This window comes from Adlercreutzia shanghongiae (assembly GCF_035830635.1).
Lineage (GTDB): Bacteria > Actinomycetota > Coriobacteriia > Coriobacteriales > Eggerthellaceae > Adlercreutzia > Adlercreutzia shanghongiae.
This window is the reverse complement of sequence record NZ_JAYMFI010000032.1, coordinates 1-57,671: the sequence shown is the minus strand read 5'-3', so window position 1 is coordinate 57,671 and position 57,671 is coordinate 1. Positions and strand designations below refer to the sequence as shown.

Below are 57,671 nucleotides of genomic sequence, written 5' to 3'. Positions count from 1 at the left end.
GTGCGCCCGCTGCGTTGTGCGGGCGCACCACCGATGTATAAGAGAGAAAATAGGAAGATCCATGGCTAACGAAAACTATGTTCTGACCGAAGAGGGAAAGAAGAAGCTCGAAGAAGAGCTGCACTACCTGGAGAACGAGAAGCGCGCCGAGATTGGCGAGCGCATCAAGGTTGCCCGCGAGTTCGGCGACATCTCCGAGAACTCCGAGTACGACGACGCCAAAAACGAGCAGGGCATGATGGAGGCGCGCATTGCCGAGATCAGCCGCATCCTGTCCGAGGCCACCGTCGTGAACACCCCGAAGCGCTCCAGCAAGGTGAACATCGGCTCCATCGTCACCGTGGACATGAACGGCCGCGAGCGCGTGTTCACCATTGTGGGCGGCGCCGAGAGCGATGCCCACGAGGGCAAGATCTCCAACGAGTCGCCGGTGGGCCAGGCGCTTTTGGGTTGCAAGAAGGGCGACGAGGTGACCACGACCGGCCCCACCGGCCGCGACATCAAGCTGACCGTTCTGAAGATTGAGCACTAATCATGGCTGAGGAAACCATCGAAATCATCGAAGACGACCCCGTTGAGGTGCGCAAGGCCAAGCGTGAGGCGCTGATCGCTGCGGGCGTCGATCCTTACGGCCACTCGGTCAAGCGCAGCCACACCGTGGGCGAGCTGAACGAGAAGTACTCCCATTTGGAAGACGGCGAGTCCACTGAGGACGAGGTGCTCATTGCCGGCCGCATCATGGCCAAGCGCGTGCAGGGCAAGATCGCCTTTCTGGAGCTGCGCGAGTCTGGCTGTGACATCCAGCTGTTCTGCCGTATCAACGCGCTCGGCGAGGAGGCTTTTGCGGCCCTGTGCGATTTAGACGTGGGCGACTGGATCGCCGTTTCCGGCACCATGATGCGCACGAAGCGCGGCCAGCTGTCCGTGGCCGTGGATTCCTTCGAGCTCATGAGCAAGTCGCTGCGCCCTCTGCCCGAGAAGTTCCACGGGCTCACGGACAAGGAGACCCGCTACCGCCAGCGCTATGTGGACCTGGTCATGAACCCCGAGGTGCGCACCACCTTCGAGCGCCGCTTCAAGATCGTGTCGGCCATCCGCCGCTACATGGAGGACACCGGCTTCTACGAGGTGGAGACGCCGTTTCTGCACGCCATCATCGGCGGTGCGAACGCCAAGCCTTTCATCACGCACTTCAATGCGCTCGATCGCGACTACTACCTGCGCATTGCCACGGAGCTGCCGCTGAAGCGTCTGCTCGTGGGCGGTTTCGAGAAGGTGTTCGAAATCGGTCGCCAGTTCCGCAACGAGGGCATGGATCCGTACCACAACCCCGAGTTCACCACTATGGAGGCCTATGAGGCCTTCGGCGACCTCGATTCCATGATGGACCTCACTGAGGGCTGCATCAAGGCCGCGGCCCAGGCAGCTTGCGGCACGCTTGAAATCGAGTACCAGGGCGTGCCGGTGAACCTGTCCGGCGACTGGCGTCGCGCTTCCATGATCGAGCTTGCCAGCGAGCACGCCGGCGAAGAGGTTTCCTTCGAGCGCACCCGCGAAGAGCTCGTGGCCATTCTGGAGAAGAACGGCGGCCACGCGGAGGCGGCCTGGGGCAAGGGCAAGCTCATCTCCGAGATTTTCGAGGCCGTGGCGGAAGAGAAGCTCATCCAGCCCACCTTCGTCATCGATCATCCGCTGGAAATCTCGCCGCTGGCGAAGAAGCACCCCGATAACCCTGAGCTTACTCAGCGCTTCGAGCTGTTCATCCTGGGTCACGAGTACGCCAACGCCTTCACCGAGCTGAACGACCCGGTGGATCAGGCCGAGCGCTTCCGCGCCCAGGTGGCCGCCAAGGACATGGGCGACGACGAGGCCATGGGCTACGATGCCGACTACATCCGCGCGCTGGAATACGGCATGCCGCCGGCGGGTGGCGTGGGCATCGGCATCGACCGCTTGGTCATGCTGCTGGCCGATGCGCCCTCCATTCGCGATGTGCTGCTGTTCCCCCACATGAAGGACGAGGCCCCCGTGGTCGGGAAGGGCGCCGGGGCGGCTGCCCCCGCTGCTGCGCCGACTGCTACCGCGTCTGAGACCGAGCCCCCCGCGGCTCCCATCGACTTCTCCAACGTCGTTATCGAGCCGCTGTTCGAGGACGAGGTGGACTTCGACACCTTCAGCAAATCGGACTTCCGTGCCGTGAAGGTGAAGGAGTGCATCGCGGTGCCGAAGTCGAAGAAGCTGCTGCAGTTCACGCTGGATGACGGCACCGACGAGGACCGCACCATCCTTTCTGGCATTCACGCCTACTACGAGCCCGAGGAGCTGGTGGGCAAGACGCTCATCGCCATCACCAACCTGCCCCCGCGCAAGATGATGGGCGTCGCCTCCGAGGGCATGCTCATGTCGGCCATCCACGAGGTGCCCGGCGACGACGGCGAACCCGAGGAGCGTCTGAACCTTCTCATGGTAGACGACCGTATCCCTGCCGGCGCCAAGCTGTACTAGGCCGCGCTGCTATTGCAGGGGCCGCAGCCGATGCATTGCACATTGGCTGCGGCCCCTTTTTATTGAAGTGTTTCCTGTCGCTTTTCGGGAGAGTTGATTCGCTCGATTAGCTCTTGCTTTGAACGAACTCCCATTTTCCTATAGATGCACTTTGTGTGATTCTGGACTGTGTAAGGCGAAATGAACAGCTTCTCGCCGATCCTCTTTGCGCTATAGCCCTGCGCTAGGTATTCCAAAATGTCTTGCTCGCGAGCTGTGAGTGCAAATTGCACTGCTGCCGCCTTTAGGGCCTCGTTGAATCGTGTGTCGCTGGATTCGGATATTGCCGAGGAGTTTTCCGTATCAAAAAGCGTGCGGAATGAATTGCTGTGGATAAAAGAGCTGGCAAGCATTGTCGAAGCGGCTATAAAACAAAACGCGATAATCCCCGTAAGCCCTTCTTGCAGCAGAGCCAACATGTTCGGATCTGCAATTGGAATGCTGGGTACGTTGAGAAACGCGAGGCGACTAAGGCAGACTGGGGCAACCAAGAATAGTCCGAAAACGGTCACAACGGACAGAGATGATTCGTAGGCCAGGAGAAACAGCGCAATGAAAAAAGCGGCGCGCAGCAATGCTCTTGTCGTTTCGATAAAGTCAATAAATACAACGGTAACGGAGGAGCCAGTGAATATGCCCAAAAGCTCCCCAACGGCGAGCCCGAATGCGACGCCCAGGAGCAAGCAAAAACACTCTTTCTTGCCGATTGATGAGGGGTGCTTAAAATGAATGATTGTTGCTATGGCTGCCGAGGCAAGCACCGACAAGACAACGATCTCACGTAAATTCGAGACCCCAAGCATTTGATCTATCGACCCAGACGAAAACAGCATCTGAAAAACTCGACCGAGGGTTTCAAGCAGGAAATAAATAAGAATAGCAGGCGCGTATTTGCGAAGCGTCGCGGATGCGGTTAGATTCGAATCTCTCACAAAGCTATCTTCCGGTGTCCAGCATATCAATAAGAGAACTGCGGAAGCTGGAAGGCAGAACATGCGCAGGCCCTCAACGAATTGGGAGGGCGCAAACAAGGGAGAAGCTACTGCGCGTGCAATAAGAAGAGCGAACAATATTACCGTCGCGGCGGTAGGGAGGCCCCTCTCGAATGCAAGGAGCAGAGTCCGGCGAGTCCAATCGAATAAAACGGTGGGAAGCAAAGTGGCTTGCATTGCAATCGCGAAGATTGCGCAAAGGGCTTTGACGGTGTTGTCGGATGAGACGATTTGGGCAACTAACGCAATTGCGCCCGCAAGTGATAGGACGACGCAAGCGATAATCGCTCTACGTTGATAGATTCGTGCCTCGAGCGTATTTCTCAAAAGAATGAGTGCTGCGTCTTCTTGGGACGAAGAATATGACGTTATTGTCGTGGGTGGTGGCTTGGCCGGCACAACAGCGGCGGTGACCGTGGCGGCAGAGGGCAATGGCGCGACCTGTCTCCTTCTTGAGAAGGGCGACAATGAATACGGTGGAGGCAACAGCCAGTATTCGGCGGGAATGATATCCGCTACGAACGACTACGAAAATGCGCTGACCTACTTCAAGGCATTACGAGGTGAAAACGACACGGTTTCTGATGAAATCTGTGAAGCTCACATTACGGCGCTTACCGAACACGCCGATTGGCTAAGGTCTTTGGGAGCCGGAGACGATCTTGTGGTGTCGTGGGAAACAGAAGACAACGACGGCTATGTGCCGGAGTATCCCGAACTCTGTCCGACCCAGTATTTTGGAAGAATTAGGTTTAACGGCGAGGAGACGGGCGGATTTACGCATGTTCAGCAATTCATGGTCAGTAAGGTGAAGGAAAACTCGGACACTGTCACGCATTTGCTTGGCGCTCGTGCATTGCATTTGTTCCAGGACTCCGACACAAACGAGATTCTCGGATTGACCTATGAAGTTGACGGGAAGACGGTGAATGCAAAGGCCAATCACGGCGTCATTATGTGCTGCGGCGGTTTCGAGAACAACAGCGAGATGCTTCAAAATTATCACAAGTCTTACGGAGCCCACCCTCTTGCAGGCCTCTGCAATGAAGGTGACGGCATCACGATGTGCGCAGAAGTGAAGGCGCATATGTGGCATATGAACGGTATTGCCGGCTTCAACAACAACTTCTCCACGCTTGACGGCAGCGGTTTCGCATCAAATGATGGTGGAGCGGCAATTGTGCATGATCTGGGCATCATTGTGGGAACTCACGGTCGACGCTACTATATGGAAGTGGGCGGCTACAACAACAAGAAGCTTACAGACGATGATCTTCGAGTGCATGTTGGCCATCGTCACGGTGATCAGAACCTGGGCGGCATGTGGATGCACCAGCAGCTTCCCCCGCTATCGTGGTACGTGTTCGACCAAGCTGCCATGGACCAAGGGGCTACCAAAAAGCTTGGCGACATTGATCCTGTAGCGGAAGCCTGGGGATACAAAGACGAGACAATTGAGGGTCTCGCAAGCCAGATGGACGTACCGGCAGAGGAGCTCTCCAAGACCATCGCACACTGGAATTCACTTTGCGAAGCCGGAGAGGATCTGGCCTTTTATCGCCCCAGCGATACGCTGTTCCCCATTTTGCAGCCTCCGTTCTACGCTATGAAGATGATTCCTAACTTCTTGAACACGAACGGCGGACCAGAGCGTTCTGCTAAGGGCGAGATTTTGGACTTGGACCGCAATCCTATCCCTCACCTCTACGGCGCCGGTGAGTTTGGCTCAATCTGGTCCGATATGTACAACGGCGGCGGCAACCTGACGGAGTGCCTCGCCTGGGGCCGTATTTCGGTTCGCAATTGCCTCGGCATTGCTTAGCGCTCTTGTTTAAAACGCCCTCCCTATTTGCGGCTCTCGGTCTTATTGAGATCGAGAGCCGTGCTTTTGCCGGGGTATTGGCGATGAGAGAAGACGATGTACGTTACGACGGCAAGCGTCGGCTGCGTGATAGAATGAGGGCTAGCTTGCGCTCAAACAGACAAGCGGGGGCTTCGCGCAGATAGGGGAACCAATGAAAGACACTCCCTCCGATATCCGAAAGGCAGTCGAGCAGAGCTTTAAACAGCTGATTGCGCAGAAAGGGTACCGCTCGATTTCCGTGACCGATATTGCGGAGCTTGCGCGCATATCCCGCCATACCTTTTACGAGTACTTCGCCAACAAAGAAGCGGTGGTGGCGTCTTTGTTCTATCAGGACGCCATAAAGCCGCTCGAAGACGCCCATGCCCTCTTCTCGCTTAAAGAGCGCATGGATATTCCCCAGATAACCGAGCGTCTCTTAGGGAAAATGTATCAAGGCGTCTACGACAATCGTGAGTTTTATGCGCGCCTCGTCACGTCGCTCACGGGTAGTAACGATGTGTTTGTGCAGGTAGTGACAAATGCTATTTGTATTTTCAACGTCGATCTGATGGGGAGCCTCGGTTATGCTGGCACGGCCAAAGAGATTGACTATGCTGCCTTTATTTTCGGCTCGTCTCAGGCCATGCTTATGCAGCGGTGGATATCATCGGGATTCGATATGAGTGTAGAGGAGATAACGGCGCTCTATAGTCAGGTCATGACGCCGTTTTGGCTTAATCGCATGCCCTAATTCGCATTCCGACAAAAGACAAATCTGTAAGACGCATACTTACAGATGCGTTATATGTTTGACGGTTTTGAACAACGTTGCCTCCTGTGATGAAAATGATGACTGAGCAGAAATACTGCCAGTTGAATGCTGCCTTCGCGACCCCGCATAGTAATGGTCAGGGGAAGGGGGCGGCGTCTGCCTGATGTCGAACCTCCTTCTACGCCAAATCGCGAAAGCGAGAGAGAGGAGAAGGCAGATGGGCAATGGCATGCCGACAATCGTCGAGGCCTACAAGGGCACTGACGAGACGACCATCCAAAGCATTGGCTGCGGCGGCATGGGCGGTGAGATGACCGCCGTCGACGCACGAGATGGCAAGATCGTTCGTATTCGCCCGTACCGCATGGACGAGCGCTACACGGCCGAGGAGCTCGCCCCGTCCATGTGGGAGCTGGAGAAGGACGGGAAGACGTTCAGGCCCGCTATGAAGGGCGCGCCGAACTACTTCTCGCTGGCGTACAAGAACCGCGTCTACTCGAAGAACCGCGTGCAGTTTCCGCTGAAGCGCGTCGACTGGAACCCCGACGGCGAGCGCAATACTCAGAACCGCGGCATCTCGAAGTTCGAGCGCATCTCGTGGGACGAGGCCATCGACATCATCGAGGCCGAGCTGTCCCGCGTGATCGAGTCCTACGGACCCTTCAGCGTGCTGTGCGTGGGCGAGGACGGCCATCGCGAGTCGAAGGACCTCCACGCCGGCGGCGGCATGCACGCGAACCTCATGAGCAAGCTGGGCGGCTACACTCGCGAGACCCGCACCCCCGACTCGGTGGAGGGCTGGTATTGGGGCGCCAAGCACGTGTGGGGCTCCGGCTCCAACAAGGGCCTCGGCATGTGCGCGCCTGTCCAGACCGGCTACAACTCCTGGAACGTCATCAAGGACATCACCGAGTACTCCGACCTCGTCTGCTTCGACGCCGGCGACTGGGAGCTCACCCAGAACTACGGCAGCCAGTTCCTCTCCCGTCTTCTCAAGTACTGGGAGGAGCTGGGCAAGGAGTTCGTCGTCGTGGACCCCTTCTGCAACTACACCGCGGCCTGCCACGAGACGATGAAGTGGATCCCCATCCTGCCGGCCACGGACTCCGCCTTCGACTTCGGCGTCATGTACGTCTGGATTACCGAGGGGCTCTACGACAAGGAGTACGTCGAGACCCATACGGTGTACTTCGACAAGCTCAGGGCGTACGTGCTGGGCGAGGATGAAGAGGGCGTCGCCAAGACTCCCCAGTGGGCCGCCGAGCGCTGCGGCGTGCCGGCCCACACCATCAAGGCCTACGCGCGCAACGTGGGCAGGAAAACCGCCTCGCACTGCCATTTCAGCTCGGGTGCGGTGAAGGTGCCCTATTCCCACGAGGCGGGACGCACCGGCGCCTACAAGCTGGCCATGCAGGGCCTGGGCAAGCCGGGCGTCCAGCAGCTCCACCTGAACGCCATGGTCGTGGCCAAGGAGAAGATCGCCCGCTCGACGACGGCGCCCTTCAGCTCCATCAACCAGTGCCGCATGTTCTACCCGACGGTCCAGTCCCTTCCGCGCACCGAGGTCGCCAACGCCATCAACAACGGAAAGGTGAAATGGTGGGGCAGCCCCTGTATCGTCTACGTGGAGACCTCCGAGCAGTTCCAGGAGTTCAACTACCCGGCCCCGGCCGACAAGGGCGGCGCGAAGATCCACCTGCTGTGGTCGGAGAAGCCCTGCAACATGAACTGCTGGAACGGCGGCTTCACGTTCCAGGACGCCATCCGCTCCCCCGAGGTCGAGTGCTTCATCACCAACCACCAGTGGCTGGAGAACGACTCCCTGTTCGCCGACTTGGTCCTGCCGGTCACCACCTGCCTGGAGGACAACGACTCCATGGGCGCCGGCATGTCCGTGGCCCTGCGCCGCAGCGGCCTGACGCCCCCGGCCTGCGAGCGCGTGGGCGAGTCCTACTCCGACTTCGAGATCGCCTGCAAGGTCGGCGAGCGCTTCGGCGTGCGCGACCAGATCGATCTGGGCATGACCCAGGACGAGTGGCTGAAGTTCGGCTTCGACCAGTCCGAGCTCGGCTCGGAGATCTCCTGGGAGGACTTCAAGGACAAGGGCTACTACTTCCCGCAGATCGACCCCGCCTGGAAGGACCTGCCCGCCGGCATGCGCCCCTTCTACGACGACCCGGTGGCCAACCCGCTCGACACGCCGACGGGCAAGCTCGAGTTCTGGTCCGACGCGCTCGCCGAGCACTTCCCGGACGACAAGGAGCGCACGCCCATGGCGAAGTGGCTCGTCGGCGGGCCGGCGAGCGAGGGGTGGACCCACGACGAGAGCCTCTGGGGCGAGCGCTGCAAGGAGTACCCGCTGCTGGTGACCGCCAGCCCCGCCCGCTTCCGCGTCCATGTCCAGGGCGACGACATCAAGTGGTTCCGCGAGATCGAGACCTGCAAGGTGCGCGGCAAGGACGGCTACCAGTACGAGCCGCTCTGGATCGCCCCCGAGGACGCCGAGGCGCGCGGGATCGCGGACGGCGACATCGTCAAGATCTTCAACGACCGCGGCACGGTGCTCCTGGGCGCCCGCGTCTCCGAGCGCGTCATGCCCGGCTCGGTCATGGTCCACAAGGGGAGCCGCGTCGACCCCATCGCGCCGCACCTCGACCGCGGCGGCGCCATCAACCTCATCGCGCCCCAGGCGACGGTGTCGCAGCACTGCAAGGGCTTCGTCGTGACGGGCTACCTCACCGAGGTCGCCAAGGTGACCGACGAGGAGTACGAGGGCTGGAAGAAGGCCTATCCGGACTGCTTCGACCGCGATTACGACCCGGCCATCGGCATTAACTACAAGTCCTGGGTCGTCGAGTAGACCGTCCCCAGCGAGAGAGGATAACGATGAAGGCATTTCTCATCAACGTCAAGAACTGCGTGGGCTGCCACGATTGCCAGATCGGCTGCAAGGACGAGCACTGCGGGAACGATTGGGGCGAGTACGCCGCCCCGCAGCCGGAGGTCGGGCAGTTCTGGTGCAAGGTGAACCAGTACGAGCGCGGGCACAAGCCCCATGTGAAGGTGAGCTACGTCCCCACCATGTGCAACCACTGCGGAAACGCCCCCTGCATGGCCGTCGCCAAGGACGGCGCCGTGTACCGCCGCGAGGACGGCCTGGTGCTGATCGACCCCGCGAAGGCCAAGGGCCAGCGCCAGATCGTGGACGCCTGCCCCTACCACGCCGTGTACTGGAACGAGGAGCTCAACATCCCCCAGAAGTGCACCGGGTGCGCCCATCTCCTGGACGGCGACGAGCCCATCAAGGTTCCCCGCTGCGTCGACAACTGCCACGTCGACGTCATCCTGTTCGGCGAGGAGGAAGAGCTCGGCCTCGACGGCACCGAGGAGGTCCTCCACCCGGAGTACGGCACGAAGCCGCGCGTGTTCTACCGCGGCCTCCCCAAGAAGTTCATCGCCGGCACGGTCTTCGATCCCGCGGAGGACGAGATCGTCGAGGGCGCGACCGTCACGGCGGCCGGCGAGGCGGGGACGTACTTTGCGACGACGGACAGCTGGGGCGACTTCTGGCTCCGCGACCTTCCCGATGCCGACTGGACGGTGACCATCGAGGCCGGCGGCAAGAAGAAGACGATCCAGACGAGCACGGTTTCCGAGGACAAGGGCCTGGGGGATATAGCCCTCGTCTAGCCAGGATCGCGCCGGGCCGGGCTCGAGCACGACCGGCCGGCCCGGCGCAAGGCGCTTAAATGCGCTGTTGCACATCAACTAAATTCCGAGGTTTGCCAGGAGAAAGGCAGCCTCAAGGAGGGGAAGGACGAGTACTATGAAAAAGACGGTAGATCGCCGCGAGTTTCTTGCCGTTGGGACGACCGCTGCCCTCATGGGCGCGGCAGCGCTGACGGGATGCGCGGCCCCCGCGGCTTCCGATGAGGCGCCGAGCGGCGAGGACTTGGCCGCGACGGGAACGGAGAAGCCCGGCGCTGAGATGCGCGAGGTGACTGTTACGGCCGCAGGCGATGTGGTGAACACAAACGCAGCCGACCGTCTGCAAAGCACCTACGAGGGAGACCTTAAGGATTACTTCAAGGGCCGCGACTTCGTCCATCAGATCGGCTTCTACGCGCCCGATTGGAAGGCCTTCGCGCAGAACCACCACGACCTGTTCGGCTCCGGTCCCTTCTACCATACCACCAATACCTTCGGAAGGCTGATTTACCGGGGCGAGGAGGTGGATTGCTCCGACCTCAAGTTCGAGGCCTGCTACGGCGGATGGGGCTCTCATACGATCGAGGTGGTGCAGCAGGTCGGCGACGCGCCCACGATGTTCACCGAGTACAACGACATGGAGGCCATGGGGCTCAACCACGTCCATGTGTTCGTGGAGGATATGGAGCAGGCGCTCGAGGCCTGCGAAGTCCTCGACATTCCCGTGATTACCATCGGATACTCGGATTTGGAGAAATCGCTCGAGAAGGCCCGCGCCGCCGGCGCGGACGAAGAGGAGGTGCGCGCCCGCGCGAGCAAGCCTGCCTTCGTGGTCATCGACATGCGCGAGCAGTTCGGCGCCATGGTGCAGCTCGTTACCGAGGGCGCGACGGCGTTCCACGATTTGGTGATTGGGTCGATGGTCGACTGGGATGGAGAGACCGACCTCTTTAGGGAGATCGGCGCCTAATAAGGCCTTGGCCCGCTGGAACTTAGAATGCCTCAAAGGCGCGCCTAAGGGGCACTTTACGGCGCGCCTTTGGACCGAGAGAGAAGGAGAAGAAAGCATGTGCTTCAGACCTGCTGAAATTCAGATGAAAACCTGTCCGTCCTGCGGCGCCCAGGCGCGGCCGATTGACACGGTTTGTCCCCAGTGCGGCACGGAGCTGGAAGAGCAGAAGGTTGATTTCGACGCCGATCAGGCGAAGCTCGACTCTGCCATAAAGGCTCCCGCAGCTCCCGCAGCTCCCGCAGCTCCCGCGGCTCCGGGCGCGCCGAAGCCCCCGGCAGCACCGAGCGCTCCCAAGCCGCCTCGCGCCTAACGCAAAGGAAAGGTGAGAACAATGACAAGCGCCAAAGAGCTCTTCGACCGCCATGGCGTCAAGCAGCTGGGCTACTACGTGGAAAGCATCGAGGAATCGGCCGAGCTGATGCACGAGGCCATGGGCGTCGGCCCCTTCCTGGACAGCGGAGTCACCCATTTCGATGCCTGCGATGTGCGCGGCGAGAAGGTCCCGCTCGATATTCGCACCGCTTTGGGCCATATGGACGACATCCAGATCGAGCTCATCGAGATCTCCACGCCGGGCCCCGACCCCTATCACGAGATGGGCCGTTTCGGGCTGCACCATTTCTGCGTGTATGTCGACGATGTCGATGTGGCAGTCGCCGATTTGGTTGATGCCGGTATGTCGGTGGCTATGCTTCTGCAAAGCGGCAGCGGTCAGAACATTGCCTATGTCGATGCCCGCAAGGAGCTCGGCCAGTACATCGAGCTCTGCACTCCCAACGATCGTTTGTGGGAAACGGTCAAGGGGCTGCACGACCAGGCCGACCCTGCCGGCCCGGCGCTCATTCCCATCAGCGCCCTCATGGGAAAGTGAGCCGGCGAGATTCAGGCGGGAAGCGCGTGGCTCAACCGGCTCCTACCGGAGGCCCCCGCTCTTTAAAAGCGTTGCCGATTGCGTCTATCGATTGGAGCAGTCTTACGCTCACCGCTCAAGACGGAACGACTCTTCGCTCCTATGGGTCTGACGGAACCTGGGTTCCGGAGGGCCCTTTGTCCGAGGGAGTGGTGCGCTATTTGGGCAGTGCGACCCATGGCGGCCACATCGAATTGAAGGCGCTCTTCCGGCTCGAGCAGGGACGGTGGAGAAATCTCTTGACAGGAGCCATCTCGTCTACACGAGAGGTAAAACCCCCGAACGCAAGTGAGGCGAACAATGATTGATGCAGGATGCAGAGTGCGGGTGCAGTACGTGGGGCGGCTCGATGACGGTACGGTGTTCGATAGCTCGGAGGCGCACGGGGGCACTCCGCTCGAGTTCGTCATTGGCTCGGGAACCGTAATCAGCGGTCTTGAGAAAGCGGTGTGCGAGCTTAATCCGCACGAACGTCGCACGGTGCGCATTCCCGCAGCAGAAGCCTACGGAAACTACGATGAATCGCTGATTGAGAACGTGCCGCGAGCGGGGTTTCCGTCCGCCGAGCAACTTCCCGTAGGCGAGTACATCGTACTCGATATCGACGGAGAGCGGAAAAGAGCGAGGGTTCTTTCTGTGGATGAGGACGAGATAGCGTTTGATTTCAACCATGAGTTTGCTGGAAGAGACCTCGAGTTCGACCTTGAAGTTGTTGACGTTGCGGGAGTCACGGGCAGCTTGATAGAAAACGAGGAGCATGCTGCCGGCTGCACCTGTGGGTGTCATAAGCTCCAAAAGCAATTGCTGGACAATTGACAAGATGCCGATTTCGCATCAACAGTTACCAGCTTACTTACAGTTGGCCCGTGCCTGCCGGCGCGGGCCTTCTGCTTTTTAGAATCAGGGGTATGTGGAATGCAAGAATGCGGAGCGCGGGAAGGGGGAGTCATGAGAGAGAGCGAGCGGAGCGACGACAAGAGCGAGCGGGACGAGGAGCGCGAGCGGCATCGTGAGCGCGTGGATCGCTTCCGCCGCCGCCTCAAGGTGTCCCGCGCCCCTGAGCTCAAACGCCAGACCTTCTACGCGTTGGAGAACTTGCGCAAGGCGAATTGGCCGGCGAAGATTGTGGGCGGCGCGCTGTTCACGCTCATTCTGCTGAACGCGGTGGTGGTGTTCGTCTCCACCCAGCCGGGGCTCGACCCGGTGGCCGCCAGCGTCATCCAGGGCTTCTATCGCTTTTCCACGGTGTGCTTCTGCTTGGAGTACCTCGCGCGCATCTGGATTGCCGACTTGGCCTACGGCGATTGCTCGTCGGCGCAAGCGCGGGTGCGCTACATCTTCTCGCCTTGGGGCATCATCGATCTTCTGTCGTTCGGGCCCAACGTGGTGGCGTGGTTTTTCCCCATCACGCCGCAGCTGCAAGACGTTATCAGCGTGCTGCGCCTCGTGCGCCTCGTGAAGATATCGCGCTATATGCGCGGCCTGCGCACCATCGGACGCGTCGTATCGAAGCACTACCATGAGATTGTCGCGGCGTTTTTGGCCATTGCCATGCTCGTGGTGGTGTCCAGTGTGGTCATGTACGAAATCGAGCATCCGGCTCAGCCCGACAAATTCAATAATCTACTGTCGGGAGTGTACTGGGCCGTGACCACCATCACCGGCACCGGCTACGGCGACTTGGTGCCTATCACGCCGGCCGGGCGCATCGTGGGATCGGTCATCATGTTCCTGTCGGTGGCGCTCGTGGCCATTCCCGGCGGCATTTTCTCAGCCGGCTTCGTGGCCGAGTTCCAGAACGCGAACTTGCGCAAGATCGAGCGCGACGTGCGCCGCGAGGACGCCCGCCAAGACGGCCGCGACGAGTACGAGCGGGCCGCCGCCGAGGAGACCGGGAAAGAGGCGCCCGTGCATAAGGACGGCGCCGCCTCGGACGGTGGCGGGTCCGCGCAGGGCTCCTCCCCTCACAACGTGCCCACAAAATAGGGGCTCTGGGGCTCTGGGTTTAGCAATTCGGCGAGGTGAGTGCTAAACTGCTCGGGAACTATATTCCGTGCCCGGCATACCCGAAATCGCGAGAGAGTACCTGCAGACGGGCACCAACCAAGGAACGAGGCAAACCATGTCATTCGAGAAATTCACGGACAAGGCCCGCAAGGTGCTTGTCCTGGCTCAGGATGAGGCGCGCTCGCTTCACCAGCCCTACGTGGGCACCGAGCACATTCTGCTCGGCCTCATCCAGGAGAAAGAGGGCCTTGCCGCCCAGGCGCTCGAGCGCTTGAACGTCACCTACGACGGTGTCGTGCAGGCCATTCGTCAGGTGGTCACCATCGACGAGGAAACCGACGTTTCCGGGCACCTCTCCTTCACCCCGCGCGTCAAGCGCGTGCTGGAGAACTCGCTGCGCGAGGCCATGCAGATGGGCCAGTCCTACATCTCCACGGAGCATTTGCTGCTCGGCATTGTGCGCGAGGGCGAGGGGACGGCTCTGGAAGTGCTGGGGCGCTTGGGCGTTTCCGGCGATGATGTGCGCGGCGCCCTGAACGATCTGGTGGGCCAGTCGGCGGTCTATGCCGGGCGCGCCGGCTTCGACGGGCCGTCCGGATCGTCGGATTCCATGCTCACCGAGTTCGGCACCGACCTCACCAAGAAAGCCCGCGAGGGCAAGCTTGACCCGGTTATCGGCCGCGCCTCGGAAATCGAGCGCGTCATGCAGATCCTCTCGCGCCGCCAGAAGAACAACCCGCTCATCTTAGGTGAGCCCGGCGTGGGCAAGACGGCCATCGCCGAGGGGCTCGCGCAGCTCATCGTGGCCAATCAGGTGCCGGACATTCTGCGCGACAAGCGCCTCATCACGCTGGACGTGTCCGCGCTCGTGGCCGGCTCGAAGTACCGCGGCGAGTTCGAGGAGCGCCTGAAGAAGGTCATCAAGGAGGTCATGGACGCCGGCGACGTGCTGCTGTTCATCGACGAGATTCACACCATCATCGGCGCTGGTTCCGCCGAGGGTTCCATCGACGCGGCCGCCATCCTGAAGCCCCCGCTGTCCCGCGGCGAGATTCAGATCATCGGCGCCACCACCCTGGAGGAGTTCCGCAAGCATCTGGAGAAGGACTCCGCCCTGGAGCGCCGCTTCCAGCCGCTCACTATCAACGAGCCCAACGAGGAGCAGGCTGTGCGCATCATGGAGGGCCTGCGCGACAAGTACGAGGCGCACCATGGCGTGCACTTCACCGACGAGGCGCTGACCGCCGCCGTGCAGCTGGCGAACCGCTACATCCAGGACCGCTACCTGCCCGACAAGGCCATCGACGTGATGGACGAGGCCGGCGCCCGCATGCGCATCCGCAACATGACCCTGCCCAAGGAGCTGCGCGATTTGGACGAGAAGCTGCGGAAGGTGCGCGCCGACAAGGACCGCGCCATCGGCGAGCAGGACTTCGAGCGCGCCGCGGTCTGCCGCGACGAGGAAACGAAGCTGAAGGCCGAGCGCGAAGAGGCCGAGAAGCAGTGGGAAGAGGACACCTCCAAGACGGTGCAGAATGTCACGGTGGAAGACATCGCCGATGTCGTGTCCATGTCCACAGGGGTGCCCGTGTCCAGCCTCACCGAGGCCGAGACGGAGAAGCTTCTGCGCATGGAAGGTGTGCTTCACGAGCGCATCATCGGCCAGGAGGAGGCGGTCACGGCCCTGTCCAAGGCCATCCGCCGCTCCCGTTCCGGCCTGAAGGACCCGAAACGCCCGGCTGGCTCGTTTATCTTCTTGGGGCCGTCAGGCGTGGGCAAGACGGAGCTTTCCAAGGCACTCGCCGAATTCCTCTTCAACTCCGAGGACGCGCTTTTGTCCTTCGACATGTCCGAGTATATGGAGAAGCACACGGTGTCCCGTCTGGTGGGTTCGCCTCCGGGCTACGTGGGCTTCGACGAGGGCGGCCAGCTCACCAAGGCCGTGCGTCAGCGCCCCTATTCCGTGGTGCTCTTCGACGAGATTGAGAAGGCGCACCCCGACGTGTTCAACATCCTCCTGCAGATTTTGGAGGAGGGACGCCTCACTGACGCCCAGGGCCGTACCGTGGACTTCCGCAACACGGTCATCATCATGACGTCGAACGTGGGTGCCCGCGACATTACCACCACGACCACGCTGGGCTTCTCTAACTCGGGCCAGAACGGGCTTTCCGACAAGGAGATCAAGAGCCGCGTGATGCACGAGCTGAAGAACGCGTTCCGTCCCGAGTTCTTGAACCGTATCGACGAGATCATCGTGTTCAAGAGCCTCACCGAGGACGAGATCGTGCAGATCGTCGACCTCATGGTGGCCGAGCTGCGCGAGCGCATGATCGCCCAGAACATGACCATCAACCTGGACGATGCCGCCAAGCGCCTTGTGGCCCGCGAGGGCACCGATACCGCCTTCGGCGCGCGTCCTTTGCGCCGCGCCATCCAGCGCCTTTTGGAGGACCCGCTCTCCGAGCAGATTCTCGAGGGCCGTTGGACGAGCGGCTCGGTGGTGGACGTCACCGTGGACGAGTCGGGCGAGGAGCTGGTGTTCTCCGAGGGCACGGGCTCTATCCCCGCGCCCCGCAAGCGCGACTCCATCGCGCGCGAGGCCGAGCAGCTGCTCACCAACTACGACTTGGGTCACGCCGGTGTTGGCAGCGGCCGCGGCGCCGGCACCCCCGCCGGCTCGATTGCCGGCGGCGCCGCGTAACGGCAGCGAATCGCTGAATTTTCTGAAGGGACGAGGGCTTTCCTCGTCCCTTCTTTTGTCCGTTTCGCCTTGGCGGGACATGTGGTTGGCGTCGTTGGCTTATACTAAGGGCCAACATTCGCTTAAGCCCCAGGGGGAATTTATGCCGAACATCGTCGATCCCGTTACCGAGCCCTCGGTTCTTCGCGAGCCATCCTTTCTCATGGACGACCTCGATTTCGATGCGCTCTCGTCGCCGCTTCTGCAGCTGCAGGGCAAGGTGGACAAGAACCCCCAGACGGCGGCCATCATTCTGGCCGGCGGCACGGGGGAGCGCTTCGGCAAGGAGGGCGGCAAACAGCTGGTGGAAATCGCTGGCAAGCCCATTCTCACCTGGTCCGCCGAGGCTTTCGATGCCGTGGGCGATGTGGGCCTTATCGTCATCGTCTGCCCTGAGGAGCGCATGCGCGAGTATTTGTCTCGCGCCATTGACCCGTTCCCGTTCGTGACGCCGGTGGTGCTGGCGCCGTCGGGCTCCATTCGCCAGGAGTCGGCCTTCTCGGGTTTGGAAATGGTGGGCAACGAGTACGAGTACGTGGTGCTGCACGATGGCGCCCGCCCGCTCGTCTCGCCCGACCTCATCGAGCACACCATCAACACGGTGAAGGGCAACTTCGACGCCGACGGCGCCATTGTGGCGCACCCGGCCGTGGACACGCTGAAGGTTGTGGAAGACGGTGTTGTGGTGGGCACGCCGGATCGCTCGGTGTTCTGGAACGCGCAGACGCCCCAGGTGTTCCGCACGGGCATTTACCGTCGCGCCCACGCCTCGGCGCTTTCCGACGGCTTCGTGGGCACCGACGACTCGTCGCTCATCGAGCGTCTCGGCGGTAAGGTGATGATCGTGGAAGGCAAGCGCGACAACATCAAGCTCACGGTGCCCGAGGACTACGTTCTGCTCGCCAGCGCCGTGCGCACCATGCTTTTGAATTCCGAGCATCGATAGGGGGCAGGAATGGATATTCGCAACCTGCGCACGGGCCTCGGCATGGACGTGCACGCTTTCGCCGAGGGCCGCAAACTCATTTTGGGCGGCGTGGATATCCCCCATCATCAGGGGCTCGATGGTCATTCCGACGCCGACGTGCTGGCCCACGCCATATCCGACGCGCTGCTGGGCGCCGTGCGCGGGGGCGACATCGGCAAGCTCTTTCCCGACACCGACCCGGCCTACAAGGGCGCCGACTCGCTGAAGCTGCTGGCCGAAGTGGCCCGTTACGTGCGCGAGCGGGGTTTCGAAATCATCGACGTCGATAGCGTTATCGCCGCCCAGGCACCGAAGCTCTCGCCTCATCGCGACGCCATGCGTGAGAACCTCGCTCGTGCCATGGGCGTGCCCGTGGAAAACGTCGGCGTGAAGGCCACCACCACCGAGCACTTGGGCCACGAGGGCCGCGAGGAGGGCATCACCGCCTACGCCACCTGCCTCGTGTGCCGCGAGAGGTAAGAGCGCTACGGTTCCCGTATCCACTGAGTACTGTATGCTTTCATGGAGCCTCTTAGGTGCGTGCAGCCCCACGTCCGATACCGAAAAGGTGCATCTGGGGGCGCTTGAGCAGGCACAGAGGGGATTCGACGGGGTGACGAATGCGAAGTTGATGCGTCTACGCTGCGACTCGGGGGAGGCATCAGATGCGGCTTCCCGGCGACAAAAGTGCGGTTTTGGAATGCTAGGGTGGGCTCCCAACGTACAAAAGACGAAAAGGAGCCTGGCATGGAGAGAAGGGAGCTCTCGTTCTCTGACCGGTGGATGTTCAATAGGGTGATGTGCAGGGAGGACGTGTGCCGCCGGGTGCTGCGCGCCGCCCTGGGAATCGACGTGGGCCGCATCGAGTACCTCAATGCCGAGCAGGCCGTAGAACCGGCGGCAGCGAGTCGAGGTATCCGCATGGATGTGTTCGCGCGAGAGGGCGGCCGAGGTGCGGCCCGATTTGCGTGACGTGCTACACTACGTCCAAACGGGAGAGGCCGACGGGGAGCTGTCCCGGGACATCGATTCCCTCGCCGCCTCGTACAATCAGGACCGTGAGTGGGTGAATCGCGTGCTTACCTATGAGCAGGATACCGAAATCCGCTGCCGTCGTGCCAGGGCAGAGGGCGTCGAGCAAGGCATCGAGCAGGGTGAGGCGCGCCTCTTCGCCCTGATGGAGAGACTGTCTGCCGCCGATCGGCTGGAGGACGTTCTCCGGGCGTCGGGCGATGCGACTTATCGTGACGCCCTGTTCGAAGAGTTCGGACTGTAGGTTTTGAGCCAAGGGGGTCGGTTGGCGACCACGACATTGCCCGGACCCTGTGAGCGATGGCGGCGCGAACGCGATGGCCGTGCTGGTGCGGCAGCTCGGCGGTTGAATAGTGCAAACAGTATAAAGTTGGTGTAAGTGGTGCAACGTGAGGAGATGCCATGACTGCCAACCCCTTCAAGCCGACAGCGGGTAAGATGCCCTCGATTCCCATTGGTCGGCCGAGATGGTCTACCGCCTAGCCTGCGCCCTGCACTGCTCTATGGAGGGGCTGTTGCAGTTCTGAGGTGCATCAAAATATTTCTCGGCCACCGCACATTCTCGCTTTCTCAAACGTATTACCCTTGAAAGGCCTTTCACGGAAGGCATCGGCGCGGCGGGTTGCTAGCACCCGCCGCGTTGATGCCTTCTGCATTCGGACAAGAGGGAAGCACGTGGACAACCGGGAGTATCGCAAAGCCGTCGACGACTATGGGGACATGGTCTATCGCATCGCGCTTGCGCAAACGCGCTCGGCGGCCGATGCCGACGACGTGACCCAGGCGGTGTTTCTGAAGCTCTACGAGAAGCCGCCGGCCGACACGGCGCCCGAGCGCCTCAAACCCTGGCTCATTCGCGTCACGGTGAACGAGTGCCGAAGCCTATGGCGAACGCTCTGGCGCCGGCGCGTGGAGCTGCGCGAGGTGCGGGATGCCGACATGGCGCCGCCGGCGTTCGACGAGCCCGACCACGAGGCGCTGTACGCGGCGCTCGGCGAGCTGCCCGAGAAGTGCCGCATCGTCGTGCACCTGTTCTACTTCGAGGACTACAGCACCCGCGAAATCGCCGTTATTCTGGGCGTCAAAGAGCCCACGGTGCGCACCCGTCTTGCCCGAGCCAGGAAATTGTTGAGACAGCAACTGAAGGAGGCGTGGAACGATGAGCAACCAGAGCCAGTACAAAGCCATGATGGAAGGCATCCATGCTCCTGCTGAATTGCTGGGAAAGGTGAAGGGCATTCCCATGGAGAAAACGAAGAAGCGCGCCATCGCACTCAAGTGCGCGACGGCTGCCTGCGCGGGCCTGCTCGGCGTGTTCGTGGTGACCAACGGCGTGTGCTATGCCGCCACGGGCGAGACATGGGTGGAGAAGGCCACCGTGTGGGTGAACGGCGAGCCGATGGAGATGGACGTGCAGATGACCCAGAACGGCGATGCCGTCATCGGCACGATCGAGTACGTCGCAGAAGACGCCGATGGCGCCGGCGGCGATGTCGCGATCACCATGTCGGCAGAAGACGGCGATTTCAGCGGTACCACCTATGAGATCAGGGACTCTGCCGCCGAAGGTGCCAGCGCATCGGGCGCGGCGGGTGCCATGGTGCTGGAATCCGATGACGGCCATGTGCTGCTCGCCCCGGGCGACGGCGCCGAAGTCGAGCCCATCGACATCACCGAACAACTGGCCGCCAAGGGCGTCGCGACAGGCACCTACGAGGCGAACGGCTCCACCTACGTCTACCAGGTGTCCGGCGAGCCGGGCAACTGGAACGTCAGCGTAGAATCGGAATCGAACTCGGCTGCAGAGCGATAAGCAGTCTTGCTGAGCTAGCCAGATGCTCTTTCTCGAAAGGCCCGTTACCGTTGGGTGGCGGGCCTTTTCTTTGCGATACAATGGCCCTATGCGTGACTCGATTTGATTTGAGATGCTATACTTGCGGCCAAGACAGCTGCGCGATTGGAGCAAGCATGCCCGAAATCTCTCGCTTCTACGGTATTGTCATCAAGATGTTCTTCAAGCCAAAAGAGCATGAGCCGAGTCATATACATGCCCTGTATGGCGAGTATGTTGGTGAATTTAATATTCAAACCTTCGAAATGATCGAAGGTGATTTACCCGTCAAAGCGCAGAAGATGGTGCAGGAGTGGCTGGCCCTTTATGCCGACCAGCTTCAGGCGATGTGGGACTCGCAAGTTATTGAAAAGCTCCCGCCTCTTGAATAGGGAGCGACCTGATGATTCCACGAATCAAGCGTCTTGAGACGTTGCCAAACCTTAGGTTGAAGGTGGAATTCGACGATGGGCGAATCGTTCTCTACGATGTGGAGGAGGATGTTCGAGAGATTCCGTCTTATGCGCCGCTTGCGAATTTGAGGGGGCTGTTTTCCAGCGTGCAGCTTGACCAAAGTAGAACTTGCGTGTTCTGGAATGACGAAATCGACCTCCCAAGCGATACGATTTACGAATATGGGCGCGAGCTCGTGCCGGCCAGCCTGGCAACTACCATGTGAGCACAGAGGCAGATTCGAGCCCGGCTGCAGAGCGGTGGTGCGCTTCTGGGGCAAGCTAAAACGACGGCGGACCCATCGTCCGCCGTCGTCTAGGGAAGGGCTATTACCGTGCGGGGCTTATTGCTGTGCGAGCATGCGCCCCGTTACGTAGCCGGCTGTGCAGGAGCGTCCGAGCGCGGTTCCGCCGACGCAGGCCGATCCCGTGGAGCCGCCTGCGAGCCAGTTGTCGCCGCCCGAGCTCCCCGAGCCCACGACGCCGATGGCATACAGGCCCTTGATTGGCTCACCCTCGGTGTTCAGGCATTGAAGGTTTCCGTCGACCTCCAAGCCGCCATCCAGGCAGCTAAGGCGCACATGGCGGTGAATACCGTAGAACGGTGGAGTCTTAATCGGGATCATCATGGCCGCGGGCTTTCCGAAGTCGTCATCGGAGCCCTTCTCGCAGAGCTCGTTGTAGCGATCGACGCTGGCCTTGAAGGTGATGGGGTCTAGGCCCAGCTTCTCGGCGAGCTCCTCGATGGTGTCTGCCGCATAGGTTCCGATGAGGTCGGGGAAGACACCAGCGCGCTCAACGTCTTCTTCGGGCATGTAGGGAAGCAGCCCCTCGGGAGGAACCAGGCCGGGGAAGGTGTCGGCATGGGCGATGTAATCGGCATCGAAGACCTGCGTGTAGTAGCCGCAGCCTTCCTCATCGCTCACGTAGTTGTTGGTGACGTACATGCCGATGCTTTCGGGGGCGAAGCGCTCACCCTTCTCGTTCAGGTTCAGGAAGAACGGCTGATCCATCATGGCCACAGGGCCAGCGTCCATGTCGTGCACCATCTTCGAGTAGGTGCTTGAGAGGGCCGCTCCCGCCCAGTAGCCCATTTTGTGACCGTCGCCCGTGCGGTTCATGCACTTGCGGTCGATGTGCTTAAGCTCTGGAACGAAGTAATCACACATCTCCTCATCATTTTGGAAGTCTCCGCAGGCCAGAACCACACCCTTCGTTGCGTTAAAGAGAATGTGGCCGTCGGGGCCGTCGCCAACCACGGCCGTAACGGCGCCCGCCTCATCGGTGACAAGCTGTACGCCAGGAGTGCTGTAGAAGAAATCGACGCCCTTTTGTTCGGCCAGGCCGGCAAGAGCGATCATGCCGTCGCCATACGTATAGGGCTTGGGGCCGAAGAACGCCGTGACGTAATTGAGCTTGTAGCCGTTCACGTTTGTGACAGCCATTTGCGCGTCGTTCCCCACATCCATCACCTGGGCCCCGGCTTCAAGTGCGCGATCGATGAGCCACGTGACCGCCTCGCCAGAGTTCTTCGCCCAAATGTCGACAATCTCGCGACGGGAGCTGTGGTGATTGGAGAACATATATGCCGAGGTGACGGCTTCGACACCTGCTAGATCGCTGCTGTCGAGCAAGATGCCACTGCAGAAGTTGCCTTGAGAAATAGCTGTTAGCTCTTTCTGCAAAACGGCTACCTTGGCGCCGTTCTCTACGGCCGATAGCGCGCAGGCAACGCCAGCGGCACCCGCGCCAACTACGACGATGTCGTATTCTTTGGTGTCGACGAACTCGGTAATAGGTTCGGGCTTTTTCATGAAATTAAGCGTTGCGTTTCCGCTCGCCGGTTTGGCGTATTCGGTTGCGTCGCCAGTTGTCGAAAGCTCTTGCCCTGTGGTCGGCGCGCAGCCGCTGACAACAGTGGTGCCCAAAGCCGCAGCGCCAACGATGGTGCCGGCCTTAAAAAGATTCCTGCGGGTCAGATTCTTGTTTGAGGAGCTCTTCACGGGTTCTCCCTTCGTCTCTCCTTCAGCCGCTGATGTGGCTGCTTCGAGCACGATTATGCGAAGAAGGGGGCATAACCTTCCAGAGGAAACCGCTTTAGCAAGGGATGGTTTTCCTTAACCCTGGGAAATAACCTCGCTATAACCCTGTCAATGTTTCGCCAGGAAAAGAGGATGTTTCTATGCTGAAGGATCTATGTTGCGAGAGGGGTTGGCAACCTTGCTCAAAAGCTCCTGTTTCGAATGTACGCCGACTTTCTTGTAGATATGTTGGATGTGCGATTTCGCCGTTCCGTTTGCGATGAACAGCTTTTTCTCGATACCCGCGACGTCTTCGCCTTCCACAAGGAGCAAGAAGACTTCCTGCTCCCTTGAGGATAGCTTATACTCGCGGGCGATCTGGTTGCAGCAGCTCACAAGGCGCGCTTGATCGAGCTCGCCGGCCCCATCATCGAGTGGAACCGACCAGTCTCTTAGCAAGTTGCGGTCGGTGAAAAGCAGCGTCGTGGAGCAGAGAATCAGTGCGATGGCGGCTATACCCAGAATTGTTTGCGTGGGTATTCCAAGCACGTCATGGGAATCGAGTAACGAGAGGGCATTGGCGCCAAGGGCGTAGGTCACGAATCTGATAAAACGCTCAATGCCAAACAGCCAAAGAGGATTGACGCTGAGCCGGTAGGTAAGATCGCACATGATGGCCATGATCATGATAAGGAATGCGGCGTAGCTCGCCGAAATGAAGAAACTGACGAGCTCGCTCGATTGCTGAACGAGCAGCGAAGCAAGCAGAAGACCCACGGCCATAAGGGGCATCGAAATCCTGAAGAGGCTTTCGATGCGAATTCTATCGGTAAACAGGGCCGCCGCAACAAATACAATCAACGCCATGGCGAGCATGCCCGCAGAGGAAAGAGGCCCTCCAAGTGCCGAGGGACTGCTTTCAAAAAGGGAGAAAGCGAACGTGAAGGCTGCCATGACGAAGACGATTTTCCAGGGAAAAGTTCTATTTGTCTGAACGCCCGTGTCAGCGGATGAAGGTGCGATGGCGGTAAAGCTTTTATAGGCGCAGGCTGCCGAGAGAAAAGGCAACGTAGAGGCAAGAATGTCGATTTGCGGAGAAGCAAGAGCCCCGAGAAAGAAAACGAGAATCCAGCCAACGGCCAAAGATGCCGAGAAATACAAGATAACGCGGTAGGGGCTAAGGCAGCTGAAGAGCTCGCACCAAAGCAAGATTATGATGGCAGCACCAAAGGTTGAGAGAGCCGTGGCGGGGATAGAGAAGACTTGCGTAAGGCTGGGGTCGTGCGCCGACCAGAACTTCAGGGCTGTTGCGAGGGCCATGGCCAAGGCGCATGTCCAAACGAATAGACGTTTTTTATGAAGGGGATAGAGGCGCTTCGAGAGAAGCGCAGCAGCGAGTAGAACGATGGCAAGTAGCACATCGGGAACATTGGCTCCAAAACAGGAGTTAATCGGGAGAGGGAAGGGAGGGTTCGTATAGGTGAGCTCGATCCAGGCCCGGTACACGCCCATGCCCAGGAAGCAGAGGGGGACATGAAACGAGTTTTTTGCCCGCTGTCCCACCGCCGATATCTCTTGCTTCACTTCGTGCCTCTCCTTTTGAGTCTGCTTAGCCTATTTTAAGCATAACACGGAAGATGCTGCGGGCAGCTAGGGCGGGGCGCTCTGCCGCGCTTGGAGAAAAGCTGCGAATGGCGCAAGTCGGTACAGCAAATAAAAGGAGATGGGCGCAGCTGCCAGCGTGGAGGCCCAGTAAAGTTCCCGCGCGCTTCTATCGGTTCGGCTATAATCTCCCGCACCCGGAACTGCTCCGGGTGCGGGAGATTTTTTTGCGGGAAGGAAGCGAGCGTGGCGAAGCAGGTGGAGCAGATGTTCAACCAGGCGGTGGTACGTCTGCGCGAGGGGCAGAGCGCGCTCGACACGCTCCACGAGCATCGCGAGGAGTTGGCGAACCAGATGCTCGCGCGGCTTGCCGGCAGCGACGACTTCGCCGCCATGCTCGAGCGCAACTTCGCGCCCTACCGTCGCCTCATGACCTACTACGAGTGCGCCATGATGGAGGTGGAAACCAAGTTCCGCGTGCTGGACGCCGAGTTCGGCCTGCAGCACGATCGCAACCCCATCGAGTCCATCAAGTCGCGCCTGAAGAGCACCGACTCTTTGGCGAAGAAGCTCGTGCGCAAGGGCTTCCCCATGTCGGTGGATTCCATCGAGGAGAACATCTTCGACGTGGCCGGCGTGCGCGTGGTGTGCACCTTTCCCGAGGACATGTTCTCGTTGGCTGAGTCGCTGCTCGCCCAAGACGACGTGCGGCTCATCGAGCGCCGCGACTACGTGGCCGCCCCGAAGCCGAGCGGGTATCGCAGCCTGCACCTCATCATCGAGGTGCCCATCTTCCTGGAGCATGAGAAGCGCCACGTGAGGGTAGAGGTGCAGCTGCGCACCATATCCATGAACTTCTGGGCATCGCTTGAGCACCAGCTGCGTTACAAGAAGAGCCTCGCCGACGACGACGCCGCCACGGTGGCCGCCGAGCTGGCCGACCTGGCCGATGCCGCCGCCGACCTGGACGCCCGCATGCAGGCCTTGCGCAACTTTCTGGACGACGGCGAGGAATAAGGCGGTATCGGTCGAGTCGGCTTCGGATTGCGCTACAATGGCTCTCATTCTGAATGAGCACCCGAAGGAGCCTCCCATGATCAAGCTGTACGACACGCGCCTGCGTCAGAAAGTCGATTTCGAGCCGGTGGAGCCGGGGAAGGTGTTCATGTACGTGTGCGGCCCCACGGTGTACAACCGCATTCATATCGGCAACGCCCGCACGTTCATCTCCTTCGACATGATCCGTCGCTACCTGGCCTGGCGCGGCTTCGACGTCACCTTCGTGCAGAACGTGACCGACGTCGACGACAAGATCATCAAGCGCGCCGGCGAGGAGGGCCGCACCGCCGCCGAGGTGGCCGAGGAGTACACGCGCCTGTTCATCGAGGACATGCGCGCGGCCGGGGTGCAGGACCCGGACATCCGCCCGAAGGCCACCGAGGAGATCGACACCATGATCGCGCTCATCGAACGGCTCATCGAGCGCGGGCATGCCTACGCCTCCGATGGCGACGTGTACTTCGACGTGCGCTCTTACCCGGGCTATGGGCAGCTCTCGGGGCGCGACGTGGACGAGGCCGAGAGCGGCCACCGCGAGCTGCGCGCCGACGGCCAGGGCCTGGAGGAGCGCAAGCGCGACGAGCTGGACTTCGCCCTGTGGAAGGCCGCCAAGCCCGGTGAACCGGCGTGGGAATCGCCCTGGGGCGAGGGGCGTCCCGGTTGGCACATCGAGTGCTCGGCCATGTCCGAGAAGTACCTGGGGCTGCCCTTCGACATCCACGGCGGCGGGGCCGACCTGGTGTTCCCGCACCACGAGAACGAACGCGCCCAGTCCGAGTGCGCCTGCGACTCCACCTTTGCCAACTACTGGATGCATTCCGGCATGCTGCAGATTGTGAGCGCCGAGACCGGCGAGACCGAGAAGATGTCGAAGTCGCTGAACAACTTCCTGCTTTTGCACGAGGTGCTGGAGCAGGTGCGCCCGGCGGCCCTGCGCATGCTCATGCTGCAGAGCCACTACCGCAGCCCGCTCGTGTTCGGCGAGCAGCGCGTGAACGAGGCCGATGCGGCGCTCACGCGTATCGAGAACGCTGTGAAGGCGCTTGACTGGCTGCTGGAGACGAGCACGCCCCGCGGGGCGGAGGCCCTCTCGCCCGAGAATCCCGCGGCCGAGCTTGCTGCCACGCTGGACGCTGCTGCTCTCACCGACCTCATCGCCGCCCTGCGCGACAACTTCGCCGCGGCCATGGACGACGACTTCAACGCGCCGGCGGCTCTCGGCGAGATCTTCTCCTTCGTGAGCGATGTGAACGCGCTTGTGGCCGACGTGGAAACCCTCACGGCTGAGGAAGCTGCGGCGGGGCGTGCGGCCCGCGATGTCATCGTGGAGCTGATGGACGTGCTCGGCATCGACGTGACGGCCGCCGAGGCGGGGGAGGCCTATCCGGTCGAGGTGGTGGCGCTCGCCGCCGATTTGGCCGGCTATGACGGCGACGACCTCCAGATCGCCGTGGCGCACCTGCTGGAGGCCCGCGCCACTGCCCGCAAGGAGAAGAACTGGGCCGTGGCCGACGGCGTGCGCGACGGCCTGGCCGGCCTGGGCTTCACCATCGAGGACACCCCCCAGGGCGCCCGCGTCACCTACGAGGGCTAGGCGAGACACCCCGCCCCATTCCAACCAACCAAGAAACGCCCCGGCGCAGGGAGGGAAGGCGCCGGGGCGTTTTAGATGAGTCGGCGCTTGCGAGGGCGCCGTCGGAGTAGGCGGTAAGGCTAGGCCATCTGCTTCACGACGTGCAGGGCCTCGGTCATGGTGCGGCCGCAGGCGAAGCCGTGGAGCTGGTCGGGGTAGCAGCCGGAGAACACCGAGCCGGAGCAGTCGCCCGCCGCGTACAGACCCTCGATGGGGTTGCCGTCGGCATCGAGCGCCTGGCAGTCCTTGTTGATGCGGATGCCGTCGATGGTGGTCAGCAGCGTTCCGCCCAAGGTCGCGCCGTAGAACGGGGGCGTGCGCAGCTCGGAGAGGCGGTAGGCCTCCTTGCCGAAGTCCGGATCCTCCTGGGCGTCGAACAGCTCGTTGTAGCGCTCGCACTCGGCGAGGAAGTTCTCCTTGGCCTGACCGGTAAAGCCGAGTTTGTCGGCCAGCTCGTCAAGCGTATCGGCCTTCTGCAGACGGCCGTCCTCAAGCTCGGCCTCGAAGAACTTGTCCAGGTCGTAGGAGCCGTCTTCTCCGCGGAACGCCAGGATCATGTTGCGCGTCATGGCCGAGCAGCCGAGGGTGTGGAAGCGCTGCACGTCGTCGCCGAAGTTGCCGTCCCACACCGACACGTACACGCCGCCGGGCTGCTGGGCCGCCGCATGGGGCAGGTAGTCGTAGTCGGCGGACTCGTTGGCGAATCGCTCGCCGTTCATGTTCACCTTCAGGAAGGGCTGGGTTCCCGGTCCGAATTGCCCGTTGCCGGGGAACTGGGGCATGCCCGCCTCGATGGATTCCTCGGTGTAGCCGGCCTTCGTGCCGGGGGCCACCAGGCCGCGGTCGAAGATCATGGTGGCGGAGGTGAGGTCCTTGGCAGCGCCGGCCCACAGGGCGGCCTTGATGCCGTCACCGGTGTTGTTCTGGTTGTAGCCGAGGGCCGTGACGGAATGGGTGGTCACCGGAGACAGCGCCGTGAGCATGTCAGGGTTGGCGGAATAGCCGCCCGTGGTGAGCAGGACACCCTTGGCGGCGTTGACCTGCACATAGCCGTCGGAGGTGTTGAAGATGGCGCCGGTCACGCGGCCGCCCTCTTCGCGGACGAGCTTGGCGAGCTCGTGGCCGTAGGCGACTTCGCGGCCGGCCTTCTTCACGCGCTCCTCCATAAGCTGGTTGCGCTCCGGGCCTGAGAAGCTCATCTGGCCGTCGGCGCCGACGTAGTGGTGCTCGCAGGGGGAGACGTAGTAGGGGGTGCCGCCCATGCCGCCGGGCATGTCGAACTCGTCGGCCACCGCCTGCATGCCCGCCTCGGTCATGATGCTGTCGACGAACTCGAACATGTCGTTGGATTCGTCCATCCACATGCGGATGAGGCGCTGGTCGCAGTTGCCCTGGGAGTAGCGGACGATCTCGCCCATGAGGCGCTGGCGGTCCACCTCCACGCCCTGCTCCTTGAAGGGACGGGTGCCCAGAGCGGCGAACCAGTGGCGAGTGGCGCCCACGGTCTCGCCCTTCTCGCAGATGATGAAGTCGACGCCCTGGTCGGCAGCGTAGGCGGCCGCGGCCATGCCGCCGTTGCCCGCGCCTACGATCAGAAGATCGCAGTCGCGGGTCTCGACAATGTCGCTCTCGGTGATCTCGGGCGCGCTGCCCAGCCAGTCGGCGCCGACCTGGGCGCCCTCGGTCGCCTCGCCGGTCTCGGCCATGGGCTCGGCCTCGACTGCCGCCTTCGGGGCGCAGCCCGCAAGGCCCAGGGCTGCCAGGGCGCCCGCGCCTGCCACGCTGCCGATAAAGCCGCGACGTGAGATGTCCATAGATTTGCTCATGTAATACCCTCCTTGATTTCGCACCGTTTGGTGCAAGCCTTGCAGCGCCGGCGAGGGCAGCTTCGCTACCTCGCCTTCGGGCGCTGCCCTATGCTCTGTATCCTAACGGGCGGCTTGGGAGTGAATCACCACCCTCGACGGGTGTTTCAAGGGACGGCGATCTGCTCCCCCCGTCGGGGTGATTTGCTGAAGTTTCACCAGGTGAAAACCTGCAAAGATATTTTTTTCGCAATAAGAGCACCGCGAATGCCCTACAATGGGCGAAATTATTCGGAAGGGGGTTGGGACGCGTGATGAGCGAGTCTGGTCGCGCAACGTTGAGTGTGCTCAGACAGGGTTCAACCCTGCGCTGCATCGTGCCCTTCATCCTGTTTGCCGTCGCTGGGTTCATGTTGAATGCCAGCGTGTACTCCCATGTGTCGTCCTATTGCGGCATCGCGCGCGAGATCGCCACCTTTGTCAGCGCCGCGGTGTTCTTCGCTCTTTTCGGCGCGTCGATGGTCAAGCCCTCGCTCATCGACAGGCGTCTCCTGACAACGGTGGCCGTAGGATGCCTGCTCACTGCGGCTGTGGCGTTGGAGTTCGGCCTTATGCTGCAAGTTCCCTGGGCGACCATTGTGGGCCTCGTCTGCCTATCGGTAGCTTCCGCCTGGGCTGCGACGCTCGTTGCCTGTGCGTTGGTGTCGCTCCCGACGGCTGGCGCAGCGCTCGCCAGTATTGCCGCCGGTGTGGCCTTGGGGGAAGTCGCCGTGGTCATCCATCCGGCCCTCCCGTACAACATCGGCGCGATTGAGGTGCTCCTATGCAACCTGCTGGTCGTGGTGCTGATGCACCCGTGCGCCGGCACGCTGCTCGGCGAGATCTCCTCCAGCGAGGCGCCCGCGAGCCTCGAGCTCTCCAATCCGGAGTCGTTTCTGCATCCCTCTCATGGGCTGTTCGCCTGCGTGCTGCTCTTCAGCGTGGCCACCGGTTACGGGCTTACCTTGGGGGAGGTGGACAATGCGCCGGCCTCGTTCGGCATCAGCGCACCGATGGTCGTGCTGGCGGTTTTGTGGATGATTATCTCGGGGAGCCGTGACCGGGAGGACACCTTGTTCTCGTTTTGCGTGCTCCTCGTGACGGGCGGTCTCGTTATCGCACCCTTTATGTTTTACAGCGATCTTTCCTCGGCCAATGTGCTCATTCGCATTGGCGTGCGCTGCTTCGAGATGCTCGTGTGGTTGGTGGTCGTCGCCGTGGGCCGTCGCAATCCGCTTGCGCTTCTGCCTACGTTCGGGCTCGTCCGCTCGCTGGCTGCGTTGGGCACCGACATCGGCGCTGTGGCGGGGCACACGACGAACAACCTCGTGGGCACCAACGCCGATGTCGCTGCCATGGTTGCCGAGTGCGTGCTGTTTTTGTTCGTGGCGCTTATGTGGGTGGGTTTTCGGAAGTTCAGCTTCAGCGCTGCCATTTGCGGCATTGTGAGCATGGGCGGTGTGGGGTACAACGAAGCCAGCGGGGAAAAGGGCGCGATGAACAGGGTGATTTCTGCTGGTGAGGGGTTGTATGGGCCGGTTTCGAGGGAGGTGCCGGTTGCAGGAGAGGGGGCGGCGTCGGTCGCCGCCGAAGATGAGCCGTCCCAGGCCACCATCGAAGAGCGTTGTCGTGTCATCGGTCAGGCTCATGGGCTCACCGAGCGCGAGATCGAGGTCTTCGCGTTTCTGGCCCGCGGCCGCAACGGCCAGTTCCTCATGGATCACTACGTCGTGTCGCGCAACACGGTGAAAAGCCACATCAAGCATATTTACGCCAAGCTCGGCGTCCATTCCCAGCAAGAGCTCATCGACCGCGTGGAACACGGGGAATAGAGCCGGCCGCGGCGCTCTCGCCGGCACGACGGAAGGCTGGGTGCACGGGAGGGGGCCTATCGCGTAGAATGGCTGCATGACAAATTCTGCGGACATACCGATGGAGCTCCTCGCGCCGGCGGGTGGCATGGAGCAGCTGCGGGCCGCGGTGCTGTTCGGGGCCGATGCGGTGTATTTGGCGGCCGATAAGTTCGGCATGCGGGCCCGGGCGGCGAATTTCGCTATGGAAGAGATTCCCGCAGCCGTGGCCTTTGCCCACGACCACGGCGTAAAAGTGCATGTCACCTGCAATATTCTCATGCACCCCGACGACGTCGACGGACTGCCGGAGTACTTTCGAGCGCTCGATGCGGCGGGGGTGGACGCTCTCATCATCGGCGATATGGGCGCCTTCGCCGTGGCCGGTGAGGTTGCGCCGCGCATCGAGCGCCATGTGAGCACCCAGGCCTCGGTGGCCAACGCCGCGGCGGCGCGGGTGTGGCATTCCCTGGGCGCCAAGCGCGTGGTGTGCGCCCGCGAGATGTCGCTTGTCGACATTGCCCGACTGCGTCAGGACGCGCCGCCCGACTTGGAGATCGAGGCCTTCGCCCATGGCGCCATGTGCATGGCCGTCTCGGGCCGCTGCCTTATCAGCAGCTACCTCACGGGCCGCTCGGGCAACAAGGGCCACTGCACCCAGCCCTGCCGCTGGAGCTACCAACTGGGTACCGCGGGTCCTGAAGCAGCATGGCTGGACGAACCCGTAGGGGGCGACCTCGGTCCCCCCTCGCCCGCAAGCGTGGTTGAGCTGCCTCAAAGCGGAAACGCCGTCGGCACCCCGGGCGGACTGAAGTCCGCCCCTACGGGGTTTGCGGCGGAAGAGCGTCCCATGGAGTTCCTGCTGGAAGAAGAGAAGCGCCCGGGCGAGTTCTTTCCCATCGAGGAGGACGATCGCGGCACCTTCATCATGAACGCGAAGGATCTGAACATGCTCGCCCATCTGCGTGAGCTGGCCTGTGCGGGAGTGGATTCCATCAAGATCGAGGGCCGCAACAAGAAGGCCTTCTACGTGGCGAGCGTCGTGGGCGCCTATCGCCGCGTGCTCGACGGCGAGCCGGTCGAGGCAGTGGCCGACGAGCTTCTGGCTGTGTCGCACCGCCCCTACGGCACCGGCTTTTACTTTTCCGAGGCCGAGCAGGCGCCTGCCTACGACGGCTACGAGCAGGAAGCCATGCACATGGCCGATATCGTCGCTTGCGCGAGCGGCTATCTGTACCTCCTGTGCCGCAACCGTTTCGCGGAAGACGACGAGCTGGAAATCCTCGCGCCTCACGAGCCGGCCCGCGCGATCACCGTGCGCGACCTGCACTGGCTCAACACCTTCGGGCCCGACGTCCACGACGAGGACGCGCCGGCCACGGCGGAAGAGGCCCTCGCCCGCGCCACCGCGGCCGACTGGGAGGCCGCCGCCGCGGCCAACCGCTCCTGCAACCTCTACCGTATGCGCGCGGATGCCCCCGTGGTTCCGGGCTCCTTCCTGCGTAAGCGCACCTTCCGCCGCTCCGCCCGCCATGGCAGTTAGGGGAACACCATGATCACCGTCGGCGATGTTATGAACATGAGGGCCTTCGACAGCATCTGGCTCGCAGCTCCCTGCGAAGGAGCGGCGGCGCGCGAGGTCACGGGCGTGGGCACCCTCGACCACGAGCCCTTCACGGGCCACTACGATTTGTTCTCCGCCGGCGAGTTCATCTTCACCACGCTCGGCTTCGCCGCTATGCACCCCGATCTGGCCGAGCAGGCGCTCCTCGAGCTCATCGAGCGCGACGTGGCGGCCATCGCCGTGAAGCCGGTGGTGCTGAAGGCCGTTGGCGAGCGCGTGGCCGCGGCCTCGGCGGCCCGGGGCGTGCCGGTGCTCTTCTACGAGGGCCGCTACATGGAGCGCGTCATCGCCGACCTCATGAACGCCTTGGACGACGACGCTGCGGAATGGGAGCGCACGAGCCTTATCGACTCCATCCTCGCCTCCTCCGACGAGCAGGCGGTGCGCGCCACGTTCTTCACCATCGCCGGCGTGACCGGCGCCACCATCCAGTGCATGGCCGTGCGCGCCGTGACCGACGACGATGCGTCGCTGCGGGCGCTGCAGCGGGTGCTGGAGGGGGTGCTGACGAGCTACGGCGAACGCTGGGACGATGTGGAACGCACCTTCGTGTGCCGCTATCGCGGGACGCTGCTGGGGTTTGTGTCCTTCAAGAGGCCCCCGCTGAAGGCCATCGCCATCTCTGATGCCGATTTGGAGAAGTGCGTCGCCACGGCCGGCCCGCTCGTGTGCGGCATCAGTCAGGAGGTGAGTCTGGGGGAGGGCGACCTTGCCGTGCGCCAGGCCATGGCCGCTTTGACGACGGCCCTGAAAGAGGGGCGCGAAACGGTGCGCTGGACCACGCTGCGTTTCGACGCCTTCCGCGCCGCCGCGCGCAGCGACCGCCTCTATGCGCGCTCGGCCGACCTGCTGCGCTCGCTTCTGTTCGACTACGATGCGGAAAACGACGCCGAGCTGGCCCGAACCGCCGAGGCCTTCGCCGCCAACTACGGCGAGGTGCGCGCCACGGCCGATGTCCTGTTCCAGCACCCCAACACCGTGCGCTATCGCCTGAAGAAGATCAAGGACGTCCTTGCCATGGAAAGCGCCTCCGATCGCGAGCTGGCGGCGCTGCTCACGCTAGTGTATCTGCCCTAAATCGGCGGCAGCTCCATGCTCCAGGCGGCTGTCTGCGGGCATGCGGCGCCTGCGCAAGCTGGCTTTCGCCTTTCGAGGCGGCTCCAGCATCGTTTGTGCAATTGCACAAACGAATGCGCTCGGTTTCAGAGCAGCGACCAAAACCCTGACGAATTTGCCCCTCTAAACTGCACGGTGTCGAAAGCGAACAACGCACAATCGTGCTGAGAGGAGCCATCATGAAACTGTTCAAAGAGAGTGCCACCGCCGCTATCTCCACGCTCGATTCCGCCGATGCCGCCTACTGCGCCAAGCTTGAGCAGCGCTTCGCGAACATGGGCATCAGCGCGAAGACGGCCTCCAGCGCCGTGACCTCCCTTATCGAGGCCGACGCCGTGCCCCAGCCCGGCGTGTGGGCCGCCCTTCCCTCTGCGTTCAAGGGCCTCTTCCCGAAGAAAACCGAGGCGAAGCCCGTCGCCTCTGAAGCGTTCGAAGCTCCCCTGTCCGAAGCTCTTGCCTAAGCGCGCGAAAGCAGTTTAGGAGCCTTGCCGGCTGCCCCATTTCCCATCTAGGACAGACCTCGGTTTTCCCCGAACGCAAAGCGACCCCGCTCAATTCTGCGGGGTCGCTTTATAAGACGAGCCGATGGGACGAAAGGCCGGCAGGACGGCTGCGCTAGTCCTCGACCTCGACGAGCTCGATGTCGAAGTTCAGGTCCTTGCCCGCCAACTCGTGGTTCATGTCGAAGGTGACGATGCCGTCCTCGATGGACTCCACGAACACGGGGAAGGGCTGGCCGCCCGGGCCCATCATGTACACGGTCTGGCCGACGGGCAGCTGGTCGCCGTTGGGAATCTGGTCCACGGGCACCTTCTGCACCATCTCGTCGCTGCGCTCGCCATAGGCCTCGGCGGCGGGGATGTGCACGGTCTTCTTCTCGCCCACGGCCATGTCCTCCACGGCGGCGTCGAAGCCGGGGATCATCTGGCCGGCCATGCAGACGAACTCGATGGGCTCACCGCGATCCACGGACGAATCGAACTTGGTGCCGTCGTCCAGCGTGCCGGTGTAGTGCACCTTGACCTTCTTGCCTTTGTTGCTCATTGCGAGCTCCTTTCCAAAAGATGTGCGTTTCAGTCTAACGGAAGGGCGCCGAAGAACAGGGAAGGGGAGCCAAGCTGCTCCAAGTTGTCACAAACAGGGTAAGGGGTGCTGGGACGAGCGACGAGGTGAACGGCGAGATGGACTCGGCCAAGGGCTGCGCGACACCTTTTGATGCTCGGGATGGCAATTTCTTTCGTTTCGGGGCGCAGGGGGAGTGCGGAAAGGCTGCGAGAAATGGCCAATTTCGCGGTTTGCCCCCGCGCGGGGGCACCAAAAACGTCATCGTCTTGCCGGGAGTGCGCCTCGAAACGAAAAAAATTGCCAAAAAGAGCGCGATTTGTTGCGCGAGCGCGCTGCACCTATTTCCAAAGGGGGTATGATGGAAGGCGCACAGAGATGATGTCTTTGTGCAAGTGCTCAACGAAAGCGCGCGGCTGCGGAGTCGAGCGCGACGCAAGGCCGAACGTGGCCTGCGTTCGAAGAGAAACGGGGTTGACTATGACCTACCGCGCAGGAGTTGTGGGAGCAGCCGGATTCGCCGGCATCGAGCTGGTTCGCCTGCTTTCGCGCCATCCCAAGTTCGATTTGGCAGCGGCTACGTCTGACGCCCTTGCGGGAACGCCCATCGCTAAGGCCTATCCGGCTTTCACGGGGGTGACCGACCTCGCTTTCTCCACTCACGAGGATACCGATTTCGCCGCCTTCGACGTAGTGTTTCTGGCGGTGCCCCACAAGGCGGCCATGGGGCTGGCTCCCGCGCTCATCGAGGCGGGCGTCACCGTGATTGACCTCTCCGCCGATTTCCGCCTGAAAGATCCGGCCGTTTACGAGCAGTGGTACGCGCCCCATACCGCCACCGATCTTCTGGCTCAGGCCGCCTTCGGGCTGCCCGAGCTCACCGGCGACGAGCTGGCTGCCGCGGCCGCCCGCCGCGCGGCGGGCGAGGCCGTGCTCGTGGGCTGCGCGGGCTGCTATCCGACGGCCACCTCCCTCGCTGCTGCACCTGCTATCCGCGCGGGGCTCGTGGATGCCGCCGCTCCTGTGGTGGCCGACGCCATCTCCGGCGTGACCGGCGCGGGCAAGAAGGCCACGGAGCGCACCCATTACTGCTTCGCCAACGAGAACCTCGAGGCCTATGGCGTGGGCACCCACCGTCACACTCCCGAAATCGAGCAGATCTTGGGGCTTGAGGGCCGCCTCGTGTTCACGCCCCACCTGGCTCCCTTGAACCGCGGCCTGCTCTCCACGGTGACGCTGCCCCCGGCGCCGGGCGTGAAAGCCCCCACCACCGAGGAGCTCGTGGAAATCTATCGTGATTTCTACGCGGAAAGCCCGCTCGTGTCCGTTATGGACGCCGGCGTGCAGCCTCGTACCGCCTCGGTGGCCGGCACCGTGCGCGCCCAGGTGGGCGTGGCGGCGCACCCCACGGGCATGATCGTGGCCACCGGCGCCATCGACAACCTCGGCAAGGGCGCCGCCGGTCAGGCCGTGCAGTGCGCCAACATCGTCTTCGGCATGCCCGAGACGACCGGCTTGGAAGAAATCGCCGATCCGGTGTAGCGATATAGGTCATCGCGGCGGCGGACAAGGGCACCAAGGAGCCAGCCTGCCGCCCGTTTGAGTCCCTAGGCGCGATTTCAGAAAGAGAGGAACCATGAGCGACACCGCGACCCTCGCCTTCGACGAGATGGGCAGCCCGGCCTCGGCCCTCGGCTTTTCCGCCATCGGTGTGCATGCGGGCTTTCGGCCCGACCCCGAGCGCCTCGATATGGCGCTGGTAGTGGCCGACGAGCCTGCGGCGGCTGCAGCCACTTTCACCACCAATGTGTTCTGCGCGGCTCCGGTGCGCGTGTCCCGCGAGCACCTCGCCGAGAGCGGCACGGGAGCCCCGGCCTACGGGTGTGCCCGAGCCGTGGTCATCAACTCCGGCATCGCCAACGCTGCCACCGGCGAGGTGGGTTTGGAAAACGCCCGCAAGACCGCTGAGCTCGTCGGCGAGGCTGTGGGCTGCCCGGCTGACGAGGTGCTCGTGGCCTCTACGGGCGTCATCGGCCAGCATTTGCGCCTCGAGCCCTTTGCCGCAGGCGTGCCCGCGGCTCTGGCGGCCATGGCCACCGCCGACTCTTCTCAGGAGCGCGCCGATCAGGGCGTCTCGGCGGCACGGGCCATCATGACTACGGATACGCGCCCCAAGCACGGCGCGGTGAGCTTTGCCGGCGACGACATCGGCTATCCGGGTGCCACCTTCACCGTGAGCGGCATGGCCAAGGGCGCCGGCATGATCATGCCGAACATGGCCACCATGATCGCCGTCATCACCACCGACGCGCCGCTTTTGGCCCCCGACCTTTCCGCGGCGCTGGTGGCTGCGGTGAACAGGAGCTTCAACAAGGTGACGGTGGATTCAGACACCTCCACCAACGACACTTGCTTCGCTTTGGCGTCGGGCGCTGCGGCTCCTGACGGCCCCGCCTTCGCGCCGGGCACGCCGGCTTACGAGCGCTTCTGCGAGGCTCTCGATTGCCTGTGCACCACGCTGGCCCGCGCCATGGCCGCCGACGGGGAAGGGGCCACGCGCCTCATCACCGTCACGGTGCGCGGGGCTGCCACGGCCGAAGACGCCGATGCCGCGGCCCGCACCGTGGCCAACTCGCCGCTCGTGAAGACGGCGGTCTACGGCCACGACGCCAATTGGGGTCGCGTCGCTGCCGCCCTCGGACGCTCTGGCGCCCGCTTCAATCAGGAAGACGTCGATATCGATATACTGGGCCTGCCTGTGTGCCGTGCCGGGCTCGTGGTCGATTTCGACGAAGAGGAGGCGCTGCGTCGCTTCGAGGCGCCGGAAGTGGCCATCGAGGCCGACCTGCACGCGGGCGAGGAGTCGGCCACCATGTGGACCTGCGACTTCTCCCACGACTACGTTACGATCAACGGAGACTACCGCTCATGAAATACGCATCCCAGACCCGCGCCGAGGGCGTCGAGGTACGCACGGGCGAGATCCTCTACGAGGCCATGCCCTGGCTCAAGCAGGTCACCGGCAAGACCATCGTCATCAAGTACGGCGGTTCGGCCATGGAGAACCAGGAGCTGGCCGCCGAGGTCATGGCCGACATCGTGCTCTTGAAGATTCTCGGCGTGAACCCGGTGCTCGTGCACGGCGGCGGCAAGGCCATTAACCGTGCTTTCGAGAAGTTCGATATCCCGGTGGAGTTCGTCGACGGCCAGCGCGTCACCACCGATGAGGCCATGAACATCGTGCGCATGGTGCTCACCGGCGAGGTGAACCAGCAGCTGGTAGAAGCCATGAACGCCCACGGCAACATGGGCGTGGGCGTCTCCGGAACCGACGCCGGCATCATCGTGGCCGAGCAGGCCGATGCGCGCCTGGGTCGGGTAGGCAAGATCACCCGCATCAACACCCCGCTCATCGAGGACCTCGTGGCCGACGACTACATCCCCATCATCGCCTCCATCGCCATCGGCGAGGACGGCGGCTGCTACAACGTGAACGCCGACATCGCTGCGGGGCACATCGCCGCTGCCATCGGCGCTCACAAAATTATCTTCCTCACCGATGTGGACGGCCTCTACGAGAACTATCCCGACCCCGAGTCGCTCATCGCCGAGATGTCGTTAGGCGAGGCCGAGGCCATGGTGCGCGGCGACAAGCTCTCCTCGGGCATGATTCCCAAGCTGGCGAGCTGCGTGCGTGCCCTTGACGCCGGCGTCAACGGCGCCCACATCATCAACGGCACGGTGCCCCACGCGCTGCTGCTCGAGATGCTCACCGATTCCGGTATGGGAACCATGGTCGGCGGTCTGGCCTCTGCCCAGTTCCTGAACTTGTCGCCCGTCAGCAAGTTCGCCTCAAAGCTCATCGAGAACCACTAGTTGGAAAGGAAGCGCCATGACACTCGCTCGTGAGACCGCCCTTGAATCCGAATACGTAATGGGCACATTCGCCCGCAAGCCCGTGGAGTTCGTCGAAGGCAAGGGCATGGTGCTCATCGACGATACCGGCAAGGAGTACCTCGACTTCCTCTCGGGCATTGGTGTGTGCAGCCTCGGCCACTGCCACCCCTCGGTGGTGCAGGCCGTAAGCGAGCAGGCCGCCAAGCTCATCCACGTGAGCAACTACTACTATATCGAGCATCGTGGCGAAGTGGCCCAGCTGCTGTCGAACATGCTGAATGCCTATGCCGACGAGCCGAGTCCCGAAACGTGGAAGACCTTCTTTGCGAACTCCGGCGCCGAGGCCAACGAGTGCGCCATCAAGCTGGCCCGCCTCTACGCGCGTCGCCGCGCCGAGGCCGCCGGCATAGATGGCGAGCTGGCTCCGCGCCTTATCGTCACGCTGGCCAAGAGCTTCCACGGTCGCACTTTGGCCACCTTGGCCGCCACGGCCCAGCCGGCCAAGCAGGAGGCCTTCCAGCCGCTGCCCGCCGGCTTTACCTCCACGCCCATCAACGACGTCGACGCCCTCGAGCGCCTCTTCGAAACCCAGGGCAGCCGCATCTGCGCGGTCATGATCGAGTGCATCCAGGGCGAGAGCGGCGTGCATCCCTGCACCGAGGAGTTCATTGCGGCTATCCGTCGTCTCACCGAGGAGCACGGTGCGCTCATGATCTGCGACGAGGTGCAAAGTGGCATTTTCCGCACGGGCCTGCCCTTTGGCTTCCAGAATTTCGGCGTGCTGCCCGATATCGTCACCATGGCCAAGGGCATTGCCTCTGGCGTGGTGGCTGGCGCCTGCGCGGCCAAGACCTCCATCGCGACGGCCTTCGCCCCGGGCGACCACGGCACCACGTTCGGCGGTTCGAACATCGCCATGGCCGCGGCCCATGTGACGCTGTCCACCCTGCTCGCTCCGGGCGTGGGGGCGCAGATTGAGTCGGTGGGCGCTTACATGCGCGAGCGCCTCGCCCGCCTGCCCCATGTGCAGGAGGTGCGCGGTTTCGGCCTCATGAACGGCATCGATCTAACCCACGAGGCGCCCTCGGCGCCCGACATTGTGGCTGCGGGCCTGGAAGAGGGCCTGGTTCTGAACGCGACGGGGCCGCATACGCTGCGCTTCTTGCCGCCGCTCATCTGCACCGAGGCCGATGTGGACGTGCTTGTGCAGAAGTTGGAACGACTGCTCTAGCGACTCGCACACCACCTTGTTTTCCGAAAGGGCGCTGCACAATTTAGCAGCGCTCTTTTTTGTCATGGTCTCAGCAAATACCAGGTAGAAAGCCTGATATTTTGTGCAGCTGCACAGCACATTGCACAATTAAATTTCGCCACTTCCGAAAAATTTTCCGAATTCTCCCTTGACGGATGGTGGCTTCGTGCATAATGCCGTCAACCGCACAGCCGGGGGCCGAGGCGAAAAGCGCCTCAAGAGCGGCTCCATAACTCGGACGGCTGGGCGCTTTCGAAAGGAACGGACAGAATGCAGGCAGCAGCTCTCATAGCTTGTGCGCACAGCGAAATCGCTGCTGCTGCCCTGTGCCCGCAGTTCCTCGCTTCCACGGCCAACGTCGATCGACGCCGACGTAGCTGCTCTCTGCGACGCCGACGCGCGTAGCAGAATCTCGCGCGCTTTTTTGCGCATCTTGAGCGGCCCTGCCCGGGTCCGCTAAAGGCCGTGGTATCTTCGCATCTTCCATGCTCATCCGCGAACCGGCGCCTCCGCAGTCTGTCTGCGCTGCTGCGCCAAATGTGCACCACTGCCTTTTCATCGCGCAAGCGAGCCGGGCGCACCCCCAGGCAAACCCGAAACGAAAGGCGCATCTCCCATGACGACCCCCATCAACGACCTGCACGCTGCCCCGCAACTCTCCGCCGCTCCCGCCCCGGGCGAGAAGGAGCGCGTCGTTCTCGCGTACTCCGGCGGCCTTGATACCTCTGTCTGCATTAAGTGGCTCCAGGAGGAATACAACCTCGATGTCATCGCCGTGGTGGGCGACTTGGGCCAGGAGCACGACGGTCTGGCCAACGTGAAGGCCAAGGCCCTTGCCACGGGCGCCATCGGCTGCCAGGTGGTGGACATGCGCGAGACCTTCGCCGAGCAGTACCTCACCTGCGCCCTTGCGGCCAACGCCCTGTACGAGAACAAGTACCCCCTTGTGAGTGCTCTGTCGCGCCCGCTTATCGCTAAGCATCTGGTGGCCGTGGCCCACGCCTATGGCGCCAAGTACATCGCCCACGGCTGCACGGGCAAGGGCAACGACCAGGTGCGCTTCGAATCCTCGGTGCTCATGCTGGACCCGTCGCTTCAGATCCTCTCTCCGGTGCGGGATTGGGATCTGGGGTGCCGCTCCGATGAGATAGCCTGGGCCGCCGCCCACGATGTGCCCGTGAAGGCGACGGCCGAGGCGCCCTATTCCATCGACGACAACCTGTGGGGCCGGGCCATCGAGTGCGGCGTGCTGGAAGATCCCTGGTGCGAGCCGCCGGCGGACATCTACACCATGACCGTGGACCCCGCCGAGGCCCCCGATGCGCCCTCCTACGTGACCATCGATTTCGAAGGCGGCGTGCCCTGCGCTCTGAACGGCGAGAAGCTGTCCTTCCTTGAAATCGTCTACGCTCTGAATGACATCGCCGGCGGCAACGGCTTCGGCCGCATCGACATGGTGGAGAACCGGCTCGTGGGCGTGAAGAGCCGCGAGTGCTACGAGGCTCCAGCGGCGCTTACCCTCATTCAGGCCCACAAGGCCCTAGAGGATCTGTGCCTCGAGCGCAGCGTACTGCACTACAAGCTCACCATCGAGCAGGCCTGGGCCGACCAGGTGTACAACGGCCTGTGGTTCTCGCCGCTGAAGGAGGCCTTCGACGCCTTCCTCTCCAACACCCAGCAGTGCGTGACCGGCACGGTGAAGCTGAAGCTGTACAAGGGCAGCTGCACCGTGGTGGGCCGCAAGAGCGCCTTCTCCCTCTACGATTTCGGCCTGGCCACCTACGACGCCGACGATGCGTTCGACCATCAGGCGGCCAAGGGCTTCATCGACATCCACAGCCTCTCCTGCAAAGTGTGGGCGGAAAACCGGCTTGCCAACGATGCTCGCATGCCCTCCTTCGCCGACGTCGATGCCACCAACGCCGCCTACAAGGCCGTGGTGGAAGAGGCCGAGGGCATTATCGATGCCGCCGAGTCCGTTACCGCTTAGCACGGGCCATGATTACCAGCAAGGAGCACCTATGGCACTCTGGTCAGGAAGATTCACCGAAGGCGCCGATGCCTTCACCCAAAGGTTCGGGGCGTCGCTGCCCGTTGATCAGCGGCTCTACGCCGAGGATATCGCCGGCTCTACGGCCCATGCGACCATGCTCGCCGACCAGGGCGTTATCTCCCGGGATGACGCCGCGGCCATCGTCGAGGGTTTGACCGGCATCAAGGCCGATATCGAATCGGGGGCCCTCATCTTCGACGTGCAGCAAAGCGAGGACATCCACATGGCCATCGAGTCTGAGCTGACGGCGCGCATCGGGGACGCGGGTGCGCGGCTGCACACCGGCCGCTCGCGCAACGACCAGGTGGCGACGGACACGCGCCTGTACGCCAAGCGGCGCGCCAGCGAGCTTATGGAGGCCAACGTGGCGTTGCGCGAGGCGCTTATCGCCCAGGCCGAGGCGAATTTCGAGGTGATCTTGCCCGGCTACACCCATCTGCAGCACGCCCAGCCGGTGCTCTTCTCGCACCATATGCTCGCCTACGTGCAGATGCTCGCCCGAGACCACGACCGGCTCGCCGCGGCCCGAGACGCCGCTGATGCGTGCCCTCTGGGCGCGGCAGCCCTGGCTGGCACCACCTATCCGCTCGACCGCTTTGCCACCGCTTCCGCCCTTGGGTTCGACCACCCCATCCCGAATTCGCTCGATGCCGTATCCGACCGCGATTTCTTGCTCGACCTCATCTACGCCTGCAGCGTGTCGTGCCTGCATCTGTCGCGTCTGTGCGAGGAAATCGTGCTGTGGTCCTCGGCGGAGTTCGGCTTCATCACGCTTTCGGACGCCTATTCCACGGGCTCTTCCATCATGCCCCAGAAGAAAAACCCCGATTTCGCCGAGCTCATTCGCGGCAAGTCGGGCCGGGTCGTGGGAGATTTGGTCGCCCTCATGATGACGCTGAAGTCGCTGCCCTTGGCCTACAACAAGGATCTGCAGGAAGATAAGGAAGGCGCCATGGACGCCGCCGATACCCTGGAGGACTGCTACGTGTGCGCCGCGGGCATGATCGCCACCATGACGGTGAACGCCGATGCCATGGCGGCCCAGGCCAAGAAGGGCTACCTGGCCGCAACCGATGTAGCCGACTACCTGGCCAAGAAGGGCCTGCCCTTCCGCCGGGCGCATGAGGTGGTGGGGCATTTGGTGCTCACCTGCGAGCAGCAGGGCTGCGATCTGGAAGACCTCACCCTCGCCGATTTCCAAGCGGAAAGCGACCTGTTCGAGTCCGACATCGTGGAGTGCCTGAACCTGCCCGCCATCGTGGCCGCCCGCGCCACCTACGGCGGCACCGGCCACGACGCCGTGCGCGCCCAGCTCGAGGCCGCGAAAGCCCTCACCGCCCAGCACCAGCTCCGCTAACCCCTGGGCGGAAGCGCCGCCGTTCCCGCCCGGACAATCGGGCGGTATGCCGGTCTGGGCGGAAGCGCCCCCGTTCCCGCCCACGTGAGCGAAGCGCCGCCTGCCGCGGGCGGAAGCGCCCCCGTTCCCGCCCAGGCAAGCGAGCTGTGGCACATCGCGGGCGGAAGCGCCGACGCTCCCGCCCAGGCAATCGGGCGGGATGCCGGATTGGGCGGGAATGGCCCCGCTCCCGCCCGGGCAAGCGAGCCGCGGCCCATCGCGAGCGGGAATGGCCCCGTTCCCGCCCAATGCGGCCTCTGTGCTTTTCCTGATGCCGAGCCCCTCGGGCATTCCCACTGCAACTCACTGGTAAAATAACAAAACCTATAACTGATGGAGGTTGTTCGTGGGTTCTCGCGCAATGAAGGGCCGTAAGGGCACGAAAGTTAAGAATAAGAAGGCCGTCGTTCTGTCTGTGCTGGGCGTGATGGTGGCCTGCATCGCCGCGGCGGTGTTCGGCGTCGTGACGCTTTGCAATTCGTGGTTGGAAGATTTGCCGGATTACCAGAACGCTGACGCGTACAACTCCGCGCAGCCGACTATGGTCTACGCGTCTGACGGCACAACCCTGCTCGCCGAGTTCCAGCTGGAAAACCGCGAGCCGGTGGCCCTCGATCAGATCAGCGAGTATGTGCTCAAGGGCACTGTCGCCACTGAGGACGAGCGCTTCTACACCCATGCCGGCGTCGACTACCTCGGCGTGGCCCGCGCGTTGGTGAACAACCTCATGGGCGGCGAGCTGGAGGGCGCTTCTACTATCACCCAGCAGTTCGTGCGCAACACCATCCTGTCGGATGAGATGCGCGACATTTCCTTCAAGCGCAAGATTCGCGAGATGTACATTTCTCAGAAATTGGAAGAGCAGTACACCAAAGACGAAATCCTGCTCATGTATCTGAACACGATCAACTACGGTTCGGGCGCCTACGGCATTGAGGCCGCCTCCGAGCGTTACTTCTCCAAAGACGCTCTGGACCTTACGCTGAACGAGGCGGCAACGCTTGTGGGCATTCCTCAGTCGCCCACCTACAACAATCCCATCGATTACCCCGAGAACTGCCTGAAGCGCCGCAATACCGTGCTCGACCGCATGGTGTCCAACGGGGTGATCACCGCCGAAGAGGCCGAGGCCACCAAGGCCGAGCCCATCGAGCTGAACCCGTCCGAGCCCTCTATGACGGGCATCTTGGCATACCCCTACTTCACGAGCTACGTGCGCAACCAGCTGACCAATCCCGAAGGCAAGTACGCCTACTCCACCTCTGAGCTGTTCAAGGGCGGCCTGAAGGTTGTTACGACTCTCGATTTGGAGGCCCAGGCCGCCGCTGAGGAGGCTGCTGCTGAAAAAGAGGAAGAAGCGGGCGATCCCTTCGAGGTGTCCATGGCGGTCGTGAACCCTGAGAACGGCTACATCGACGCTATGGTGGGCGGCCACGATTATGAGAGCTCTCAGGTGAACATGGCCACGGGCGAGGGCGGCTCGGGCCGTCAGGCCGGATCGTCCTTCAAGCTGTTCACGCTGCTTGCGGCGCTGAACGAGGGCATCGATCCGGAGACGCTCATCGACGCTGGCTACAAGGTGGAGCTTGAGGGCGGCGAGCCGGTTTACAACAACGACAAGGCCGACTACGGCACCCGCACCATCAAGAGCGCCTTCGGCGTGTCGTCGAACACGGCGTTCATTCGACTGCTTCTGTCGGTGGGCGTCGATAAGGTCATCGAGATGGCCCACGCTATGGGCATTACCTCCGATTTGCCCTCGGTGGCCGGCCTTACCCTGGGTATCGGCTCGGTCACTCCGCTGGAGATGGCCGACGCCTACGCCACCGTGGCCAACGGCGGCGTGCACTACGATCCCGAGTGCATCATCACCATCGAGGACAAGAACGGCAACGTCATCGTAGACAACACCGACCCCACTGGCGAGCGAGTGTTCTCAAGGGAGGTGGCCCGCGCTGCGCTGGATTGCATGGAAGTGGTTATCGAGAACGGCACCGGCAAGGCGGCCCGCCCCGACAATGGCCAGGAGGCTGGCGGCAAGACCGGCACCACCGACGACAAGAAGGACAGCTGGTTCTGCGGCGTTACCCCGCAATACGCCGTGGCTATCTGGCTGGGCGACCGCAGCGACTACTCGAAGGCCAGGGCAACGACGACTACGGCCGCCAGCGTGTTCGCCGATTTCATCGACACGATGATTTCCCCGACCCAAACGGTGAAGTTCTTCGAGGCCGAAAAGCCCGAGTACAAGAAAGACTACCGCGATGAGGACAACCATATCGGAGGCTACTACTCTTCCAAGAAAAAGAAGAAGGACGATACCGAGGTGACGGAAAAGACGGACGAGAACAACAACGAGGGCCAAGGCAACGAGGGAGGCGAGGGCCAGGGCAACGAGGGCGGCGGAACCACCGAGCCGACCCCCGAGCCCACACCGACTCCCGAGCCTGAGCCGACCCCCGAGCCCGAGCCCACGCCGACCCCCGAGCCCGAGCCCACGCCGACTCCCGACCCCGGGCCGGAAGGCGGCGGCGAAGGCGCTTAAAGAAGCGCGTCTGCGACGCATTTGTTGCGATACCGTGACGGTGGCACCGGGGATGTCCCCGGTGCTGCTATCATAGCCAGCAAGAACCAACGGCTCCGTTTCGCGGAGCCTTCCTGCGAAAACGACGGCGCCCGTACGGCGTCCAAAGACGGGAGACACCATGAAGAAGCATACGATTGCGTGCCTGCTTGCCGTGGCCCTCGGCGCGGCTCTTGTAGCCGGCGCTCTTGCGGGCTGTGAATCGCCGGCCACGGGAGCCACCGATCAGCAGCAGGCCAACCGCACTTATATGACCAAGGTGAATCAGGCGGTAGATGAGCTGAACAGCCGCCTCGGCGAGTTCGACGAGGCCGTGGCCCAGGAGAGCATCGTCAACATGCGCAATAAGGCCAACAGCGCCTTCGAGGCCATCGACGCTCTTGCGGCCATCGATACGCCCGAGGCCATGAAGGGCTTGCAGACGAACTACGTCGATGGATGCACCAAGCTCAAGGATGCGCTGAATGGCTACGTTGATCTGTATACCGAGATCAGCAGCGCCACCGAAGAGGCTCCTTTCGACTACGGCACCTACGACGACCGCATCAAGGAGATTCAGGACGCTTACAACGAAGGTGTCGATAAGCTGAAAGCGGCTGACGAAGAGGCCCTGAAGCTCAACGAGGACTAATCGGTTTCGAACGTTCTGGCGGATGTTTGAACGTGTCGATGCTGCGCGGCTCTGCCGCATTTCGCCTGACCCCCTTGTTTGGGCACGGCGCGACTGAAGGTCGCCTGGCCCAAAGACGGGGCCACCCGAAATGCGGCAGAGCCGCTCGCTGACTTCCTTGGGCGAACCTATGAGGAGTATTACGTGAGAAATGTTGAATTATTGGCTCCCGCTGGCAGCGAGGCGGCGCTTCATGCTGCGGTGGCGGCGGGCGCCGATGCGGTGTATCTGGGCCTCGAGTCGTTCAATGCGCGACGAGGCGCCGACAACTTCACCGTGGAGACGCTGCGCGGGGCCTGCGAGTACGCCCATACGCGCGGCGTTTCGGTGTATGTGACGATGAACACCGTCATTTTGCCCGATGAGGTAGGGGAGGCCTTGGAATGCGTACGCCAGGCCTATCGCGCCGGGGCCGATGGGTTCATCGTGCAGGACATCGGGCTCGCGGCGGAAATCACCCGCACCCTGCCCGAGGCGTCGCTGCATCTTTCCACGCAGATGAATACGCACAGTCTGGCCGGCGTGCGCGCCGCGGCCCGTCTGGGCGCCGAGCGCATCACGCTGGCCCGCGAGGTGTCCCTCGCCGAGATCGCTCTCATCTCCGCCGCTGCGCAAGAGGAGGGAATGGAGGTGGAGGTCTTCGCTCATGGCGCGCTCTGCGTGTGCTATTCGGGCCAGTGCTTCATGTCTTCTATGATCGGTGGCCGCTCGGCTAATCGCGGCATGTGCGCCCAGGCTTGCCGGCTTCCCTATGAGCTGCAAAACAAGGCTCTGCAGAAGAGCCTGCCCTCGCCGGGCGATCATTTGCTCTCGCCGCAGGACCTCTGTGCTGTCGATCGCGTGGGCGACCTGGTGCGCGCCGGCGTGGCCTCGCTGAAGATCGAGGGCCGCATGAAGTCCCCCGAGTACGTCTTTGCCGTCACCGCTGTCTACCGCAAGGCGCTGGACGCCGCTCTTGCTAACGACTCATGTCATCCTGAGCAAAGCGCCGCAGACGAGGAGCCGAAGGGTCTTGCGTTTGCCGTTACCGACACCGATCGCGACCGCCTCACCGATGCGTTCTCTCGCGGCTTCACCACAGCGTATTTGGATGGGAAGCGCGGCAACGACATCATGAGCTATAAGCGCCCCAACAATCGAGGCTTGTTCCTTGGCCGGGTGGACGAGGTGCGCGACAACGCCGCCTTCCTTGCAAGCGATCACGTTCTGGCCGAGGGCGATGTGCTCGAGTTTTGGACACGCAAGGGCAACGGTACGCTCACGCTGGGGCCCGTTCGCACCGACAAAAAAGGCCGCTACCACCTGCCGCTCGAGGGCAAGACGCGCACGGTGAAGCCCGGCGACCGCGTTTTCCGCGTTCGCAGCGCCGAGGCCTCTTTTGCGGATGACGCCCGCGAGCCCCGCGTGCCCATCGTCGGCACTGCCACGCTGCACATCGGTGCGCCGCTCGCCATCGAGTTCCGTGTTGCCACGGAGGCCGAGGTGCTCGAGATGCTCCCCGACAAGCTCGATGACGCGTCCCGCACGTCCCTCGCCGTCGCCCGTCGCCTGGCCGCCGCTTTTCCCGAGGGCGGTCCCCTTGGCAGCGCGGAGGGTCCCGAGGTGGAAGCGGCCCGCACCCGCGCCGTCTCCTTCGACGACGTGGCCGCTCACATCGATCGCCTCGGCAATACGCCCTACCGGCTGGTGAACCTTACCATCGACATGGACGACAACGTGGGCATCGGCTTCTCCCAGCTTCACCATGTGCGCGCCGAAGCTCTCGATTGCCTGCAGCTCCTCATTCTCGCGGGAACCATCGAACGCCCGCTGCCCCGTGTTGCTCCGCGCGAGCCCGTGCCGGCGGCGCACCCCTCGGGCTGCCGCGTTGCCGTCACGGTTACCAATCCCGCTTGCGCCCGCGCCGCCAAGCGCGCCGGCGCCCACCTCATCTACGTTCCCGTCCTGAACTACCGCCGCGGCGAGGCCGTCATTGCCGGCCAGAAAAACGCCGCCGCCGAGCAGGCGGGCTATCCCAAGGGCTGTATTCCCATCATGCCCGTGGCCGATCACGAGGCTGTTGAAAACACCCGTGAGGCCGCGGTTGATACCGATGTGTGGAAGTACGCCGCCGAGGGTAAGCCGCTCATGGCCGAGAGCCTTGCTGCCATGCAGCGTGCCTCCGAGGAAGGCGCGCTCATCGATGTGGGCCCCCATGTGCCCGTCACCAACGAGCTCTCCCTGGCCGCGGCCGTCGCGTTCGGTGCTAAGCGCGTCTGGCTCTCGCCGGAGCTCACGCTGCGCCAAATTGAGGAAGTCGCCAAGGACGCCCCGATGGAACTTGGCGTGTTGCTCATCGGTGCCCAGGAGCTCATGGTCACCGAGCACTGCATGCTCATGAGCCAGGGCCCCTGCGATGAGAACTGCGCCGTGTGCCCTCGCCGCAAGAGCCCCCATGTGCTGAAGGACCGCAAGGGTTACGAGTTTCCCGTCATCACCGACGCCATGGGCCGCAGCCACCTCTACAATGCCGTGGAACTGGATATCGCTCCGGCCATGCCCGACCTTCTGGCTGCCGGCATCTCGGCTTACATGGTGGATGCCACCCTCATGAACGCCGAAGAAACGGCCCATGCCGTGGGTCGCGCCATCCGCGCGCTCCATGTGGCCCAAAACGACGGCAATGCCATTGCGAAAATGCCCAATACCACCTCCGGCCACCTCTATCGAGGCGTGGCGTAGGACGCGTCTGCTCTTGCAATGGAGCAGCCGCTATTCTTCGATTTTTTGCTGCAGCTCGTGGCGGGAATGAACACCGAATTTGCTGTAGATGCGGCTCACGTGGGCACGTACGGTAGAGGGTGCGATGAAGAGATCATTGGCGATGTCGGTCACGCTCTTGTCCTCGATGAGCAGCTGGTAGACGGAGGTCTCGCGCTCGCTGAGGCCGTTAGTCTGGGCGAGTTTCAAGGTGCGGTCGCGAACTGATTCCGGGGAGAGGGCGCTGCGGACGTCCACGGCCCGGGTATCTCCAGCTTTACTGATCAGCAGCCCGTAAGTGAGCACAACGCCAAGGACCAACGCAACGATCGCGACGCTTTCCGCCGTGCTGCCGGCGAACGCGGGCTCCATGGTTTTCCCAGCAACGGTGAGAGCCATCATGAGAAGACTGAGCGCCGCATAGGCGAAAAGGGGATCGCGCTTGAGTTCCTGACCCCTCACCCGCACCACCAGGTAGGCCACGAAGTGGGCGCCCGACAACGCGGTGGTGACGAGGATCTTGACGAGCATGGCGTTCACGTCGAGGAAGAACGTGCTCAGAAGCCCCAAGATCATGAAGGGACAACTGATCCAATACACGCTAGACAGACTGAAGGACCGATAGGACGCAAGAAGTCCCACGAGGATGATGATAGCAGGCAGCGCGAAGCCGATCTTAAGTCCGACGGTCGATACGCCCACGCCGATACTGCCGGTGCAGAAGCCGTAGGCGAGTGAGATGACGGTGCAGAAGGCCGCAAGGCGCAGAGGGGGCCAGTAAGGACGGGCCGTCTCCTCCAGGAAGAGGGGACTCTGGGCTGAGTTGATCAGTCTGTGATGCACGAGTGCGTAAATTAAGAGACTTGTCGCCGCTGTCATAATGGCGTAGAAGCACCCGACCTCTCGCGAGACATCGGTGATGACGGGGTAGTCGATGAGGTTTGCGAGGTATCCGACGGCCAGAATGATGAGCATCTTCTTGGGCGAGAAGCGCGATACCAGGGCAAGCCAGAAGGAGAAGACGGCGGCGTATCCTGCGCCCAAGGCCAAATCTCCGGCCCAGGCCGCAAGGGCGGTGGAGCTCTGCGACGCGAGGGTGATGACGATGCTCCCAAGACCCAAGAGGGCAAAGAGGATCGCGGCAGTGCGGCCGCTCGGCAGTTGCCCTCGTTTCAGCCCCCACGCGATGGCGACACCGTAGCCAGCGACCTCCCCTATGTCGATAACGAGATTGGCGTTGAGAGGCCCTGTGAAGCCGCTTTGCCCGACCGTTGCATGAAGGCACCAGTTGAAAGGAAAAAGGGCAAGCAGATAGCCGAGGGCGGCAAGTGCGACAAGCTGGTTGGCGACGAGGGCCCGTGAAGCGGACTCGATGAGCCCGACCGAAGGGCGCGAAGTGTCTTTGGCCATGGATTCTCCCTCCCGTACGGAAACCATTGTAGCCGTATCGAGTCGTTAAGCGCGCTTAATCTGGCTGCCTAGCGCGCTACTCCCTCATTGAATGACAAGCGAAATGCCTGATAGAAGCCAGGTAATAACCATCTGGCAAAAAATGGCGATGCCCGATTGAAGGCGCATCCGATTAAGCGTCGGCTGGCTCTGATTAAGCGGAAAGACCATAGCCGCGACAGGGCCCGGCGGTCTAGATTGGTTGCCACGGCGAGAGAGCCGGAGCTATACGGGGCGAGGCGAACCTCCCCCAACTATTCGAAGGAGGAGAAAGTAACATGGAACAAGTAACGCGACGCAACTTCCTGAAGGGCGCGAGCATCGTGGCGGCCGGTGCCGCCGTTGCTGGCCTTGCGGGTTGCGGCAGCAATGAGGCGCCCACGGCTGGCCAAGAACCAGGCGCGATGCCCGGAACCGGCAGCGTTGATTGGGTCGGCGAAGCCGACTTCATCATTGTGGGTTCGGGCGCGGCTGGCTTGGCTGCCGCCATCACTTGCTACGATGAGGGTCTCGGCGACGCCATCGTTCTCGAGGTTGCTCCCGAAGAGGAAATGGGCGGCAACTCCCGCTGCTGCGGTCAAGGCGTTTTCAGCCCTGATTCCGTCGAGGCTGCTATCGAGTACCAGTCCGCGCTGAGCCTTCCTTATGTGGTGGAAGACGACATCATGAACGCTTGGGCCGAGGAAATCTGCAAGAATGTTGACTGGCTCACCGACGTGGTGGGATCGGATCTCACCATGGAGAATCACCCCGAGTTTCCCGAAATGCCCGGTTCCGACCATATTCTATTGGTTAATCCCGAGGAGGGCCGCAATACCGATGGCAGCGGTACCTTGTGGCTCGACATGAAAGACAAGGCCGACGAGCTCGGCGTCCCCTTCGAGTATGAGGCCCGAGCCATCTCCCTCGTGACCAGCGATGGCAACGAGGTGCGCGGCGTAACCACCGAGGACGGACGCAACTTCAAGGCCCGCAAGGGCGTCATCTTAGCCGCCGGCGGCTTCGAATTCAATGAGGAGATGATGCAGACGTACTGCCCGTGCGGCTACAGCGGCACCAAGGGTAAAGGCACCTGGTGGAATCGCGGCGACGGCATTCTCATGGCCCAAGCCGTCGGTGCGAAGCTGTGGCACATGAACAACTTCTCCGGCAACTATCCGGGTTTTCGCACATTGGCCGTCGATAACGACGACGCGCGCACCTGGCCGTCCTTCAAGACCCACGACTATATCTTCCTGGATGCCTACGGTGACCGTTATATGAACGAGGATTGCATGGGCATCGGCGAAGGCCTGCTGCGCCACGGTAAAATCTTCCGCCATGGTTCTTATGCCGATCTCGATTTGCCCACCGGCGGCTGGTGCATCTTTGGTCAGAACGCTTTCGACTCTGGCAACCTCTTCTCTCCTTCGAGCTTCGCGGGCCAGCTGAAGAAGGTTTTCGAGTCCTTCCCCGACAACCAGGCTGCTATGGACGCCGGCGTGGTCATCAAGTGCGAGACTCTGGCCGAAGTGGCCGCTGCCACTGGTTATGACGAGGCCAAGCTCACCGCTGTGATCGATCAGTACAACGGCTTTGTGGACGCCGGCTTCGACGAGCACTTCCATCGCGGATCCGACCTGAGCGCCATGGGCTGGCTCGTGCCGTCCCCCGGCCATGAGAACGACGAAATCTACAAGGCCGCCTTCGACCTCGAGAAGATCGAATCTCCTTACTATGTGACCGAGATCGTGAACACGGTGCTGAACTCCCAGGGTGGTCCGAAGCGCAACGCAAACGGCCAGATCGTTGGCACCATTGACGAAACCCCTATCCCGCGCCTCTACGGTGCCGGCGAGATGGGAGCCCCCTACCCGTATCTGTACAACCAGGGCGGCAACTTCGGCGAGGCCATGTCCTCCGGTCGCATCGCAATCCGCCACGCTGCCACGCTCGATGCCTGGGAGGCGTAAGTCATGAAGTCGACGAAGAAGAGACTGCTCGCAGTCACAGTGCTGGGAGCCATGATTTGCGCATCGATCGTTGCGGGATGTGCTCCGAGAACGGCATCTCCTTCGTCGATGAGTGATACTGGCTCCGACGGCGCCGAGGTCGCGACAGCCTCGGCCTGGTCCGCCGATTTGGACTGCGCCGCCTGCCACGGCGCGGAGGCCGAATCGGCAGCCGCCGCCACTTGTGCTGCGGGCTTCCACATGACCTCGCAGGACTTCCAGTGCACGACCTGCCACGCCGACGAGGCGGGCCTGACGGAGGCCCACGGTGACATGACGGGAAAGGCGCCGAAGAAGCTCAAGAAGACGAGCGTCGATGCGGCCTTGTGCGAGACGTGCCACGATAGCGCTTCTTTGGCCGAGGCCACGGCGAGCTCTACGGTGCTAACAGACGATCAATCCACGACGATCAATCCCCACGACGTTCCCGAGAATGCTGAACATGAGGCGCATACCTGCCTCGATTGCCACAGCGGCCACGGGGAAGACAACGTGGAAGAAACCGCACGCGATTTCTGCGTGGGCTGCCATCACGAGAACGTCTACGAGTGCCATACCTGCCACGAGTAAGCGCATGCGATACAGCGCGTTGGTTCTCTGACGCATCGATCAATCGACATACCGACGGCGTGGCAGTTTCCCCTCCCGCTGCCACGCCCCTTTCCCAGCGCCTGCCGATTTCGGCAGACGCTTCCCGTCGACTCCGCTTTTGTATTGCGTTCATGACTATGCACAGCGACATAATGTTTCGCTGCATAATCCTTAGTTGTCCAATACGGGACGTTCCTCTGAGGGTTTGGCAGCCATTCTTGCCACTCGTTATCTAACACTTTATAGGCCAATCTAAAAATTTTAAGATTGGCCTATAAAGTGTTAGATAAAGAGGTCGAAGGGGTTTTCCCAATCCAAATTCCGGCAGAAATGCATCTTGTTCTGGAATTTGCGCAACCATGAAGGGCAAGGAATTCATGCGCGCCACGACGATCTGGTGTGGGAGTACCGGCGCTTCGCAGCTCGGTGACATAGCGCAGCGTATGGGGAAGAAGAGTGTGAATGGCCTCTCCGTGCTACGCGATCGGTTGATTCGCGATGGCCTCATCTACGCGCCGGAGCGGGGCTACGTTGCTTTCACCGTCCCCGGAATGGGCGATTACATCGAACGAGCGGAGGAGATGTGGCGGCGCCCTTGTGCTAGAATTCCAACACTTGCATAAGTCATCGACTTCATAAGGTATCAACTTATATAACTTTTTGGCGGGCACGACATCTGGAAAGCGAAGGCAACATGCTTACTCCTGAAGAACAACTGCACATCATCAAATCGGGCACGGCCCAGATTGTCCCCGAGGTGGCCCTTCTGGAGAAGCTCAAGCGCGGCGTGCCGCTGAACGTGAAGCTCGGCGTGGACCCCACCGCTCCCGACATCCATTTGGGGCATGCGGTGCCCCTGCGCAAGCTGCGCCAGTTTCAGGATCTGGGCCATCAGGTGACGCTCATCATCGGCGACGGCACGGCGCTTATCGGCGACCCGTCCGGCCGCAACTCCACGCGCCCGCAGCTTTCTCGCGAGAAGATCCAGGAAAACGCCCAGACCTACGTGGACCAGGCCTTCAAGGTGCTCGATCCCGAGAAGACCACCCTGCGCTACAACTCCGAGTGGATCCTCGACCTTGATATGGAGCACCTGCTGAAGCTTCTGGCCAACTTCACCGTCGCCCGCATCCTGGAGCGCGACGACTTCCACAACCGCTACACCTCCGGCCAGTCCATCAGCCTGCACGAGTTCCTCTATCCGGTCATGCAGGCCTACGACTCGGTGGTCATCAAGGCCGACGTGGAGCTGGGTGGCACCGACCAGCTGTTCAACCTGCTGGCCGGCCGCGAGCTCATGGAGAAGATGGGCATGGAGCCCCAGGTCTGCCTCACGCTGCCCTTGCTCGAGGGCACCGATGGCGTGAAGAAGATGTCGAAGAGCTACGGCAACTACATCGGGCTTACCGATGCGCCCTCCGACATGTTCGGCAAGGTCATGTCCATCCCCGACGAACTCATGGTGAAGTACTACCGCCTCGCCTCCACCGAGGATGTGGCGGAAATCGATCGCATCGAGGCCGGCCTTGCCGCCGACGAGCTGCACCCCAACAAGGTGAAGCGCGCCCTGGCCCGCAACATCGTGGCGGCCTACTACGACGCCGTGGCTGCCGAAGAGGCCGAGGCCGACTTCGATCTCAAGTTCAAAGACCACGGCTTCCCGGCCGACGCCCCGGTGTTTGCCCCCGATCTTGCGCCTGACGAGAGCGGGCTGGTCTATGTGGCCAAGGTGCTGGTTGACGCCGGCGTGGCCACTTCCGCCTCCGAGGCGCGCCGCCTTATCGATGGCGGCGGCGTGAAGGTCAACGGCGAGCCTCTTGCCCCGAAGTCCTACAACGTCGCGCCCGAGGTGCTCGCGGGCGCCCAGGTGCAGGTGGGCAAGAAGAAATTCGTGCGTTTCGAATAATTCGAAAATCTTTGCAAGGATTGCGCGGCCTCGATCGTATTACTGCTAGAGAGTCGCTCGGGGGCCGAGTCGCAAGCTCGGCCCTCGTTGTTCCAAGGAGGATTGTTCATGAAGAAGTCGACGTTCGTTATCGTTGTTGCGCTTGTGGTGGCGCTGTGCGTGCCCGCAGTGGCCTTTGCCGCCCTCATGCCGAGCCCTTCGCGGGTGGCCGAGCGCGCCGCCTGTCCCGCCTACGCGGTGCAGCGTGATGCCGTGCAGAGCGAGGAGGCTATCGGGGGCCAGAGCCCGCGCGGCTACCATCATCCCGAGGGGCATCGCGGCGTTTGCGGGGGCTATGTTGATGCTGACAACGACGGCATCTGCGACAACTGCGACGCAACGGCTTCTTCTTGTCCGGGCTTTGTGGACGAGGACGGCGATGGTGTGTGCGACAACTACGGCGAGGGATGCCCCCGTGGCCAGGGCCAGGGCGGGCAGAACGGCGGTCGTGCCCATCATGGCCAGGGCCACGGCTGCTGGCGTTAGGGAATTTGCCCGGTGCGGCCGGCTGCAGACATAGAGAACGCGATGACGCGCCATGGCGATACCGTCTGGCGCGTCTGCCTTGTGGGCCTGAGGCATCGCGATGACGCCGAGGACGCCTTCCAGGATGCTTTCATGCGTTACGCGTTGGCCGACACTGCGGCCTTTGCCAGCGAGGAGCATCGCAAGGCGTGGCTCATCCGTGTGGCGACGAACCGCTGCCGCGATATGCGGAAGGCGGCCCATCGGAAAAACGAGCCCTTGGAAGCTGCGGGCGATTGCCCTGCGCGCTCGTGCGACCCCCACACTCAGCCGGGTTCCCGCGTGCGCGAAGTGCTCGACGCCATGAGCGCCCTTGACGACCCGCCGCGCACGCCGGTGTATCTCGCGCTCTATGAAGGTTATACGGCTCCGGAGATATCCGAGCTTATGGATGCTCCCGTGAACACCGTGTACTCCTGGATCGCCCGCGGCAAGAGACTGCTGAAGGAGGCCCTGCAATGACCGATATCGAACAGCGCCTCCGCGAGGCTTACGATGGCGAGCGGCTGCCCGACGAGGTGCGCTCTTATGCGCTGGCCGCTATTGAAGCGGCGCGAGCGCGTCATGTTTCCGGCGATGCGAGTGCCCTTAACGATGCCGACGCACCTGCGGAGGAGACGTTTCCCGCTGCAGCTTCCTCGGCGGCGCGTCCGTCGCAGCTCCGCCATCTAGGCGCCAAGCGGCGCTCGCGCATGTTCATTCCCCTGGCCGCTTGCCTGATTCTCGCCCTGGCCGCCTTCGGTATCTTCGGGGCGTATCGGACGCCCGCCGCTCTTGTCGGCATCAGCGTGAATCCGTCCATCGAGCTTGCGGTCAACCCCTTCGGCAAGGTCATTGCCGCAAGGGGCCTTAACGAGGACGGCGAAACGGTTCTTGCTGAAGTCGCCCTCGATAACCTTTCCTATGAAGAAGCCATCACCTGTCTCGTGAAAAGCCCCGCTTTCGCGCCGTATCTGACCGCCGACGCTTTGGTGGACGTGAGCATCGAGTCCGACGATCAGCGGCTCGGTGCCGACATCGCCGAGCAGACTGATCGCGCCCTGGCCGATATGCCCTGCGCTCACCGCTGCCACCGAGCTGATGGCAGCCAGTGCGGCGGGGGACGCCACGAATCGGGCATGGGTCATGGCCGGGGGCAAGGGCATCGCGGACAGCATCACGGAACAGGCCAATCGGCCGGCTAAAAAATTTTTAAAATTACCTCTTGCGCTCATTTGAGCATCGTAGTAATCTATACAACCCGCGCTTGAGAAGGCGCGGGCGAAGAGGTCTCCACGAGACAACTTCGCAAGGCTTTCTCTCTTGCCTCTTCTGCAAGAAGCGAAACCAAGGCTGAAAACAAATTTTCAAAAATTTTGAAAAAAGTTGTTGACAGGCCTTGAGCAAAAGAGTAAAGTACTTCCTTGCGCCGCTCACGAGGGCAGCGCGGCGGGAGAGGCTCCCGCGGAACCTTGACAACCGGATACTGAGGATGGAATTCGAGAGATGAATCATCTCGAGGATGTCAGACGGACATCACAGAGAACAAGCTTATTATCCCTGTCAGGGGCGGATAGCCCCGACGGAGAGTTTTAAAACAGAGATCGAGACTCACATCGAACTGTGTCCCCTTAGGGGGATGTTTGAACGGAGAGTTTGATCCTGGCTCAGGATGAACGCTGGCGGCGTGCTTAACACATGCAAGTCGAACGATTAAGACGGCTTCGGCCGTGTATAGAGTGGCGAACGGGTGAGTAACACGTGACCAACCTGCCCCGCGCTCCGGGACAACCGCTGGAAACGGCGGCTAATACCGGATACTCCGGGAGGGCCCCATGGCCCCTCCGGGAAAGCCTTCACGGCGCGGGATGGGGTCGCGGCCCATTAGGTAGACGGCGGGGTAACGGCCCACCGTGCCCGCGATGGGTAGCCGGACTGAGAGGTCGACCGGCCACATTGGGACTGAGATACGG

General features: G+C 62.3%; 48 protein-coding genes and 1 rRNA gene. 43 read left to right on the top strand and 6 right to left on the bottom strand.

The window, feature by feature from the left end; all coding sequences use genetic code 11:
• Positions 1–61 precede the first annotated feature (61 nt).
• A complete protein-coding gene (gene greA, locus VJ923_RS11510) occupies positions 62–532 on the top strand; it encodes a transcription elongation factor GreA (protein ID WP_326441617.1) in 471 nt (156 codons plus the stop codon).
• A 2-nt stretch (positions 533–534) separates the two neighbouring features.
• Positions 535–2,505, top strand: a complete 1,971-nt coding sequence (gene lysS / locus VJ923_RS11505; protein ID WP_326441615.1) for a lysine--tRNA ligase — start codon at positions 535–537, stop codon at positions 2,503–2,505.
• 59 nt (positions 2,506–2,564) lie between these two features.
• Here lysS and VJ923_RS11500 read toward each other — a convergent pair whose 3' ends face one another.
• Positions 2,565–3,968, bottom strand: coding sequence for a helix-turn-helix transcriptional regulator (locus VJ923_RS11500; protein ID WP_326441614.1), 1,404 nt, complete (start codon positions 3,966–3,968; stop codon positions 2,565–2,567).
• Between VJ923_RS11500 and VJ923_RS11495 the strand changes: the two genes are divergently transcribed.
• From VJ923_RS11495 to VJ923_RS11410, 18 genes are all read left to right on the top strand, one after another.
• Entirely contained in the window at positions 3,925–5,358 is a 1,434-nt protein-coding gene (locus VJ923_RS11495) for an FAD-binding protein (protein WP_326441613.1), read from the top strand. The two genes, VJ923_RS11500 and VJ923_RS11495, sit on opposite strands and share 44 nt — an antisense overlap.
• A gap of 193 nt (positions 5,359–5,551) precedes the next feature.
• Entirely contained in the window at positions 5,552–6,133 is a 582-nt protein-coding gene (locus tag VJ923_RS11490) for a TetR/AcrR family transcriptional regulator (RefSeq protein WP_326441611.1), read from the top strand.
• 238 nt (positions 6,134–6,371) lie between these two features.
• Positions 6,372–9,014, top strand: a complete 2,643-nt coding sequence (locus tag VJ923_RS11485; RefSeq protein ID WP_326441609.1) for a molybdopterin-dependent oxidoreductase — start codon at positions 6,372–6,374, stop codon at positions 9,012–9,014.
• A 26-nt stretch (positions 9,015–9,040) separates the two neighbouring features.
• On the top strand, positions 9,041–9,844 hold the full coding sequence (locus tag VJ923_RS11480; RefSeq protein WP_326441608.1) for a 4Fe-4S dicluster domain-containing protein: 804 nt from the start codon (positions 9,041–9,043) through the stop codon (positions 9,842–9,844).
• A gap of 136 nt (positions 9,845–9,980) precedes the next feature.
• Positions 9,981–10,832: a hypothetical protein gene (locus VJ923_RS11475; protein ID WP_326441606.1), complete on the top strand. Its 852-nt coding sequence runs from the start codon at positions 9,981–9,983 to the stop codon at positions 10,830–10,832.
• Between the two features lie 97 nt (positions 10,833–10,929).
• Entirely contained in the window at positions 10,930–11,184 is a 255-nt protein-coding gene (locus VJ923_RS11470; RefSeq protein WP_326441604.1) for a zinc ribbon domain-containing protein, read from the top strand.
• A 21-nt stretch (positions 11,185–11,205) separates the two neighbouring features.
• Complete coding sequence (locus VJ923_RS11465; protein WP_326441602.1) at positions 11,206–11,745, top strand: VOC family protein; 540 nt, start codon at positions 11,206–11,208, stop codon at positions 11,743–11,745.
• Between the two features lie 339 nt (positions 11,746–12,084).
• A complete protein-coding gene (locus VJ923_RS11460) occupies positions 12,085–12,600 on the top strand; it encodes an FKBP-type peptidyl-prolyl cis-trans isomerase (protein ID WP_326441600.1) in 516 nt (171 codons plus the stop codon).
• A gap of 132 nt (positions 12,601–12,732) precedes the next feature.
• On the top strand, positions 12,733–13,770 hold the full coding sequence (locus VJ923_RS11455; RefSeq protein ID WP_326441598.1) for an ion transporter: 1,038 nt from the start codon (positions 12,733–12,735) through the stop codon (positions 13,768–13,770).
• Between the two features lie 136 nt (positions 13,771–13,906).
• Complete coding sequence (locus tag VJ923_RS11450; protein WP_326441596.1) at positions 13,907–16,495, top strand: ATP-dependent Clp protease ATP-binding subunit; 2,589 nt, start codon at positions 13,907–13,909, stop codon at positions 16,493–16,495.
• A 142-nt stretch (positions 16,496–16,637) separates the two neighbouring features.
• Positions 16,638–17,480, top strand: a complete 843-nt coding sequence (gene ispD / locus VJ923_RS11445; protein WP_326441594.1) for a 2-C-methyl-D-erythritol 4-phosphate cytidylyltransferase — start codon at positions 16,638–16,640, stop codon at positions 17,478–17,480.
• A gap of 9 nt (positions 17,481–17,489) precedes the next feature.
• Positions 17,490–17,981, top strand: coding sequence for a 2-C-methyl-D-erythritol 2,4-cyclodiphosphate synthase (ispF, locus tag VJ923_RS11440; protein ID WP_326441592.1), 492 nt, complete (start codon positions 17,490–17,492; stop codon positions 17,979–17,981).
• Between the two features lie 267 nt (positions 17,982–18,248).
• Positions 18,249–18,473 carry a hypothetical protein gene (locus VJ923_RS11435; protein ID WP_326441590.1) on the top strand — a complete coding sequence of 75 codons (225 nt, stop codon included), beginning with the start codon at positions 18,249–18,251 and terminating at the stop codon, positions 18,471–18,473.
• Positions 18,466–18,777 carry a hypothetical protein gene (locus VJ923_RS11430; protein WP_326441588.1) on the top strand — a complete coding sequence of 104 codons (312 nt, stop codon included), beginning with the start codon at positions 18,466–18,468 and terminating at the stop codon, positions 18,775–18,777. Before VJ923_RS11435 ends, VJ923_RS11430 begins: the two co-directional genes overlap by 8 nt.
• A 431-nt stretch (positions 18,778–19,208) precedes the next feature.
• Positions 19,209–19,748, top strand: coding sequence for an RNA polymerase sigma factor (locus VJ923_RS11425; protein ID WP_326441586.1), 540 nt, complete (start codon positions 19,209–19,211; stop codon positions 19,746–19,748).
• Positions 19,693–20,346 (top strand): hypothetical protein, encoded by a 654-nt coding sequence (locus VJ923_RS11420; RefSeq protein WP_326441584.1) that lies wholly within the window; start codon positions 19,693–19,695, stop codon positions 20,344–20,346. Before VJ923_RS11425 ends, VJ923_RS11420 begins: the two co-directional genes overlap by 56 nt.
• 155 nt (positions 20,347–20,501) lie before the next feature.
• Positions 20,502–20,756: a DUF4160 domain-containing protein gene (locus tag VJ923_RS11415; protein ID WP_326441582.1), complete on the top strand. Its 255-nt coding sequence runs from the start codon at positions 20,502–20,504 to the stop codon at positions 20,754–20,756.
• An 11-nt stretch (positions 20,757–20,767) separates the two neighbouring features.
• Positions 20,768–21,043, top strand: a complete 276-nt coding sequence (locus tag VJ923_RS11410; protein ID WP_326441581.1) for a DUF2442 domain-containing protein — start codon at positions 20,768–20,770, stop codon at positions 21,041–21,043.
• A 117-nt stretch (positions 21,044–21,160) separates the two neighbouring features.
• On the opposite strand, the gene VJ923_RS11405 is transcribed toward VJ923_RS11410, so the two are convergent.
• Together VJ923_RS11405 and VJ923_RS11400 are read right to left on the bottom strand one after the other, a co-directional pair.
• Positions 21,161–22,819: an FAD-dependent oxidoreductase gene (locus tag VJ923_RS11405; RefSeq protein ID WP_326441579.1), complete on the bottom strand. Its 1,659-nt coding sequence runs from the start codon at positions 22,817–22,819 to the stop codon at positions 21,161–21,163.
• A gap of 177 nt (positions 22,820–22,996) precedes the next feature.
• Complete coding sequence (locus tag VJ923_RS11400) at positions 22,997–24,421, bottom strand: helix-turn-helix transcriptional regulator (protein ID WP_326441577.1); 1,425 nt, start codon at positions 24,419–24,421, stop codon at positions 22,997–22,999.
• Positions 24,422–24,685: 264 nt separating this feature from the next.
• Here VJ923_RS11400 and VJ923_RS11395 point away from each other — a divergent pair, with 264 nt between their 5' ends.
• Both VJ923_RS11395 and cysS read left to right on the top strand, forming a co-directional pair.
• On the top strand, positions 24,686–25,456 hold the full coding sequence (locus VJ923_RS11395) for a GTP pyrophosphokinase (RefSeq protein ID WP_326441575.1): 771 nt from the start codon (positions 24,686–24,688) through the stop codon (positions 25,454–25,456).
• 76 nt (positions 25,457–25,532) lie between these two features.
• Positions 25,533–27,092, top strand: a complete 1,560-nt coding sequence (gene cysS / locus VJ923_RS11390) for a cysteine--tRNA ligase (protein ID WP_326441573.1) — start codon at positions 25,533–25,535, stop codon at positions 27,090–27,092.
• A 119-nt stretch (positions 27,093–27,211) separates the two neighbouring features.
• Here the strand turns inward: cysS and VJ923_RS11385 are convergent, their stop codons facing one another.
• On the bottom strand, positions 27,212–28,957 hold the full coding sequence (locus VJ923_RS11385; RefSeq protein WP_326441571.1) for an FAD-binding protein: 1,746 nt from the start codon (positions 28,955–28,957) through the stop codon (positions 27,212–27,214).
• A gap of 293 nt (positions 28,958–29,250) precedes the next feature.
• Here VJ923_RS11385 and VJ923_RS11380 point away from each other — a divergent pair, with 293 nt between their 5' ends.
• From VJ923_RS11380 to VJ923_RS11365, 4 genes are all read left to right on the top strand, one after another.
• Positions 29,251–30,807 (top strand): helix-turn-helix transcriptional regulator, encoded by a 1,557-nt coding sequence (locus VJ923_RS11380; RefSeq protein ID WP_326441569.1) that lies wholly within the window; start codon positions 29,251–29,253, stop codon positions 30,805–30,807.
• Between the two features lie 76 nt (positions 30,808–30,883).
• Complete coding sequence (locus VJ923_RS11375) at positions 30,884–32,368, top strand: peptidase U32 family protein (protein WP_326441567.1); 1,485 nt, start codon at positions 30,884–30,886, stop codon at positions 32,366–32,368.
• A gap of 9 nt (positions 32,369–32,377) precedes the next feature.
• The gene (locus VJ923_RS11370; RefSeq protein ID WP_326441565.1) at positions 32,378–33,526 is read left to right on the top strand and encodes a helix-turn-helix domain-containing protein; all 1,149 of its coding nucleotides are present in this window, start codon (positions 32,378–32,380) and stop codon (positions 33,524–33,526) included.
• Positions 33,527–33,744: 218 nt separating this feature from the next.
• Entirely contained in the window at positions 33,745–34,026 is a 282-nt protein-coding gene (locus VJ923_RS11365; protein ID WP_326441563.1) for a hypothetical protein, read from the top strand.
• A gap of 154 nt (positions 34,027–34,180) precedes the next feature.
• On the opposite strand, the gene VJ923_RS11360 is transcribed toward VJ923_RS11365, so the two are convergent.
• Positions 34,181–34,609, bottom strand: coding sequence for an FKBP-type peptidyl-prolyl cis-trans isomerase (locus tag VJ923_RS11360; RefSeq protein WP_326423924.1), 429 nt, complete (start codon positions 34,607–34,609; stop codon positions 34,181–34,183).
• A 125-nt stretch (positions 34,610–34,734) separates the two neighbouring features.
• On the opposite strand from VJ923_RS11360, the gene VJ923_RS11355 reads away from it, so the two are divergent.
• The 10 genes from VJ923_RS11355 (at position 34,735) to VJ923_RS11310 (ending at position 49,200) form a co-directional block, all read left to right on the top strand.
• Positions 34,735–34,989 carry a hypothetical protein gene (locus VJ923_RS11355; protein WP_326441561.1) on the top strand — a complete coding sequence of 85 codons (255 nt, stop codon included), beginning with the start codon at positions 34,735–34,737 and terminating at the stop codon, positions 34,987–34,989.
• Between the two features lie 118 nt (positions 34,990–35,107).
• A complete protein-coding gene (gene argC / locus VJ923_RS11350) occupies positions 35,108–36,169 on the top strand; it encodes an N-acetyl-gamma-glutamyl-phosphate reductase (protein WP_326441559.1) in 1,062 nt (353 codons plus the stop codon).
• Positions 36,170–36,263: 94 nt separating this feature from the next.
• Positions 36,264–37,559, top strand: coding sequence for a bifunctional glutamate N-acetyltransferase/amino-acid acetyltransferase ArgJ (gene argJ / locus VJ923_RS11345; RefSeq protein WP_326441557.1), 1,296 nt, complete (start codon positions 36,264–36,266; stop codon positions 37,557–37,559).
• Positions 37,556–38,503 (top strand): acetylglutamate kinase, encoded by a 948-nt coding sequence (argB, locus tag VJ923_RS11340; RefSeq protein ID WP_326441555.1) that lies wholly within the window; start codon positions 37,556–37,558, stop codon positions 38,501–38,503. Before argJ ends, argB begins: the two co-directional genes overlap by 4 nt.
• Positions 38,504–38,519: 16 nt before the next feature.
• The gene (locus tag VJ923_RS11335; RefSeq protein WP_326441553.1) at positions 38,520–39,755 is read left to right on the top strand and encodes an acetylornithine/succinylornithine family transaminase; all 1,236 of its coding nucleotides are present in this window, start codon (positions 38,520–38,522) and stop codon (positions 39,753–39,755) included.
• 637 nt (positions 39,756–40,392) lie between these two features.
• Positions 40,393–41,766 carry an argininosuccinate synthase gene (locus VJ923_RS11330; protein WP_326441551.1) on the top strand — a complete coding sequence of 458 codons (1,374 nt, stop codon included), beginning with the start codon at positions 40,393–40,395 and terminating at the stop codon, positions 41,764–41,766.
• Positions 41,767–41,797: 31 nt separating this feature from the next.
• Entirely contained in the window at positions 41,798–43,186 is a 1,389-nt protein-coding gene (gene argH, locus VJ923_RS11325) for an argininosuccinate lyase (RefSeq protein WP_326441549.1), read from the top strand.
• Between the two features lie 385 nt (positions 43,187–43,571).
• Positions 43,572–45,770: a transglycosylase domain-containing protein gene (locus tag VJ923_RS11320; protein WP_326441547.1), complete on the top strand. Its 2,199-nt coding sequence runs from the start codon at positions 43,572–43,574 to the stop codon at positions 45,768–45,770.
• Positions 45,771–45,930: 160 nt separating this feature from the next.
• Complete coding sequence (locus tag VJ923_RS11315; protein ID WP_326441545.1) at positions 45,931–46,440, top strand: hypothetical protein; 510 nt, start codon at positions 45,931–45,933, stop codon at positions 46,438–46,440.
• Between the two features lie 183 nt (positions 46,441–46,623).
• Positions 46,624–49,200, top strand: coding sequence for a U32 family peptidase (locus tag VJ923_RS11310; RefSeq protein WP_326441543.1), 2,577 nt, complete (start codon positions 46,624–46,626; stop codon positions 49,198–49,200).
• A gap of 30 nt (positions 49,201–49,230) precedes the next feature.
• On the opposite strand, the gene VJ923_RS11305 is transcribed toward VJ923_RS11310, so the two are convergent.
• On the bottom strand, positions 49,231–50,628 hold the full coding sequence (locus VJ923_RS11305) for a helix-turn-helix transcriptional regulator (protein WP_326441541.1): 1,398 nt from the start codon (positions 50,626–50,628) through the stop codon (positions 49,231–49,233).
• A gap of 317 nt (positions 50,629–50,945) precedes the next feature.
• Here VJ923_RS11305 and VJ923_RS11300 point away from each other — a divergent pair, with 317 nt between their 5' ends.
• From VJ923_RS11300 to VJ923_RS11270, 7 genes are all read left to right on the top strand, one after another.
• Entirely contained in the window at positions 50,946–52,619 is a 1,674-nt protein-coding gene (locus VJ923_RS11300) for an FAD-binding protein (protein WP_326441539.1), read from the top strand.
• A gap of 108 nt (positions 52,620–52,727) precedes the next feature.
• The gene (locus tag VJ923_RS11295; RefSeq protein WP_326441537.1) at positions 52,728–53,228 is read left to right on the top strand and encodes a hypothetical protein; all 501 of its coding nucleotides are present in this window, start codon (positions 52,728–52,730) and stop codon (positions 53,226–53,228) included.
• Between the two features lie 715 nt (positions 53,229–53,943).
• Entirely contained in the window at positions 53,944–55,155 is a 1,212-nt protein-coding gene (gene tyrS / locus VJ923_RS11290; RefSeq protein WP_326441535.1) for a tyrosine--tRNA ligase, read from the top strand.
• 108 nt (positions 55,156–55,263) lie between these two features.
• On the top strand, positions 55,264–55,680 hold the full coding sequence (locus VJ923_RS11285) for a hypothetical protein (protein WP_326441533.1): 417 nt from the start codon (positions 55,264–55,266) through the stop codon (positions 55,678–55,680).
• Between the two features lie 42 nt (positions 55,681–55,722).
• Positions 55,723–56,181, top strand: a complete 459-nt coding sequence (locus tag VJ923_RS11280; RefSeq protein ID WP_326441531.1) for an RNA polymerase sigma factor — start codon at positions 55,723–55,725, stop codon at positions 56,179–56,181.
• Positions 56,178–56,903, top strand: coding sequence for an anti-sigma-I factor RsgI family protein (locus tag VJ923_RS11275; RefSeq protein WP_326441529.1), 726 nt, complete (start codon positions 56,178–56,180; stop codon positions 56,901–56,903). Before VJ923_RS11280 ends, VJ923_RS11275 begins: the two co-directional genes overlap by 4 nt.
• Positions 56,904–57,342: 439 nt before the next feature.
• Positions 57,343–57,671, top strand: a 16S ribosomal RNA gene (locus VJ923_RS11270); the annotation flags it as partial.

What these genes read in the sequence shown, in the direction of transcription:
- greA (WP_326441617.1), top strand. Translation starts at nt 62, where the DNA reads ATGGCTAACGAAAACTATGTTCTGACCGAAGAGGGAAAGAAGAAGCTC.
- lysS (WP_326441615.1), top strand. Translation starts at nt 535, where the DNA reads ATGGCTGAGGAAACCATCGAAATCATCGAAGACGACCCCGTTGAGGTG.
- VJ923_RS11490 (WP_326441611.1), top strand. Translation starts at nt 5,552, where the DNA reads ATGAAAGACACTCCCTCCGATATCCGAAAGGCAGTCGAGCAGAGCTTT.
- VJ923_RS11485 (WP_326441609.1), top strand. Translation starts at nt 6,372, where the DNA reads ATGGGCAATGGCATGCCGACAATCGTCGAGGCCTACAAGGGCACTGAC.
- VJ923_RS11480 (WP_326441608.1), top strand. Translation starts at nt 9,041, where the DNA reads ATGAAGGCATTTCTCATCAACGTCAAGAACTGCGTGGGCTGCCACGAT.
- VJ923_RS11475 (WP_326441606.1), top strand. Translation starts at nt 9,981, where the DNA reads ATGAAAAAGACGGTAGATCGCCGCGAGTTTCTTGCCGTTGGGACGACC.
- VJ923_RS11470 (WP_326441604.1), top strand. Translation starts at nt 10,930, where the DNA reads ATGTGCTTCAGACCTGCTGAAATTCAGATGAAAACCTGTCCGTCCTGC.
- VJ923_RS11465 (WP_326441602.1), top strand. Translation starts at nt 11,206, where the DNA reads ATGACAAGCGCCAAAGAGCTCTTCGACCGCCATGGCGTCAAGCAGCTG.
- VJ923_RS11460 (WP_326441600.1), top strand. Translation starts at nt 12,085, where the DNA reads ATGATTGATGCAGGATGCAGAGTGCGGGTGCAGTACGTGGGGCGGCTC.
- VJ923_RS11455 (WP_326441598.1), top strand. Translation starts at nt 12,733, where the DNA reads ATGAGAGAGAGCGAGCGGAGCGACGACAAGAGCGAGCGGGACGAGGAG.
- VJ923_RS11450 (WP_326441596.1), top strand. Translation starts at nt 13,907, where the DNA reads ATGTCATTCGAGAAATTCACGGACAAGGCCCGCAAGGTGCTTGTCCTG.
- ispD (WP_326441594.1), top strand. Translation starts at nt 16,638, where the DNA reads ATGCCGAACATCGTCGATCCCGTTACCGAGCCCTCGGTTCTTCGCGAG.
- ispF (WP_326441592.1), top strand. Translation starts at nt 17,490, where the DNA reads ATGGATATTCGCAACCTGCGCACGGGCCTCGGCATGGACGTGCACGCT.
- VJ923_RS11435 (WP_326441590.1), top strand. Translation starts at nt 18,249, where the DNA reads ATGGAGAGAAGGGAGCTCTCGTTCTCTGACCGGTGGATGTTCAATAGG.
- VJ923_RS11420 (WP_326441584.1), top strand. Translation starts at nt 19,693, where the DNA reads ATGAGCAACCAGAGCCAGTACAAAGCCATGATGGAAGGCATCCATGCT.
- VJ923_RS11415 (WP_326441582.1), top strand. Translation starts at nt 20,502, where the DNA reads ATGCCCGAAATCTCTCGCTTCTACGGTATTGTCATCAAGATGTTCTTC.
- VJ923_RS11410 (WP_326441581.1), top strand. Translation starts at nt 20,768, where the DNA reads ATGATTCCACGAATCAAGCGTCTTGAGACGTTGCCAAACCTTAGGTTG.
- cysS (WP_326441573.1), top strand. Translation starts at nt 25,533, where the DNA reads ATGATCAAGCTGTACGACACGCGCCTGCGTCAGAAAGTCGATTTCGAG.
- VJ923_RS11385 (WP_326441571.1), bottom strand. Translation starts at nt 28,957, where the DNA reads ATGAGCAAATCTATGGACATCTCACGTCGCGGCTTTATCGGCAGCGTG.
- VJ923_RS11380 (WP_326441569.1), top strand. Translation starts at nt 29,251, where the DNA reads ATGAGCGAGTCTGGTCGCGCAACGTTGAGTGTGCTCAGACAGGGTTCA.
- VJ923_RS11375 (WP_326441567.1), top strand. Translation starts at nt 30,884, where the DNA reads ATGACAAATTCTGCGGACATACCGATGGAGCTCCTCGCGCCGGCGGGT.
- VJ923_RS11370 (WP_326441565.1), top strand. Translation starts at nt 32,378, where the DNA reads ATGATCACCGTCGGCGATGTTATGAACATGAGGGCCTTCGACAGCATC.
- VJ923_RS11365 (WP_326441563.1), top strand. Translation starts at nt 33,745, where the DNA reads ATGAAACTGTTCAAAGAGAGTGCCACCGCCGCTATCTCCACGCTCGAT.
- VJ923_RS11360 (WP_326423924.1), bottom strand. Translation starts at nt 34,609, where the DNA reads ATGAGCAACAAAGGCAAGAAGGTCAAGGTGCACTACACCGGCACGCTG.
- argC (WP_326441559.1), top strand. Translation starts at nt 35,108, where the DNA reads ATGACCTACCGCGCAGGAGTTGTGGGAGCAGCCGGATTCGCCGGCATC.
- argJ (WP_326441557.1), top strand. Translation starts at nt 36,264, where the DNA reads ATGAGCGACACCGCGACCCTCGCCTTCGACGAGATGGGCAGCCCGGCC.
- argB (WP_326441555.1), top strand. Translation starts at nt 37,556, where the DNA reads ATGAAATACGCATCCCAGACCCGCGCCGAGGGCGTCGAGGTACGCACG.
- VJ923_RS11335 (WP_326441553.1), top strand. Translation starts at nt 38,520, where the DNA reads ATGACACTCGCTCGTGAGACCGCCCTTGAATCCGAATACGTAATGGGC.
- VJ923_RS11330 (WP_326441551.1), top strand. Translation starts at nt 40,393, where the DNA reads ATGACGACCCCCATCAACGACCTGCACGCTGCCCCGCAACTCTCCGCC.
- argH (WP_326441549.1), top strand. Translation starts at nt 41,798, where the DNA reads ATGGCACTCTGGTCAGGAAGATTCACCGAAGGCGCCGATGCCTTCACC.
- VJ923_RS11315 (WP_326441545.1), top strand. Translation starts at nt 45,931, where the DNA reads ATGAAGAAGCATACGATTGCGTGCCTGCTTGCCGTGGCCCTCGGCGCG.
- VJ923_RS11305 (WP_326441541.1), bottom strand. Translation starts at nt 50,628, where the DNA reads ATGGCCAAAGACACTTCGCGCCCTTCGGTCGGGCTCATCGAGTCCGCT.
- VJ923_RS11300 (WP_326441539.1), top strand. Translation starts at nt 50,946, where the DNA reads ATGGAACAAGTAACGCGACGCAACTTCCTGAAGGGCGCGAGCATCGTG.
- VJ923_RS11295 (WP_326441537.1), top strand. Translation starts at nt 52,728, where the DNA reads ATGAGTGATACTGGCTCCGACGGCGCCGAGGTCGCGACAGCCTCGGCC.
- tyrS (WP_326441535.1), top strand. Translation starts at nt 53,944, where the DNA reads ATGCTTACTCCTGAAGAACAACTGCACATCATCAAATCGGGCACGGCC.
- VJ923_RS11285 (WP_326441533.1), top strand. Translation starts at nt 55,264, where the DNA reads ATGAAGAAGTCGACGTTCGTTATCGTTGTTGCGCTTGTGGTGGCGCTG.
- VJ923_RS11280 (WP_326441531.1), top strand. Translation starts at nt 55,723, where the DNA reads ATGACGCGCCATGGCGATACCGTCTGGCGCGTCTGCCTTGTGGGCCTG.
- VJ923_RS11275 (WP_326441529.1), top strand. Translation starts at nt 56,178, where the DNA reads ATGACCGATATCGAACAGCGCCTCCGCGAGGCTTACGATGGCGAGCGG.